The organism is Bacillus sp. sid0103, assembly GCF_019219025.1.
Genome location: NZ_JAHUWN010000001.1, coordinates 346,028 through 403,698, shown reverse-complemented (window position 1 = coordinate 403,698; position 57,671 = coordinate 346,028). Strand labels below are relative to the sequence as shown.

General features: G+C 37.7%; 59 protein-coding genes (2 of these 59 running past the window's edge). 45 read left to right on the top strand and 14 right to left on the bottom strand.

Features of this window, described 5'->3' with window-relative positions:
* From KW850_RS02005 to KW850_RS01990, 4 genes are all read left to right on the top strand, one after another.
* Positions 1–471 carry the end of a 2-hydroxyacid dehydrogenase gene (locus KW850_RS02005; protein ID WP_218345895.1) on the top strand. It extends 543 nt beyond the left edge of the window, so 471 of the gene's 1,014 nt are visible here — the last part of the coding sequence; its start codon lies beyond the left edge, outside the window; its stop codon occupies positions 469–471.
* Positions 472–601: 130 nt separating this feature from the next.
* On the top strand, positions 602–1,546 hold the full coding sequence (gene cyoE / locus KW850_RS02000) for a heme o synthase (RefSeq protein WP_218345894.1): 945 nt from the start codon (positions 602–604) through the stop codon (positions 1,544–1,546).
* Positions 1,547–1,742: 196 nt separating this feature from the next.
* A complete protein-coding gene (locus KW850_RS01995; RefSeq protein WP_218345939.1) occupies positions 1,743–2,303 on the top strand; it encodes a LemA family protein in 561 nt (186 codons plus the stop codon).
* Positions 2,303–3,052: a TPM domain-containing protein gene (locus KW850_RS01990; protein WP_218345893.1), complete on the top strand. Its 750-nt coding sequence runs from the start codon at positions 2,303–2,305 to the stop codon at positions 3,050–3,052. The genes KW850_RS01995 and KW850_RS01990 overlap by 1 nt, the downstream gene beginning before the upstream one ends.
* Before the next feature lie 91 nt (positions 3,053–3,143).
* On the opposite strand, the gene KW850_RS01985 is transcribed toward KW850_RS01990, so the two are convergent.
* Entirely contained in the window at positions 3,144–4,238 is a 1,095-nt protein-coding gene (locus KW850_RS01985; RefSeq protein ID WP_218345892.1) for an AI-2E family transporter, read from the bottom strand.
* Positions 4,239–4,424: 186 nt separating this feature from the next.
* Between KW850_RS01985 and yknW the strand changes: the two genes are divergently transcribed.
* The 9 genes from yknW (at position 4,425) to KW850_RS01940 (ending at position 11,383) form a co-directional block, all read left to right on the top strand.
* Positions 4,425–5,096 carry a YknW family membrane protein gene (gene yknW / locus KW850_RS01980; RefSeq protein ID WP_218345891.1) on the top strand — a complete coding sequence of 224 codons (672 nt, stop codon included), beginning with the start codon at positions 4,425–4,427 and terminating at the stop codon, positions 5,094–5,096.
* Positions 5,096–6,220, top strand: coding sequence for an efflux RND transporter periplasmic adaptor subunit (locus KW850_RS01975; RefSeq protein WP_218345890.1), 1,125 nt, complete (start codon positions 5,096–5,098; stop codon positions 6,218–6,220). Before yknW ends, KW850_RS01975 begins: the two co-directional genes overlap by 1 nt.
* Entirely contained in the window at positions 6,217–6,909 is a 693-nt protein-coding gene (locus KW850_RS01970; RefSeq protein WP_218345889.1) for an ABC transporter ATP-binding protein, read from the top strand. Before KW850_RS01975 ends, KW850_RS01970 begins: the two co-directional genes overlap by 4 nt.
* Entirely contained in the window at positions 6,906–8,099 is a 1,194-nt protein-coding gene (locus KW850_RS01965; RefSeq protein ID WP_218345888.1) for an ABC transporter permease, read from the top strand. Before KW850_RS01970 ends, KW850_RS01965 begins: the two co-directional genes overlap by 4 nt.
* Positions 8,100–8,274: 175 nt before the next feature.
* On the top strand, positions 8,275–9,438 hold the full coding sequence (trpB, locus tag KW850_RS01960) for a tryptophan synthase subunit beta (RefSeq protein ID WP_218345887.1): 1,164 nt from the start codon (positions 8,275–8,277) through the stop codon (positions 9,436–9,438).
* A 66-nt stretch (positions 9,439–9,504) separates the two neighbouring features.
* Positions 9,505–9,819, top strand: a complete 315-nt coding sequence (locus KW850_RS01955) for a GNAT family N-acetyltransferase (RefSeq protein WP_218345886.1) — start codon at positions 9,505–9,507, stop codon at positions 9,817–9,819.
* 246 nt (positions 9,820–10,065) lie between these two features.
* Entirely contained in the window at positions 10,066–10,383 is a 318-nt protein-coding gene (locus KW850_RS01950) for a hypothetical protein (protein WP_218345885.1), read from the top strand.
* A 173-nt stretch (positions 10,384–10,556) separates the two neighbouring features.
* Positions 10,557–11,177 carry a YitT family protein gene (locus tag KW850_RS01945; protein ID WP_218345884.1) on the top strand — a complete coding sequence of 207 codons (621 nt, stop codon included), beginning with the start codon at positions 10,557–10,559 and terminating at the stop codon, positions 11,175–11,177.
* Between the two features lie 20 nt (positions 11,178–11,197).
* A complete protein-coding gene (locus KW850_RS01940) occupies positions 11,198–11,383 on the top strand; it encodes an AMP-binding enzyme (protein WP_256358018.1) in 186 nt (61 codons plus the stop codon).
* A 54-nt stretch (positions 11,384–11,437) separates the two neighbouring features.
* Here the strand turns inward: KW850_RS01940 and KW850_RS01935 are convergent, their stop codons facing one another.
* Positions 11,438–12,241, bottom strand: coding sequence for an alpha/beta fold hydrolase (locus tag KW850_RS01935; protein WP_218345883.1), 804 nt, complete (start codon positions 12,239–12,241; stop codon positions 11,438–11,440).
* A 100-nt stretch (positions 12,242–12,341) separates the two neighbouring features.
* The gene (locus tag KW850_RS01930; protein WP_218345882.1) at positions 12,342–13,121 is read right to left on the bottom strand and encodes an alpha/beta fold hydrolase; all 780 of its coding nucleotides are present in this window, start codon (positions 13,119–13,121) and stop codon (positions 12,342–12,344) included.
* A gap of 587 nt (positions 13,122–13,708) precedes the next feature.
* On the opposite strand from KW850_RS01930, the gene KW850_RS01925 reads away from it, so the two are divergent.
* The 6 genes from KW850_RS01925 to KW850_RS01900 are packed head-to-tail and all read left to right on the top strand — an operon-like array spanning position 13,709 to position 18,952.
* The gene (locus KW850_RS01925; protein ID WP_218345881.1) at positions 13,709–15,343 is read left to right on the top strand and encodes a long-chain-fatty-acid--CoA ligase; all 1,635 of its coding nucleotides are present in this window, start codon (positions 13,709–13,711) and stop codon (positions 15,341–15,343) included.
* Between the two features lie 17 nt (positions 15,344–15,360).
* Positions 15,361–16,140, top strand: coding sequence for an SDR family oxidoreductase (locus tag KW850_RS01920; RefSeq protein ID WP_218345880.1), 780 nt, complete (start codon positions 15,361–15,363; stop codon positions 16,138–16,140).
* 38 nt (positions 16,141–16,178) lie between these two features.
* Complete coding sequence (locus KW850_RS01915; RefSeq protein WP_218345879.1) at positions 16,179–16,661, top strand: hypothetical protein; 483 nt, start codon at positions 16,179–16,181, stop codon at positions 16,659–16,661.
* A complete protein-coding gene (locus KW850_RS01910) occupies positions 16,645–17,268 on the top strand; it encodes a hypothetical protein (protein ID WP_218345878.1) in 624 nt (207 codons plus the stop codon). The genes KW850_RS01915 and KW850_RS01910 overlap by 17 nt, the downstream gene beginning before the upstream one ends.
* A 22-nt stretch (positions 17,269–17,290) precedes the next feature.
* Positions 17,291–17,860: a polyhydroxyalkanoate biosynthesis repressor PhaR gene (locus tag KW850_RS01905; protein ID WP_218345877.1), complete on the top strand. Its 570-nt coding sequence runs from the start codon at positions 17,291–17,293 to the stop codon at positions 17,858–17,860.
* A 21-nt stretch (positions 17,861–17,881) separates the two neighbouring features.
* Entirely contained in the window at positions 17,882–18,952 is a 1,071-nt protein-coding gene (locus KW850_RS01900; RefSeq protein ID WP_218345876.1) for an alpha/beta fold hydrolase, read from the top strand.
* A 68-nt stretch (positions 18,953–19,020) separates the two neighbouring features.
* Here KW850_RS01900 and KW850_RS01895 read toward each other — a convergent pair whose 3' ends face one another.
* Positions 19,021–19,803 carry an alpha/beta fold hydrolase gene (locus KW850_RS01895; RefSeq protein ID WP_256358017.1) on the bottom strand — a complete coding sequence of 261 codons (783 nt, stop codon included), beginning with the start codon at positions 19,801–19,803 and terminating at the stop codon, positions 19,021–19,023.
* Between the two features lie 276 nt (positions 19,804–20,079).
* Between KW850_RS01895 and KW850_RS01890 the strand changes: the two genes are divergently transcribed.
* The 3 genes from KW850_RS01890 to KW850_RS01880 all read left to right on the top strand — a co-directional run bounded on the left by KW850_RS01890 (position 20,080) and on the right by KW850_RS01880 (position 23,193).
* Complete coding sequence (locus tag KW850_RS01890) at positions 20,080–21,222, top strand: sensor histidine kinase (protein ID WP_218345874.1); 1,143 nt, start codon at positions 20,080–20,082, stop codon at positions 21,220–21,222.
* Positions 21,215–21,814: a response regulator transcription factor gene (locus KW850_RS01885; RefSeq protein WP_218345873.1), complete on the top strand. Its 600-nt coding sequence runs from the start codon at positions 21,215–21,217 to the stop codon at positions 21,812–21,814. The genes KW850_RS01890 and KW850_RS01885 overlap by 8 nt, the downstream gene beginning before the upstream one ends.
* A 155-nt stretch (positions 21,815–21,969) precedes the next feature.
* Complete coding sequence (locus KW850_RS01880; protein ID WP_218345872.1) at positions 21,970–23,193, top strand: multidrug effflux MFS transporter; 1,224 nt, start codon at positions 21,970–21,972, stop codon at positions 23,191–23,193.
* Between the two features lie 41 nt (positions 23,194–23,234).
* On the opposite strand, the gene KW850_RS01875 is transcribed toward KW850_RS01880, so the two are convergent.
* A complete protein-coding gene (locus KW850_RS01875; RefSeq protein WP_218345871.1) occupies positions 23,235–24,083 on the bottom strand; it encodes an alpha/beta fold hydrolase in 849 nt (282 codons plus the stop codon).
* A 268-nt stretch (positions 24,084–24,351) separates the two neighbouring features.
* On the opposite strand from KW850_RS01875, the gene KW850_RS01870 reads away from it, so the two are divergent.
* The 3 genes from KW850_RS01870 to KW850_RS01860 all read left to right on the top strand — a co-directional run bounded on the left by KW850_RS01870 (position 24,352) and on the right by KW850_RS01860 (position 26,479).
* Positions 24,352–25,260, top strand: coding sequence for an ABC transporter ATP-binding protein (locus KW850_RS01870; protein ID WP_218345870.1), 909 nt, complete (start codon positions 24,352–24,354; stop codon positions 25,258–25,260).
* Positions 25,253–26,095, top strand: a complete 843-nt coding sequence (locus KW850_RS01865) for an ABC transporter permease subunit (RefSeq protein ID WP_218345869.1) — start codon at positions 25,253–25,255, stop codon at positions 26,093–26,095. The genes KW850_RS01870 and KW850_RS01865 overlap by 8 nt, the downstream gene beginning before the upstream one ends.
* Before the next feature lie 189 nt (positions 26,096–26,284).
* Positions 26,285–26,479, top strand: coding sequence for an IDEAL domain-containing protein (locus tag KW850_RS01860; protein WP_218345868.1), 195 nt, complete (start codon positions 26,285–26,287; stop codon positions 26,477–26,479).
* A gap of 198 nt (positions 26,480–26,677) precedes the next feature.
* Here the strand turns inward: KW850_RS01860 and KW850_RS01855 are convergent, their stop codons facing one another.
* From KW850_RS01855 to KW850_RS01840, 4 genes are all read right to left on the bottom strand, one after another.
* Complete coding sequence (locus KW850_RS01855) at positions 26,678–27,388, bottom strand: PepSY domain-containing protein (protein WP_218345867.1); 711 nt, start codon at positions 27,386–27,388, stop codon at positions 26,678–26,680.
* A 127-nt stretch (positions 27,389–27,515) separates the two neighbouring features.
* Positions 27,516–28,343, bottom strand: a complete 828-nt coding sequence (locus KW850_RS01850) for a PepSY domain-containing protein (protein ID WP_218345866.1) — start codon at positions 28,341–28,343, stop codon at positions 27,516–27,518.
* Between the two features lie 294 nt (positions 28,344–28,637).
* Positions 28,638–29,999, bottom strand: a complete 1,362-nt coding sequence (locus tag KW850_RS01845) for a HAMP domain-containing sensor histidine kinase (protein ID WP_218345865.1) — start codon at positions 29,997–29,999, stop codon at positions 28,638–28,640.
* Positions 29,996–30,694 (bottom strand): response regulator transcription factor, encoded by a 699-nt coding sequence (locus KW850_RS01840; protein WP_218345864.1) that lies wholly within the window; start codon positions 30,692–30,694, stop codon positions 29,996–29,998. Before KW850_RS01840 ends, KW850_RS01845 begins: the two co-directional genes overlap by 4 nt.
* 213 nt (positions 30,695–30,907) lie before the next feature.
* On the opposite strand from KW850_RS01840, the gene pabB reads away from it, so the two are divergent.
* The 15 genes from pabB to KW850_RS01765 all read left to right on the top strand — a co-directional run bounded on the left by pabB (position 30,908) and on the right by KW850_RS01765 (position 49,885).
* A complete protein-coding gene (pabB, locus tag KW850_RS01835; RefSeq protein ID WP_218345863.1) occupies positions 30,908–32,308 on the top strand; it encodes an aminodeoxychorismate synthase, component I in 1,401 nt (466 codons plus the stop codon).
* Entirely contained in the window at positions 32,305–32,898 is a 594-nt protein-coding gene (gene pabA, locus KW850_RS01830; protein ID WP_218345862.1) for an aminodeoxychorismate/anthranilate synthase component II, read from the top strand. Before pabB ends, pabA begins: the two co-directional genes overlap by 4 nt.
* Positions 32,899–32,900: 2 nt before the next feature.
* Positions 32,901–33,767 carry an aminodeoxychorismate lyase gene (gene pabC, locus KW850_RS01825; protein ID WP_218345937.1) on the top strand — a complete coding sequence of 289 codons (867 nt, stop codon included), beginning with the start codon at positions 32,901–32,903 and terminating at the stop codon, positions 33,765–33,767.
* A gap of 2 nt (positions 33,768–33,769) precedes the next feature.
* Positions 33,770–34,540, top strand: a complete 771-nt coding sequence (locus KW850_RS01820) for a nucleotidyltransferase domain-containing protein (protein WP_218345861.1) — start codon at positions 33,770–33,772, stop codon at positions 34,538–34,540.
* 268 nt (positions 34,541–34,808) lie between these two features.
* Entirely contained in the window at positions 34,809–36,464 is a 1,656-nt protein-coding gene (locus tag KW850_RS01815) for a copper resistance CopC/CopD family protein (protein ID WP_218345860.1), read from the top strand.
* A gap of 19 nt (positions 36,465–36,483) precedes the next feature.
* The gene (locus KW850_RS01810; protein ID WP_218345859.1) at positions 36,484–37,149 is read left to right on the top strand and encodes a YcnI family copper-binding membrane protein; all 666 of its coding nucleotides are present in this window, start codon (positions 36,484–36,486) and stop codon (positions 37,147–37,149) included.
* 201 nt (positions 37,150–37,350) lie between these two features.
* Entirely contained in the window at positions 37,351–38,538 is a 1,188-nt protein-coding gene (locus KW850_RS01805; RefSeq protein WP_218345858.1) for an MFS transporter, read from the top strand.
* 131 nt (positions 38,539–38,669) lie between these two features.
* Positions 38,670–39,854: an LL-diaminopimelate aminotransferase gene (locus KW850_RS01800; protein ID WP_218345857.1), complete on the top strand. Its 1,185-nt coding sequence runs from the start codon at positions 38,670–38,672 to the stop codon at positions 39,852–39,854.
* Positions 39,855–39,992: 138 nt separating this feature from the next.
* The gene (locus KW850_RS01795) at positions 39,993–40,451 is read left to right on the top strand and encodes an SRPBCC family protein (RefSeq protein ID WP_218345856.1); all 459 of its coding nucleotides are present in this window, start codon (positions 39,993–39,995) and stop codon (positions 40,449–40,451) included.
* 77 nt (positions 40,452–40,528) lie between these two features.
* The gene (locus KW850_RS01790) at positions 40,529–41,659 is read left to right on the top strand and encodes a cadherin-like beta sandwich domain-containing protein (RefSeq protein WP_218345855.1); all 1,131 of its coding nucleotides are present in this window, start codon (positions 40,529–40,531) and stop codon (positions 41,657–41,659) included.
* A gap of 171 nt (positions 41,660–41,830) precedes the next feature.
* The gene (gene ppc / locus KW850_RS01785; protein ID WP_218345854.1) at positions 41,831–44,590 is read left to right on the top strand and encodes a phosphoenolpyruvate carboxylase; all 2,760 of its coding nucleotides are present in this window, start codon (positions 41,831–41,833) and stop codon (positions 44,588–44,590) included.
* A gap of 265 nt (positions 44,591–44,855) precedes the next feature.
* Entirely contained in the window at positions 44,856–47,459 is a 2,604-nt protein-coding gene (gene adhE / locus KW850_RS01780; protein WP_218345853.1) for a bifunctional acetaldehyde-CoA/alcohol dehydrogenase, read from the top strand.
* A 35-nt stretch (positions 47,460–47,494) separates the two neighbouring features.
* Entirely contained in the window at positions 47,495–48,241 is a 747-nt protein-coding gene (locus KW850_RS01775; RefSeq protein WP_218345852.1) for a hypothetical protein, read from the top strand.
* Between the two features lie 22 nt (positions 48,242–48,263).
* A complete protein-coding gene (locus KW850_RS01770) occupies positions 48,264–48,812 on the top strand; it encodes a polyhydroxyalkanoate biosynthesis repressor PhaR (RefSeq protein WP_218345851.1) in 549 nt (182 codons plus the stop codon).
* A 5-nt stretch (positions 48,813–48,817) separates the two neighbouring features.
* Positions 48,818–49,885 carry an alpha/beta fold hydrolase gene (locus tag KW850_RS01765; RefSeq protein ID WP_218345850.1) on the top strand — a complete coding sequence of 356 codons (1,068 nt, stop codon included), beginning with the start codon at positions 48,818–48,820 and terminating at the stop codon, positions 49,883–49,885.
* A gap of 64 nt (positions 49,886–49,949) precedes the next feature.
* Here the strand turns inward: KW850_RS01765 and KW850_RS01760 are convergent, their stop codons facing one another.
* Complete coding sequence (locus tag KW850_RS01760; protein ID WP_218345849.1) at positions 49,950–50,732, bottom strand: alpha/beta fold hydrolase; 783 nt, start codon at positions 50,730–50,732, stop codon at positions 49,950–49,952.
* 150 nt (positions 50,733–50,882) lie between these two features.
* Between KW850_RS01760 and phaQ the strand changes: the two genes are divergently transcribed.
* The 3 genes from phaQ (at position 50,883) to KW850_RS01745 (ending at position 53,552) form a co-directional block, all read left to right on the top strand.
* Positions 50,883–51,320 carry a poly-beta-hydroxybutyrate-responsive repressor gene (gene phaQ, locus KW850_RS01755; RefSeq protein WP_218345848.1) on the top strand — a complete coding sequence of 146 codons (438 nt, stop codon included), beginning with the start codon at positions 50,883–50,885 and terminating at the stop codon, positions 51,318–51,320.
* Positions 51,301–51,900: a hypothetical protein gene (locus KW850_RS01750; RefSeq protein ID WP_218345847.1), complete on the top strand. Its 600-nt coding sequence runs from the start codon at positions 51,301–51,303 to the stop codon at positions 51,898–51,900. Before phaQ ends, KW850_RS01750 begins: the two co-directional genes overlap by 20 nt.
* 443 nt (positions 51,901–52,343) lie before the next feature.
* Complete coding sequence (locus KW850_RS01745) at positions 52,344–53,552, top strand: C40 family peptidase (RefSeq protein ID WP_256358016.1); 1,209 nt, start codon at positions 52,344–52,346, stop codon at positions 53,550–53,552.
* Positions 53,553–53,624: 72 nt separating this feature from the next.
* On the opposite strand, the gene KW850_RS01740 is transcribed toward KW850_RS01745, so the two are convergent.
* Genes KW850_RS01740 through KW850_RS01725 form a run of 4 tightly spaced genes read right to left on the bottom strand, consistent with a single transcriptional unit; the run spans position 53,625 to position 55,561 of the window.
* The gene (locus KW850_RS01740; protein WP_218345846.1) at positions 53,625–54,215 is read right to left on the bottom strand and encodes a hypothetical protein; all 591 of its coding nucleotides are present in this window, start codon (positions 54,213–54,215) and stop codon (positions 53,625–53,627) included.
* A 54-nt stretch (positions 54,216–54,269) separates the two neighbouring features.
* Positions 54,270–54,710 (bottom strand): DUF6114 domain-containing protein, encoded by a 441-nt coding sequence (locus tag KW850_RS01735; RefSeq protein ID WP_256358015.1) that lies wholly within the window; start codon positions 54,708–54,710, stop codon positions 54,270–54,272.
* A 42-nt stretch (positions 54,711–54,752) separates the two neighbouring features.
* Complete coding sequence (locus KW850_RS01730) at positions 54,753–55,358, bottom strand: DUF6230 family protein (protein ID WP_218345844.1); 606 nt, start codon at positions 55,356–55,358, stop codon at positions 54,753–54,755.
* Positions 55,355–55,561 (bottom strand): hypothetical protein, encoded by a 207-nt coding sequence (locus tag KW850_RS01725; protein WP_218345843.1) that lies wholly within the window; start codon positions 55,559–55,561, stop codon positions 55,355–55,357. The genes KW850_RS01730 and KW850_RS01725 overlap by 4 nt, the downstream gene beginning before the upstream one ends.
* A 268-nt stretch (positions 55,562–55,829) precedes the next feature.
* On the opposite strand from KW850_RS01725, the gene KW850_RS01720 reads away from it, so the two are divergent.
* A complete protein-coding gene (locus tag KW850_RS01720) occupies positions 55,830–57,011 on the top strand; it encodes a response regulator transcription factor (RefSeq protein ID WP_218345842.1) in 1,182 nt (393 codons plus the stop codon).
* A 233-nt stretch (positions 57,012–57,244) separates the two neighbouring features.
* Positions 57,245–57,671, top strand: the 5' portion of a protein-coding gene (locus KW850_RS01715) for an undecaprenyl-diphosphate phosphatase (RefSeq protein WP_218345841.1). 404 nt of this gene lie beyond the right edge of the window; the window shows 427 of its 831 coding nt (coding positions 1–427); the start codon lies at positions 57,245–57,247; its stop codon lies beyond the right edge, outside the window.

Here is a 57,671-nt window from a genome sequence, read left to right as displayed (position 1 = left end):
AATGCGGAACAAACCTTTCAAGCAACCTATTGTACCCTTGAAGAACTCTGTCAGCAAGCAGATTTCATTGTCTTAATGACGCCCCTAACTCCAACCACAGCAAAGCTAATTGGAGAAAAGGAATTTAAATTAATGAAGAAATCGGCCATTTTTGTGAATGGATCGCGGGGGGCCACTGTGGATGAAGCGGCCTTAGTCCAGGCACTTCAAAATGGAGAGATTTTAGCTGCAGGATTAGACGTGTATACCCAGGAACCAATAAGCCCAGATCATTCACTATTATCAATGGATAACGTCGTCACATTGCCGCATATTGGTTCAGCTACATACGAAACTCGTTTGAAAATGGCACAACTTGCAGCAGAAAACCTAGTGCTTGGACTACAGGGGAAACAACCACCTTCTTTAATTAATCGTGATGTCTTAACCGAAGTTCTAAAATTAACAGGCGTGAAGAATCATCTTATATAAAGAGATTCTCGACGCCTGTTTTATTTTCTTAACACCCATTTCCAGTGCCTAACACCAATTATTGTGATAATCTTAACATGGTATGATAGAATTAAATTTGTTTGTATTACTTCTTAGGAGAGAATATTAAATGAGTAATAATGAGGTACCTTCTCTACAGAAGGATGGAAGATCTATATTATCAAATCAACGGAATATATCTACCATAATGACTGATCTAAAGTTACTTTTTAAGGCCAATGTTTTAACTGCTAATGTCCTGCCAGTCTTTGCAGGATTCTGGTTAGCTTTACATTTTACGAATGCTTCTTTTTCAGCCAATTTGGATGTATTCCTATTGACCATTTTCGGAAGTACAATGGTCATTGCAGGGGCGCTAGCGCTCAATAACTGGTACGATGTGGATATTGATACTGTAATGGATCGAACAAAGAATCGTCCGACGGTAACTGGGAATTTTTCACTTAAGCAAGTATTAACAATTGGAATTTCTCTTACTGGAGTTGGATTTATTCTATTACTTTTTACTACTTACGAAGCGGCTATCTATGCTTTTGTAGGCTGGTTTACCTATTGCTTCCCCTATACGATGTGGTCAAAACGGAAGTATACCTTTAATACGGTGATTGGCAGTGTTTCTGGTGCTGTCACTCCAATGATTGGCTGGACAGCTATCGCACCAGGATTTCAAAGAGTTCCAATGATTTTGTTTTTAATCTTGTTTATCTTTCAAATGCCCCATACCTTTGCAATTGCCGTTAAGAAATATAAAGAATATAAAGCGGCTGGGGTGGCAATGCTTCCCGTTGTCCGAGGACTCTCGGTGACCAAACGGCAAATGGTCATTTATATTGCCTGCTTATTTCCTTTACCCTTCTTTTTAACTCCACTCGGTACGCCATTTATAGTCATCGCTACTTTGCTAAACGTCGGATGGTTGGCGGTTAGTATAAGTGGATTTTTTACCAAAGATAACCTGAAATGGGCACAGGTGAATTTTTTATACTCTGTTAATTATATAACCATTATTTTCCTTCTGATGATAATTGTTACCTTACCGGTATTCACTCGCTAAGGTTAAATTTTAGAAAAAGTCTGATCCCTGTAGGCAAATAGTTGCCCTATAAGGAATCAGGCTTTTTTGTGTAAATTTAAAATCTAGAATGAAATGTGCTATTCCTAACAAAAGCTAAAGGTTGATAAAGGAATAATTTTTAAAATTGAAATATACTTATATTGGAAGGGACGTGATTATTTTGAAAAAAGGTTATATGGTAATTGGTGTCATCGTTGCAGTGGTGGTTATTTTTGGTGCCATGTTAGTTTCCAGCTATAACTCCTTTGTCAATTTAGAGGAAAATGTGGACCAGTCCTATGCTCAAATTGAAAACCAACTGCAAAGAAGGCTCGACTTAATTCCAAACTTAGTTAATACGGTAAAAGGTTTTGCTTCACATGAAAAAGAAGTCATTGCCTCCATTTCAGATGCACGGGCAAGACTAGCTGGTGCGGATACGCCGCAAGAACAAGCTACAGCTAATTCAGAGCTCTCGGGTGCGTTAAGTCGATTGCTTGTTGTTGTTGAAAATTATCCCGATCTAAAAGCAAATCAGCAGTTTACCCAATTAATGGATGAACTGGCTGGAACGGAAAATAGAATTGCTGTAGCACGCAAAGATTATAATGATCAAGTGGCTGTTTACAATAAAAAAGTAAAAAGATTCCCTGGTGCACTTATTGCAGGGATAACCGGTTTTGATGAAAAAGAATACTTTAAAGCAGACCCTAATGCGAAGGAAGTTCCAAAAGTTGACTTTGGGGGCAATGAATAATGAATGTGAATCGGGTCTTCAGCCTATTATTGGTGTTTTTCACTTTTTTTCTGTGTGCTGTAAATACTCAAGCTCAGGATGTCCAAATTCCTGCACCTGTCGGCGATATTTACGTACAGGACTTTGCCAATGTATTAAACGAAACAGAAAGAGCCGAATTAATCAATTTAGGCAGAAACATTGAAGACCAAACAACGGCACAAATTGCTGTTTTGACTGTAGAAACTATTGGAGACCGAACGATAGAAGAGTTTGCGAATGAAGCTTTTCGGCAATATGGAATCGGGAATAAAAGGGAAAACAATGGCGTTTTAATAGTCCTATCCATGCAGGAACGTAAAGTAAGGATTGAAGTAGGCTATGGACTAGAAGGCAGAATTCCAGATGGAAAAGCAGGCCGAATTCTTGATGAAAATGCTATTCCATATTTAAAAAATCAACAGCCGAACAAAGCGATAGTTGAAACCTATAAAGTTCTCGCAAACGAAGTCCTCGCTGAATATGGAAAAAATGGAGAAGTAAGTAAGCAGACCACAGATAATAAAGGAATTGGTATTCCAAGTTGGTTGCTGGTCATTGTAGTGATTGTCGTAGTATTTTTTGATTTTAAGTTTTTTGGTGGGACGCTCACCTATCTTCTCCTATCCATCATCTCTAGAGGTGGAGGTAGAGGAGGCGGAGGCAGTGGTGGTTCTCGAGGGGGTGGAGGTGGTTCTTCCGGCGGCGGCGGTGCAGGTCGCGGCTGGTAACTCTCTTGCTTGAGAACCTTAAAAAAACGGTTGGGAGAAATTTCTCCTAACCGTTTTTGCATTCCATCTATTTTTTATTGGATACTTATGCCTAGTTTGATAGGGTGGCCCTTTTTCGAGCCTGTAGAAACTTTATTACATTTAAAACAATCGTTTTGACTACAGCATAAAACGGTACTGCTAAAACCATCCCCAAGATTCCAGCTAAATTTCCTGCAGCGAGCAGGACAATTATAATTGTGGCTGGATGGGTATCAAGTGATTTTCCAAGGATGAGCGGAGATAATACATTTCCCTCAACTTGCTGGGCAATAACGATAATCAGAACTACTAATAAAGCCTTCGTCGGTGAATCAAATAAAGCAACAATCACAGCAGGTGCACCGCCGAGAATAGGGCCCACATAAGGAATGATGTTGGTAAACGCGACAATTAATGCCATAACTAGCGCAAATGGCAAATCAATAATTAGATAACCAACAAAAGCAAGAATCCCTACTGACAGGGCCACAATGACTTGTCCTTGAATATAAGAGGAAAGTGTTTCACCTGTCTCTTTCAACATAAGCAATCCTGCTTCTCTATATGTTACAGGAAGGAATTTAGTTACAGCCTTTGGGAATTTATGTCCGTCCTTAAACATATAGAATAATAAAAAGGGAACAGTCGCTAGAATAACCGCAATATTAGCAAACACACCAAGGATATTCGAAATACCGCCAGTGATTCGGTCAGGTAAGGTATTTGCATAGGCAATCAGTTTTTGTTTCCCAGTTTCCAATAAATCGTTTTGTTCTTCTATGATCCATTTAAATTCAGAACTTCTAGATACCTTATCAAAATACTGCAAGGTCTTGTTGGCGTAATCAGGAAGTGCATTCGCAAGTGCGTTAAACTGATTCGTGATGGCAGGAACCAAGCTGCCAATTGCTAATACAAGAATGCCAATAAATACTACATAAATAATAAGGATGGCAAGAATTCTTGGTACTTTTTGACGCTGAAGAAAATTAACAATTGGGTTAAGTAAGAAAAATAAAAACCCAGTAATCAGAATTGGGAAAAAAAGAGTAGAAAAAAAGATGCCAATTGGCATAAATAAAAATGAAATTTTGGTTGACACAAAGATGATCGTTAATATCAATAGGATCTGGATTAACCCGTATTGGAATTTTCTTTTTGACATTATTTTCCCCTTTTTTCAATTAGTATAACTTAAATTATATCAAATACTTGGAATAGAAGACAAATAATAGTATTTTTTTGTTGTCAGGCTTAACAATCATACATTGAAAAAAATGAAACTTTCGACTTATTTTATCGTATATTTAATAGGAATATTTTACATATGTGGAAAGAAGGGGTGTTGAATATGGAATTGCAAAAAGAAGTAAAAACGATGAATGAGAATCCAAAGTTAATGGGAATGTTTACGAGTCCGGGTGTACAGTTTGAACGGATTAAGCAAAGTCCGAAAGTTTGGGTACCACTATTTATCATTAGTATCCTCTATGTAATTGGAATGGCCTTTATGGCGCTATCTATGGATGCAAATACTTTAATTGAACAGGGAGTACCGGAAGATCAAGTTGATTTGGTGTTAACCATTACAAAGGTAACAGTAGCTGTTACAGGCATCATTGCGCCTATTATTGGTGTTTTAATTAGCAGTGCTATTCAATTAGCAATTGCCAGAATGGCTAGTTCTACTGTTTCTTTTAAACAATTACTTTCTATGAATACCTTTATCATGATTATCGGGGCAGCAGGTCTTATCTTGAATATGGGAATTAGGTATGCCATCGGCGGGGATCCAGAAATATATATTACTAGTTTAGCAGGTCTTCTCAATCAGGAAAAAGCAGGAGTTTTGGGTTCTATAGAGATTTTTGGGATCTGGTCCGCAGTATTAACTGCACTAGGACTTCATAAAACAGCTCAACTATCTAAAGGTCTTGCATGGACGGTTGCGATCATTTTCTTCCTCATTAGTATTGGCTTTGCTTTGGTCGGTACCCTATTACAAGTAGCGCCGAAGTTATAATGAAAAAGAAAACATGGATTACCCTAGGTGTAATTAGTTTGATTATCATAATGATTTCTGTAAGTGTCTACCGGCAGGTTCTGGCAAAGGGACCTGCCGTTAAAACGACAGAAATCAGCGAGGAGGAAATCTCCTCCCTGTTGATGATTCCAGGTACAGTGAAGCTTCCAGAAGAACAAATTGTGTATGCTACACCAGACAAAGGCGAAATCAAGAAACTGCTAGTCAAGGAGGGCCAGACAGTCAAGAAAGGAACGGTTTTGGCCAAACTTGTAAATCCGCAGCTTGAGTTGGAAATTGAGCAAAATAAATTAGCGGTCGAATCAGCTAATTTAAAAATAAACCAAATCGAAAAGAAACTAGAGCAACTCGAGGACAAAGAAAAGACCTTAAGTGAACAGGTTGGTAAAAAGGAAGCCAAAAAACAGCTTTCCCCTGAATTTGACCAACTTGAGATGGAAAAAAAGTTAGCGGACATTGAACTTAAGCAAACAGAACTTCAAAAAGATTTAATTAGCAAGCGTCAGGAAGATTTAAAGATTAAGAGTACAATCTCTGGTATTGTTTTAGCAGCGAAAAAGCCTGCTGCATCATCGATGGAAGCAGCAAACGAGCCTATTATACATATTGGTAAGCTAGAAGGAATGACTGCCTCTGGACTACTGTCAGAATACGATACCCTTAAAGTTAGTAAGGGACAAAGAGTGTTGATCAAATCAGATGCCGTTCCTGGAAAAGAGTGGCAAGGTGAAATTACTAAGACTGCTATTTTGCCAGAACAGAACCAAGCAAACTTGCAAAATGGTTCCCAGGCTGTTCAGTATCCTGTAACAGTAAAGATTTCCGGTGATACAACCACACTAAAACCAGGTTTCCAAGTCATTATGGAGATTGAAACTGACAAAAAAACAGCGAGGGTCCTACCACTCGATGCGTTATTTGATGATGGAGATAAGCCCTATGTATATCTTGTCAAGGGTGGAAAAGCACAAAAGCAGAATGTTAAAACCGGCATTACATCAGGTAAGAAAATAGAAATCCTTGAAGGTGTTTCAAAAGGAGACAAAGTCATCGTGAATGGGCCTGACAAATTAAAGGATGGGCTGGAAGTGACAGTTAAATGATCCAGTTAGAGTCCATCACAAGATCATTTTTGTTGGGAAAAGAAAGTGTACCAGTCTTAAATGGAATCAGTTTATCCATTCATGAAGGTGAATTTGCTGCCATTATGGGTCCATCTGGATCAGGAAAATCAACCTTAATGAATATTATCGGCTGTTTGGACAAACCGACTGATGGAGAGTATTATCTTGGCGGGGAAAATGTGTCGCATTATAATGACAAGGAATTGGCCCGGGTTAGAAATCAGTCGATTGGTTTTGTCTTTCAGCAGTTTCATTTGCTCCCCCGCTTGACGGCGTTAAAAAATGTAGAATTACCGATGATTTATGCAGGCATTTCAAAAAAAGAACGTCAGGCCCGTGCGGAAGAAGCATTAAAGAAAGTTGGTCTCGCTGACAGAATGAACCATCTTCCTAATGCCTTATCTGGTGGACAAAAGCAACGTGTTGCCATTGCGAGAGCAATTGTTAATACACCCAAAATTGTCTTAGCGGATGAACCAACAGGTGCCCTTGATTCGAAAACTAGCAAGGACATTATGGAACAATTTAAAGAACTTAATGATGAAGGCGTGACTATAATTATCGTTACCCATGAATCAGAAGTAGCAGAATACGCAAACAGAACGATTCTGGTTAGAGATGGAATGATTCAGTCTCCTTCTGATGGTGTGAGGGGGCCAGCCATATGAGTTTTATGGAGAATCTTTTTATGGCGTTAAGCTCCTTAAAAGCCCATAAGATGCGGAGTATTCTTACGATGCTTGGGATCATTATTGGGGTGGGGGCTGTCATTATTGTAGTGGCCATTGGGCAAGGCGGAGAAGCGATGCTGAAATCACAAATTACTGGTCCAGGGAATACGATTGAGTTATTTTATCAGCCCTCCGATGAAGAAATTCGCGCAAACCCTAATATATTTCAGCAAGCTCCATTCAAACAGGAGGATATTAGGGCGCTTGAGCAAATTGCGGAAATTAAAAGTGTGGTAGCATCAAGCACCAAATTGTCGTCTGTTAAATTTCAGAAAGATAACGTGGATGCATCTACGACGGGTGTTAATCAGGCCTATATTAAATTAAATAAGTTGAAGGTGGCCAAAGGGAGGAATTTTTCAGCCTCTGATTTTCTTGGTGGCCGACGTGCTGCGTTAGTCAGTAACAAATTGCAAGAGGAACTCTTTAAAGGGAAAAATCCTGTCGGAAGGGTTGTTATGGTTGGCAATCAACCCATCGAGATCATTGGGGTCTTAGAAAAACCAACCGGACTTCTTTCGTTTGGATCCATGGAGGTTTATATACCTTTCCAAACTTGGAAAACCATATACGGAAGCAGTGATTTTACCCAGGTAACCTTGCAAGCAGAGTCTGCTGAACAGCTGCAGGTTGCAGGTAAAAAGGCGGCTAAGTTATTAAATAATCTGCATAATACGGAAAAATCCTACCAAGTCATCAATATGGAAGAAATAGCTCAAGGTGTGGGACAAATTACAAAAATCATGACCTTAATTATTGGGAGTATAGCTGGAATCTCCTTATTTGTTGGTGGAATTGGTGTTATGAATATCATGCTCGTTTCCGTAACCGAAAGAACAAGGGAAATTGGGATCCGTATGGCACTAGGGGCCACTCGTGGACAGGTGCTGACTCAATTTTTAATAGAATCAATGACACTTACTCTCATTGGCGGTATCCTCGGAATTTTACTCGGCTGGGGAACGTCGACAGTAGTCAGTTTCTTTGCCGGCTGGCCATCCTTAGTATCTTGGCAAGTCGTGTTAGGCGGAGTGTTGTTTTCAATGGTTATTGGTGTGGTCTTTGGACTACTCCCGGCAAATAAGGCCTCAAAACTTGATCCAATTGATTCACTACGATATGAATAAGGAATTGTTTTTTAGGATTCAGTGAAAAGAAGTCTACACAGTGTGTGTAGGCTTTTTTCTATTTGGATGAAGAGATAAGGTTTGCAGAAAGTGGACAGTATGATAGAATAATTTAAGGAATATTCAGTTAATTAAAACGGTTCAGAAAAATAGTTTTAAAGGAGTCGAGATGAGCATGGAGAGACTAAGTGTGGAAAGTAAAGGTTATTTTGGAGAGTTTGGCGGAAGTTTTGTACCTGAGGATTTGCAACTAGTAATGAACGAATTAGAAGAGCAATTTTATCGTTTTAAAGATGACCCGGAATTCATTGCGGAATTCAACTATTATTTAAAGGAATATATAGGCAGGGAGAATCCATTAACGTTTGCAGAAAATTTAACCAAGCAAAATCAAGGGGCAAAAATTTATCTGAAACGAGAAGATTTAAACCATACTGGCGCACACAAAATTAATAATGCAATCGGCCAAATTCTTTTAGCAAAACGAATGGGTGCAAAGCGAATTATCGCGGAAACGGGAGCTGGACAACACGGTGTGGCAACTGCAACAGCATGCGCCATGTTTGGGATGGAATGCATTATTTATATGGGTAAATTGGATACGGAACGCCAAGCGCTCAATGTCTTCAGAATGGAATTATTAGGTGCAAAAGTCGTACCTGTTGAAAAAGGACAGGGCCGCTTAAAGGATGCTGTTGATGAAGCCTTGGGTGACTTGGTGCAAAACTATAAAAATACCTTTTATTTATTAGGTTCGGCTGTAGGACCACATCCATACCCAACGATGGTCAAACATTTCCAGGCGATTATCAGTGAGGAATCGAAGCGCCAGATTCTTGAAAAGGAAGGAAAACTGCCAACAGCAGTGATTGCCTGTGCGGGAGGCGGAAGTAATGCTATTGGTGCTTTTGCACATTATATTGACGAAAAAAATGTGCGCTTAATTGGGGTTGAACCAGCTGAAGCTCCAACACTGACTGAAGGGGTTCCAGCCGTGATTCATGGCTTTAGATGTTTAACGTTATTGGATGAAAATGGAAATCCTAAACCGACGTACTCGATTGCGGCAGGGCTGGACTATCCTGGTGTGGGTCCTGAGCACAGCCATTTGAAAACAAGCGGGCGCGCCGAATATGTATCAGTTACCGGGCAAGAAGCACTAGAGGCATTTCAATTGCTAAGCAAGACGGAAGGAATAATCCCAGCGTTAGAAAGTTCTCATGCCGTAGCATATGCTATAAAGCTTGCTAAAGAATTATCTAACGATGATGTGCTAATTGTTAACTTATCAGGACGCGGTGATAAAGATGTTGAACAAGTATTTAAGATGCTAAAATAGTAATAAAATATAGAAGGACAAGTCGATAAAGACTCGTCCTTTTGAATTTTAACTGGGAGGAGTCCGTTGAAAGCATTGTCATTTATCAAAAACTATCAAGATAACAAGGGATTAAGGGGAAGTTTTAATCAGTTGGCACTAAATACCTTTGGAATCGAGTTTGAAAATTGGTACCAAAATGGATATTGGACAGAGAAGTATATGCCGTATTCATTTGTTGATCATAATCAAGTGGTTGCCAATGTATCTGTAAATTTATTAAATTTGGTAATAAATGCTGAGGAAAAACAAGCAATCCAAATAGGTACTGTCATGACACATCCTAATTATCGAAATAAGGGTTTATCCAGGCGGTTAATAGAAATGGTGTTAGACGATTAACAACATGTCGATATAGTCTATTTGTTTGCCAATCAAACAGTATTGGACTTTTATCCGAAATTCGGATTTCATGCTACTGATGAAGTGCAATATATATTAGACTATAGCCACCATCTTTCAAATCCCTCTGAAATGAAAAAATTAGATGCTCTGAATCCAGTGGATTTAACATTCATTTATAATTTAGCAAAGAATCGAAAGGTAATTTCGGATATATTCGGAACCTCAAGTAGTGAGGAACTCCTGATGTTTTATTGTACGATGGTTTTTAGTCAGGACCTTTACCATCTTGAGAATGAGAATGCACTGGTTATCTTTCAATTGGATGGTGATCGTTTACATCTTTATGACGTAATCAGTCATGAGAGGATAAACATTCAAACAGTCTTGAGCACGATTGTCCCACCTGAAGTTAAGAAAGTAGTCTTCCATTTTCATCCCAATGAACAAGAGTTACCATTTGAAAAGCAGCTTTATAAAACCAACAATGTTCTTTTTATTAAGAATTTAACAAATGTCCCGTTTCCAAATGAATTTAAACATCCGCTTACTGCAAAGGCGTGATGGTGACTGACACCATTTAAATAATGAATTTTTTGAAAGAGCTCTCGTACAAATAACCATTTGTAATGAGGTTCTTTTTTTATTGTATTTGGGAGGAGAGCATGTTTCAGATTTACTTGAATATATTTTAACTAAATCTAATTACGTATTTTGGTGATAAAAAGGGGACAAGTATGCATAGATATAGGATAAAATTTTATATTGACTTAAGTAGATCTGGTGTAAGTCCTTTTTATAAACGGTTAGGGTTTATTTTTTTAGGCGCTACACTTGTATCCTTATCCTTACAATTATTTTTGGTGAAAAATCATGTGATTGATGGAGGAATCATTGGGATTAGTATCCTGCTTGCACATATTACCCAGCAAGAAATAGGATTATTTTTGTTAATATTAAACACTCCTTTTTTCTTACTTGCCTATACATTTCTGGGAAAAAGGTTTCTCCTCCTCAGCCTTTTTGCCATTCTTATTCTATCGTTTGAAACCTATTTATTAGATTCTCTTCCTGTCATTACCTCCAATCCAGTCCTAGTTATTGTCCTTGGCGGAATTAGTTTAGGTCTGGGGGTCGGTATCACCATTCGATTCGGTGGATGTTTTGATGGGACAGAAGTGATAGCTATCATGTTAAGTAAACGTTCTTCTTTCTCAATCGGGCAGATTATCCTGTTATTAAACGTATTGATTTTCGGGAGTTCGATTTTCATTTTTGGATTAAGTGAAGCCGTATTCTCCTTAGCAACATTTCTAATAGCATTTAGAACGATTGATCTTTCAATTCAGGGACACTAATTTGCTGCTCGTTTTCTTCTTTGGACTTTCTAAAGGAAGGTTATACACTCTCTGTGAAAGAAGTTACTCAGTTTGCGAATGGTAACTTAGCACCGTACAAGGCGCCAAAAGAAGTCAAAATTCTTGCCGAATTACCAAAATCATCGGTGGGGAAATTGCTTAGGAGAGTCCTACGGGATGAAGAGGTAGCTAAGGTAAAAGTTTAACACGATGTGAAAATGCCCGTTCAACCTTTGAACGGGCATTTTTTATGAAAAAAACTATTGGTTTTTTAAGAAATCTAGCACTTTTTCATTTACCAACTCATTTGCTTCTGTTACATAAATATGACCAGCACCTTGAATGGTCAAAAATTCAGCATTTGGAATTTTTTCAGCTAAATTAATCCCATTTTGATAGGGAACCAACTTATCGGCATCGCCGTGGATAACCAAGGCAGGCACTTGGATTTGGTCTATCTCGTTGGACGTATCATGGGCTAAACAGGCCTGGAGCTGAAGTATATAGGCATAAGGAAGAACAGGTATCTCGATTCTTCTTTGTATGTCCTCTGCCACTAATTCTCGTTGATTTTCTATAAATGCTTGACTATATAGGATTGGAGTGGTGGCCCAAGCCATTTCCTCTGGTGTTGCAATGGATGAGCCCCTTGAAAGCATTAGCATCGAGACCTCTGCACTAGGTTGGACATGATTTGCTCCGCCAGAGGTTGTACAACCTAAGATAAGCGATCGGACTCGTGAAGGATACATAAGTGCTAATCTTTGTGCGATCATCCCACCCATGGAAATCCCATATACATGGGCTGAGTCTACGCCGGCTGAATCCAAGACGCACTTAGCATCTTCAGCCATTTGTTCGATCGAGTAGGGAGTATTAGGTTTGTCACTGAGACCTGTACCACGATTATCAAAAATAATAACTTTAAAGTGCTCACTTAGAGCAGGGATAGTCCTAAACCAAGATTTTGAGTTCAATGATAACCCCATAATTAAAAGTAAAGGTTCACCTTCTCCGTGAACCTCATAATAAAGATTTATACCATTCCCAGTAGTATGTGGCATTTACAGCAATCCTCCTTTTTAAAGATAACGGTAAATTATATGATAATATGCCTAAGTAAAGAACATAGAAGAAGAAGGGAGGAAAGAATCCGCACCCTCTTTAACTAGCTTTTGAGTGTTTCTTCAAAAAACTGCGTAGAATTCTATTAAATGCATCTTTTTGTTCTAATTTGGCAATATGGCCAGTATTCCTGATGATGACAAATTCAGAATGGCGGATTTTTTTATGCATGAGTAGTTGTATCCATACAGGAATGACTGAATCATATTGTGAGCCCATGATTAACGTCGGGACTTTAATTTTAGGAAGCAGTTTCAAATTATTCACTTCAAAACAGGCTTTAACAGATTTTAGAAATACATCATCATTAGGGTTGTAAAATTTAAGGAAGTCTTCATATACTTTTCCCTTCCAGGAAGTAAGTGAAATACGTGCGGCCGTGGTTTTGGAGATACTTGGGGTTCTTGAAAGCGACCGTACCTTGCGATAGTTTATGATTAAATTAGCTAGATGCTTTGGAATAAAATGAAAGGTACTTACCAGCATGAGCGTTCGACACATTTGAGGTGCTTGACGATAGATTTCCTGAGCCACCATTCCGCCCATCGATAAGCCACAGATGTGAGCGCTTTCGATATTGAGATCATTTAATAGATTAATAATGTCACGGGCAAAGTGTGGGATAGAAATTTTATCATTCGTAATATGCTCACCATGACCTCGTAAATCAGGGATAATCAAGTCATACTGATCCGCAAATTCAAATTGATTGTGCCAGCCCTCCTTCACCTCTCCTAGACCATGAATAAAAACCAAAGGTTCACCATCACCAAACCGCAAGTAAGGAATGTCAGAGCAACTAATAGAATCTCTACTCAAATATACCCCTCCTATTTGCTATATATCATATAAGGGCTTTCTACAATTTGTAAAGTATTAATTTTTACAAAATTCAGAATAATATAAAGAAACTATGTTCTCGTGTTCTCTCTGTATGGACAAGTGTCTTTCTTCGGTGCCTGACACCAAAAATGACACCAAAAATGGCGCCAAGAATTGCACTGAAAAATATTATAGGAGAATACTAATTTCTTTGTTTATGGATCTTTTGGAAGTGGGGGGATGAATGGTTTTTTCGGTTGTTATTTACAAATTACACCATTCCGTTGTAAGGGGAGTGAAAAAATATTCCGACAATTTTCGTCAATATTTACATAATTGTGTAAATTTTTTGAAAACTGTCACTTGATGTATAAAGGTTTGTTTTCGTTTTATCCAATAGATAGTGATTTTTGTAGAAATTTGTCGAAAGAGGAAGGTTTACAAATTTCTATTTTACTACAATAATCATAACTATATTAATATTCTAATTAATGATTATTGATGACCACTTCGAAGCATTTGCAGCTATTTTTAAATGGAATATTTACTATTAGACTTTAAAAATCTTGAGGAGGCTCGTAGTAATGGTTTATCAGCAAAAACCGTGGTTAAAAATTTATGATCCAAGAATTAATGAGCATGTAAACATTGAGCACAATTCACTTTATGATTTTTTACATGGTTCAGTTAAACGATATAATAGTAATCCTGCATTCACCTTTTACGGAAAAGTTTGGACCTATAATGATACAAAACTGATCACCGACAAATTTGCTGCAGCCCTACATAGGGCAGGATTTACTAAGGGTGACCGTCTGTCTATAATGCTTCCTAATTCCCCTCATTACATTTTCACGCTATTCGGTACTTTTCGACTAGGTGGAATAGCTGTTCAAGTTAATCCAATGTATGTAGAAAGAGAAATAGAACACGTTTTAAATGATTCTGGCTCTGAATACATAGTCGCATTCGATGCATTTTATCCAAAAATAAAAGAATTGCAATCCAATACATCCTTAAAAAAGGTTATCGTAGTAAGTTTCGGTGGGACGAGAGTCGATCTTGCTGCTGGCGACCATTATTTTGATGAATTTTTACATGGGGACGTAACTATCCCAGAGGTCGAGATTGACCAATATGAGGACGTAGCCCTTTTACAATATACTGGTGGGACAACAGGTGTATCTAAAGGTGTCATGCTCACTCATCGTAACTTACTTGCCAATTTCAACCAAGTTTGTGATTTTGCCTATAATGCTTGTGATAATAAACCGGAAAACTTAAAAATGATTACTGTCCTGCCAATGTTCCATGTGTATGGATTATCTAGTGTGGCGCTATGTGGAATTAGGGAAGGGGCTAATCAAATCGTCTTACCGCGTTTTGATGTTAAAGAGGTAATGGATACGATTAACCGTGAAAAGCCGTTCCAAATGTCAGCGGTTCCAACCATGTATTTTGCATTAAATAGCCAGCCAGATTTAGATAAATGTAGTTTTAATGAAATGTATTACTTAAGCAGCGGTGGTGCGCCACTACCCGTAGAACAAGTAAAAATGTTTGAAAAGAAAACAGGTGCAAGGTTACTGGATGGGTATGGCCTTTCTGAAACAGCACCAACAGCCATCTTTAGCCCGCCATTTGTACCGAGGAAATATGGCAGTGTTGGAATACCGGTCCAAAGTACAATTGCCAGAATTGTCCATCAGACCCCGGATGGGTATATCGATACACCTGTTGGAGAAGAAGGCGAGTTAATAATCCAAGGTCCACAGGTCATGAAAGGGTATTGGAACCGCCCAGAAGATACGGCCGAAGTAATAAAAGACGGCTGGCTGTTTACAGGAGATATCGCAAAAATGGATGAAGACGGATACTTTTATATCGTAGACCGGAAAAAGGATATGATCATTGCGAGCGGATACAATGTATATCCTAGTGAAATCGAGGATGTGCTTTATAAACTCGAAGGAATCGAAGAGGTGCTTGTTATTGGAGTTCCGGATGCCTATCGTGGGGAAACAGTAAAGGCATTTGTGAAATTGAAAGATGGATATGCCATTACAGAAGAGGATATCAAACAGTTTGGGAAAGAAAACCTTGCCCCATATAAGGCGCCAAAAGAAGTAGAAATACGTACTGATTTGCCTAAATCTTCAGTTGGAAAACTACTTCGACGCGTATTAAGAGATCAAGAAAAATTAAAAGTAGAAGCTTAATAGAGAGGGGGAAAACCGTGAATATTCAAGAGATTTTTAGTTTAAAAGGCAAAACAGCCATTATTACCGGCGGAGGAAGAGGCTTAGGCCAGCAAATTGCGGTCGCCTATGCAGAAGCTGGGGCAAATGTGGTCGTGTGCTCAAGAAATCTAGATGCCTGCCACCAATTGACAGAAGCCTTGCAGGAAAAAGGGGTTCGAGCCCTTGCCCTGAAATGTGATGTAGCCAATCGAAACGATATCCAGTCTGTTGTCGATGAAACCATGCGAGAATTTGGCCGGATCGATATATTGGTTAATAACAGTGGTACCAGCTGGGGTGCACCTGCTTTAGAAATGCCTGAAGATAAATGGGATAAAGTAATGGATATCAACCTAAAGGCCGTTTTCTTATTTTCTCAAGCTGTTGGGAAAATAATGGTCGAGCAAAAATCCGGTAAGATTATTAATATTGCCTCCATTGCAGGTATCGGAGGGCAAGACCCATTGGTGATGGATGCGATTGGTTATTCCGCAAGTAAAGGTGCAGTCATTACCTTAACGAAGGATTTAGCTGTGAAACTGGCTCCATATAATGTCCATGTCAATGCCATCGCTCCAGGGTTTTTCCCTACTAAAATGGCAAATGCGATTCTAGATTACTCAGGTGAAAAAATTCTCGAACGAACACCTGCAGGACGCTTTGGGTCCGATAATGATATGAAAGGCCCAGCACTTTTCTTAGCTTCAGATGCTTCTAATTATGTATACGGCCATGTACTAGTTGTTGACGGCGGCACAACTGCCGGTGTACAGTAAAATAAAAGATACTGACCAGTTAGTTAAGAGGGATGCACATGGAGTTCACACATCGAGACTCAGATGCTTTCTATAAAAAGCTTGAAGCAGAAATGAATAAAAGAATCCATGCCTGCACCAATAACAGAAACTTTACGATCGCTTTTGGGAGAGCAATGGAAGCACACCTGAAGCAATTAAGTATTCGTAAGAGGTTAACGACGAGATGGCTAAAAAAATTTGACCTTGCGAATAAAGATGAAATAAGTGCTATTTCTGTAAGAATCGTAGATTATGAGGAAAAATTAGATCTTTTGGATGAATCCATCTATAAGATGTCCAAAAGACAGCAAGAGAATCAAACTAAGTTCAAAATGATTCGGGAATCCTGGGAAGCCCTGCAGGCAGTATTGGAGATGGAAGCCCATGAATTCCACGATTCGAAACTAAAAAACTTAGAATTAGAATTAGTAGACTTAAAAAAATTATTTGATACAGATCATTCGAATTTGGAGGAGAAAAACGATGACGAAAAAAAATGAAACTGTCGTAGAAGTTGAAAATCAAGAAGCTGTGGTTGGCGAGGAAAAGGATCCTTCAAGCTTAGACCTTCTCTGGAAGTTAGGATTTAATGAATTGGATGCATGGAAAGAGCGCTTCAATAAACGTGATGCACGTTTATTGGATGCTGTTAAGAATTACGTGGACAAGCTTAAACAAAATCAAGATAATGCGGCAACAATTGCAGCACAATTTGGGTTGGAGCTGAAAGAGTGGGAGAAGACGGCAAGAGAAGAATTACTAGTGACAACAACTCCACTACAGAATTTCTTTCCTGTTAAATCATATGAAGAAATTAACAGAGTAGTAGAGGACATTCAGAATAAAACAGCTCATTTATTATTTACTCCAGCTCAAGCATTAATCACTGGACAATTGGATGCACTCGATAAATATGTAGAAACCGTTGAACAATATATCGCTTATCGAAAAAATGGCAGAGAAAAATATATTGAGAGTGTTAAGAAAACGAGCAGTGTATTATATGAAAATCAAAAAGTATTTGTGAGTATGTTTGCGAAGCAAGTGAAAACTGCTATGCTGCCTTTTCAAAGTTATATGAAGAATGTAACGGAGCAATCTAAATAATATCATAATAGGAGTGGAAGTAATGTCGGGTAAAAAACCTTACGATCCATTTGAATCCTTTCATAAGCTTAGTCTTTTATGGGAAAAACAAATCAATGATTTTATCTATCTTTGGACGAATAACAAAGATTTTGTGAAAATGTCCAATACAGGAACGGAGATTAATTCGCGTTATCTAGAGGCTTTTAAAAAGAATCAGGAAGCACTTGCTAGTGTATTAAATTTACCAACTAAAAATGATATAGCAAACGTTGCAACTTTAACGGTTCAAGCTGAGGAAAAAATTGAGGCTCTTGAGGAACAAATCTGGGATTTACAGGACTCCCTGAATTCGCAAAACAAAGAAATAGAGAGTGTTGTGGAAATTTCTAAAGAAATCATTAAATTAACGAAGCAGCTGAAAACGGAGTTAATAAAAACGAAAAAAGAGCAACTAGATACAAAGGAATTACATGCAGAAATACAAGAAATGAAGTTTGAGATATTGAAATTAACAAGCATTAAAGAAGAAGTTGAATCATTAAAGGGTCTAATTGAAAAAAAGGACCAAGACACAAAACGAGAACTAGCAGGATCAGGGACATCGAAATAATATTGAAAAGGAGGGGTGACCTTGGCAACTGAAGCACCTTTGAAAGGGTTAATTTCCGAATTTGATTATCAAAAAGAAATGGACCGCTGGGAAAATGTATTTAAGATCTTATCAGAACCTGAACCCAAGGTTGGTCAAACTCCTAGGAATGAAGTATGGAGAAAAAATAAATCAGTCCTCTGGCATTATCCAGCCAAACAGAAAAAGTATGAAATTCCTTTATTTTTCGTGTATTCACTTTTTAATAAACCATACATTTTAGATATTGACCAAAAGAAAAGTGTGATTAAGAACCTTAATGAGATGGGTTATGAAGTGTATTTATTGGATTGGGGTACACCAGGCTATGAAGACAAAAAAATTGGTCTCGACACCTATATCGAGAAATACTTAAAAACGGCTGTTAAGCGGGCTATTCGCCATTCTGGAGCGGATGAAATTACACTAGTTGGCTATTGTTTAGGCGGAACGATTGCCTCAATCTACGCATCAATTGCGGACGAACCAATAAAAAATATAATTGTAGCCACTGTACCAATTGATTTTACTACGTTTGTTGGGCCAGAAAAATGGGCTGAAGGTTTCAAACAAGGAGATTTTAATATTGATCATTTTCTTGATGTTTATGGGGTTGTACCGCCTAAATATGTGGAAATGATGTTTAGAGCCGTTGGAGCACCAATTTATTTCACAAATTATACCATGCTCTTGAATCGTGCCCATGATCATCGTTATGTAGAAAAGTGGCGTCGAATGAATAAATGGACACTTGATCAAGTTCCTTTTACAGGAGAAGCCTATAAACAATTAGCGAATGATTTAATTAAAGGGAACAAGTTGGTTAAAGGTGAATTAATCGTTGGGAATAAACAGGTGGATTTAAAAAATATTCGTGCCAATCTATTTGTTATCTCTGGCTCAAGAGACAATTTAGTTTTAGAAGAGCAAAGTAAACCCATTATGGATTTAGTGTCTAGTGAAGATAAAACATATCTTTGCGTAGAAACAGGGCATGTTGGCCTTGCGTTATCTGGATTATTTGCAGGTATTGTTGATCAATGGGCTGCAGGACGCTCAAATCCCACTGCTTAAATGATTGGGAAAAAGTTTGGTACAAGGATTATAGCAATGAGGGAAGAGGAAGGGTGATCCTTCCTCTCCTAACTTGCCGTTTTATGTTTGTTCAAGAATGTTCGCAGAACCTGGTTGAATTCATCCTTTGCCTCTAATTTGGCGATATGTCCTGTGTTCCTGAAAATGACAAATTCAGAGTGACGAATTTGTTTATGCATTAAGAATTGTACCCAAACTGGAATAACCGAATCATACTGCCCGCCAATAATTAAGGTGGGTACTTTAATTTTAGGAAGTAAGGTTAAATTATTTACTTTTAGACAAGCCTCCATGGATTTAAAAAAGAATTCCTTGTTTGGTTTGTAAAATTTGTAGAAGGTTTCGATATTTTCCTTGCTCCAAGAATAGAGACAAACCTTCGCAGACCTTTCTGCGATTGCCTGAGGAGATTTATTTTCTGCACTGGCTTTCCGGTACTTTATAAAAAGTTTACCGAGCTGTTTAGGAGCATAATGGAAAGTGCTCACTAGCATCAGAGATTGACACATCTCCGGAGCCTGACGATAAATTTCTTGCGCAACCATTCCCCCCATAGATAACCCGCATATGTGTGCGCTTTTAATTCCCAACTCTTCTAATAGACTAATTACATCAAATGCAAAGTTTTTTATGGAAATCTCTCCCGGTGAAATGTACTCTCCATGTCCACGTAAATCAGGAATAATTAAGTCATACTGACTCGCAAACTCAAACTGATTTTCCCAACCCTCCTTTACTTCACCAAGCCCGTGAATAAATACTAATGGCTCACCTTGACCAAGCCGCAAATAAGGAATACCGGAGTCACTTTTGAACATTTTACTCAACATTCATTCCTCCTAGTTGTTTGATAACAACTGTTATTTCCAATATTTGAATGGTGTAAACATGAATAAAATTATGATTGTTTTATTATATCTTTATTTGTGGGAAAATATTACATATGAGTGTAAACCACATATATGGAATCACTTGTCTGAAAAAAAGTATTGGCTTTAAAGAGACAAAATTTTTAGTTAAAATGAGTGGTGTATGGAGTACAATTACTGAGCTCCTGAGTTATGATAGAAGGATAAAGGATGTTAAGGGAAAATGAGGTTTCTTTCATGATAAAAAAGTATTTAACATTTCAAAAAAATAATGGGATTGCCCCGTATATTTGGACGATTCTATGCATTTTACCGTTTTATTTTATTTTTCAATCATCCTCAACGATTGAAATTGTAGTGGGAATTTTACTCACATTACTATTCTTTATTCTTTACCGAATTGCGTTTATTTCGAGAGGGTGGCCCGTTTATTTATGGACATTGATCCTAATTGGTATTTCTATTACCGCGAATAGTCTTTTCAACTATGTTTATTTTGCCTTTTTTCTTGCTTATTTTATCGGCAATATTAAAGAAAGAATCGCCTTTTTAACGTTGTATTTTATTCATTTGTTTAGTACGTCTGTTTCCATTAACTTCAGTATCGTCACGCAAGAAAAATTATTTCTACAGCAGCTGCCTTTTGTCATTATCATTTGGATTAGTGTAATCCTTCTCCCGTTTAGCATCCATAACAAGAAGGAAAGAGGGCAACTGGAAGAAAAATTATTGGATGCAAACAAACGGATTTCTGAGTTAGTTAAAATTGAAGAGAGGCAAAGAATTGCCCGGGACCTTCATGATACCCTGGGACAAAAGCTCTCACTTATTGGGTTGAAATCAGATTTGGCACGAAAGTTAATTGCTAAGGATCCGGAGCAAGCACGAAATGAACTAAAGGATGTTCAGCAAACAGCACGAACTGCATTAAGTGAAGTACGAAAGATGGTATCATCGATGCGGGGAATCCGCTTGAGGGATGAAATTGTCCGAGTAGAACAAATCCTAAATGCTGCAGAAATTAATTTCCACAGTGAAGGCGATTTTACTCCCGCAAAAGTAACACTGTTAACGGAGAATATTTTAAGCATGTGTATGAAAGAAGCTGTAAATAATGTTGTCAAACACAGTGGAGCGAAGTCTTGTTTCATTGCGATTAAACAATCGATCCAAGAATTGGTTTTGACCATTCGTGATGATGGGGTTTATAAGGGAGAGAAAGATACCCTGCAAGAAGGTCATGGGCTGATTGGTATGAAAGAGCGCTTGGAATTTATTAATGGCAGTCTTGAAATTTTAACAAAAGAAGGAACAACATTAATTATAAAAGTACCAAATGATGTTAAACCAAGGATGGAAAAGGAGGAGCAAAATGATTAAAATTGTGATTGCTGAAGACCAGCAGATGCTTTTAGGCGCCTTTGGTTCACTTCTTAATTTGGAAGAAGATATGGAAGTGGTCGGAAAGGCATCAAATGGAGAAGAAGCTGTGACACTCGTCAAGAAATTCAAGCCCGATGTCTGTATCATGGATATCGAAATGCCTGGAAAGAGCGGTTTGGAGGCAGCAGAAGAGTTGAAGGGTCTAGGCTGTAAAGTAATCATATTAACCACTTTTGCCAGAACTGGTTATTTTCAGCGGGCGTTGAAGGCTGGTGTGAACGGCTATTTGTTAAAAGACAGTCCTAGTGAAGAGTTGGCTAGTTCCATCCGCAGTGTAATGTCAGGAAGACGAATTTATGCACCAGAACTAATGGATGATGTGTATGGTGAAGAAAATCCATTAACGGATAGGGAAAAGGAAGTATTGGAACTCGTTGCAGATGGCAAAAATACCAAAGAAATTGCTGAGGAACTTAGTATCAAAGCAGGCACCGTCCGTAACTACATCTCCATTATCCTCGACAAACTGGAAGTAAAAAACCGTATCGAGGCAATTACCCAATCCAAAGAAAAAGGCTGGTTTAAATAAAGAGTGCATTAGCGGTGTCAGGCACCGTTAATGCACTCTTTTTTTGATTATCAATTTTCGTACGCCAAAAAAGTTTTATTTATCTGAAAAATGTAGTTAACTAGTATTGACAGCAAATTTACGTAGTTTATTACAGAAAGGGAATGATCGTTTTAATGGGTGAACCGATAAATGACATGATGGTTAGTAGTAAGGGAATTTCACGTTCCCAACGGTTATGGATGGCAGTAATTCTTGGGACGTTAGCTGCCTTTGGACCCTTGTCGATTGATATGTATTTACCGGCTCTTCCTGAGCTTGCCAAGGACTTTCATTCCAATCCATCGCTGGTTCAGTTTAGTTTAACGTTTTTCTTGTTCGGATTGGCTTCAGGGCAGTTGTTTGCTGGCCCGCTCAGCGATGTTTATGGACGCCGAAAGCCGTTACTTATTGGATTAATTACTTATTTCGTGGTTTCACTATTATGTGCCTTTAGTCCCTCGATTTGGGCATTTATTATCTTACGTTTGTTACAAGGTTTTGCAGGTTCTGCTGGAATAGTTATTTCACGTGCAATTGTGCGAGATTTATATTCGGGTTCAGAATTAACAAAGTTCTTTGCATTACTTGCATTGGTTAATGGATTGGCCCCGATTCTCGCACCTGTGGTGGGAGCACAGTTCTTGAAAATCGTCCCATGGCAAGGAATATTTATCGTCTTAAGTATCATTGGTTTGGTGATGTTCTTGGTTGTATTTTTTGGATTACCTGAGACACTCTCTCATGAAAAAAGGGCTTCGGGAGGGCTCAAGAATACGTTTTTTACCTTTAAAAATCTGATTTTAGACCGCAGTTTCATCGGCTATGCTTTAGTACAGGGATTGGTGTTTGCTGCTATGTTTGCTTATATTTCTGGGTCACCATTTGTGGTGCAAAATATATATGGTGGGTCAGCACAAATGTTTAGCCTCATTTTTGCAATAAATGGTTTAGGCATCATGATTGCCAGTCAAACAACAGGCCGATTGGCGGGACGAATACACGAATCAAGACTGTTTGTTTTTGGAATCGGTTTGTCTTTTTTGGGCGGAATCGTTTTACTCCTCCTTTTGCTGTTAAATGCTGACTTATTAATAGTATTGGTGCCGTTATTTTTTGTGGTAGCAAGTGTAGGTATAGTGAATACGGCAGGATTTTCCCTTGCCATGCAAAAACAAGGTAAGTCCGCAGGCAGTGCCTCTGCACTTTTAGGTGTAATGTCACTCTCATTTGGAGGGATTGTGGCACCGCTTGTAGGTTTAGGAGGAGAAAATACCGCCATACCGATGGGATTTGTGATCGCGTGCGCAGGTGGGGGAGCAGTTCTTTCGTATCTGTTTCTCGTACAAAAGACGAACTAATGTTAAACCAGATCTGTTCATTTAAAAAAACAAAACGGCGGCTATGCTTCAGCTGCCGTTTTGTAATTATCAATAAACCCTTTGATATATTCAAATACTTCACTAGGACGTTCTTCAGGAAGGGCGTGTCCAGAATCTTTTAATACAATTAACTTAGAGTTGGCCAAATCCTTATTTAATTGCTCACCTATAGTAAGTGGCATCGATTTATCATGATCCCCCCATAGTAATAAGCAAGGCGTTTTTATTTGGTTAAGGATCTCAACAGGCAAATCTCCTTCACGATCACGAATCATCCTTGTAAGTGCAACGAAAATTTCATCCGATAAAAATGGTTGTAGGTACCCATTAATCATTTCATCATTAATGATGGTGTGATTATACAGTGCGTCCTGAAGATTCTTCTTTACTCCAGTCCGTGCAAACCAATATTTCACAAAAAGATGGAAATAGGGTAGGTAACTTGTGATGATTAAGGGCATTTTAGATCGTTTGAGATAAGCAGAGCTGCAGAGAAGAATAGCTTTGTCCGCAAGCTCTGGCATCATATGCAAGATATTCAAAACAATTTGTCCACCCATGGAATGACCAATGAAAGTCATCTTTTTTAATCCTAAACTTTCTGTAAGTTTAATTACTGTTTGGGCTAAATTCTTGTAGGAATATTCATAACGATTACATTTAGCACTTTTTCCAAATGGGGGGAGATCAATAGATAAAACCTGGTACTCTTTTTTCAATAATGAAATTAGATGCCGAAAGGTGAAGGTGGAAGAAAGAAAGCCATGTAATAAAACAAACGTTTTTTCAGATGTTTGATTGGGATAAAACTCATAATAAACATTAATGTTATTGACTGGTTGATGACCTGCTAAGACAGTTTGTTCCATCAATATCTCTCACCTGCTCCATTAATAAAATAGATGAGTATAATGTTCCCTAAAAGTCAGCACATACACAAAAAATCTTGCCAAAAATCAAGAACATAATTTGGAGCTATAAAAAAATTTTCTAAAATACTAGTACATACAGCCCTTCTAAAATCTGATAAAATTTAATAAAACTGGTTAATTTTGGTGAGGTGTCCATCCGTCGTGGACAAATAGAGAAAGTATCTTTTTGCGGTGCCTGACACCAAAAAATTAGGGGGAATTAAGATTGACAATTATTGAAGCATTTCATGTGGAAAAGGCATTTAATGGACGTGCTATTTTAAAGGATGTTTCTTTTACGATTAATGAAGGGAGTATTATTGGTCTGCTTGGACCAAATGGGGCTGGGAAGACAACGATGATTCGTTTGTTAAATGGGGTAATTAATGCGACGAGCGGAAAGATGCTGGTATTGGAATATGACCCGCAAACACAAGGTGATGAAATCAGAAAGCAGGCTGGAATTGTCACGGAGAGTGCTGCTTTGTATCATGACATGAGTGCTTGGGACAATCTAGTCTTTTTTTCTAAGATTTATAACGCATATGACCCGAAACGAATTACTCATCTTCTGGAGCAATTTGAAATGATTGAGAAAAAGGATCAATTGGTTGGTACGTTTTCGACTGGGATGAAAAAAAGAATTACCCTGGCCAAGGCTTTGCTCCATAAACCTAAACTTTTGTTTCTTGATGAGCCGACAAACGGTTTAGATCCTGAGGGGATTAACGATGTGATGCATTACTTGAAAAAAATAAATAAGGATGAAAAAGTCACGATTATTATCTGTTCACATGTCTTGCATCAGCTGGAGACAATATGTGATTCCTTCCTATTTATTAAGGGTGGACAAATCATCGAAAAGGGAACAAGAAGTGAACTAGAGGAAAAATATTTAACAGAGGTTACCTTATTGGTTGAAACCGGATTAATGCCAAACGACCCAAAGACATACATGGGTTTTACTTACCTTAGAAAAGCTCTGCACATGATCGAATTCACCCTTCCATCAAAAAATGAAATTCCATTTTTACTGAAGGGAATTTTGAGTGAATCATGGCTTCACTCGTGTGAAATTACGAACCGAAGTCTAGAGTCGTTATATTTTAAGATAAGAGGTGAAAAGAATGAATAAGAACATTATTGTTTTCATCGCTCAAAAAGATATAAAGACCACTTTTTCGTCCAAAAAGGTATGGGTTCCAATGATCATCCTTCCATTATTGCTTTGTATTCTCTTACCGGCAATATTTGCATACGTTGGTCTAAATACAGAATTACTCGGGCAATCCTCAAAGGATTTAGAAAAACCAATCAATGCGATAATTAAAAACTTTCCAGATGAGGAGTTAAGAAATACTCTTGCTGCCTTACCGACAATGGGGTACAAGTCTGCTTATTACTTCTTAAATTTTATGATGATCCCGTTTTTCTTAATGACCGCTATCATCAATAGTTTTGTCACTTCTTCCAATAGTTTTGCGGGCGAGAAGGAAAGAAATACTTTAGAAACATTATTGTTCGCTCCGATTTCTATAACTGAATTATTTTTAGGCAAGGTGATTGCTTCCTTTGTTCCTACGATCATCATTACTTTTGTGGCATTTATACTTAACGCTGTTATTGTCAACCTAATTTCTTTTCGAGTTTTTAATGAAATTCTATATTTAGATTCAACCTGGTTACTTTTAATGTTTTGGGTTATCCCTGCATTAGTGATCTTTAGTATCGTATTGATTGTATTAGTTTCCGCCAGAGTAAAATCGTTTCAAGAAGCTCAGCAATTTGGCGGTATTATGGTTTTACCGGTAGTCGGTCTAATTATCAGTCAAGTTAGTGGCTTCTTCTTCCTAAGCTCACTAACCTTATTCTTAATTGGGGTAGGTTTACTCATTGCCAATGGCATCTTACTTAAACTCATCACCAAATTCAACCAGCGAAACACCTTATTTGAAAGTCAAATCCACTAAAAACCACTTTGTCCGCAGTAGGCGGACAAGTGTCTTTTTGTGGTGCCTGACACCACCAAGACACTGCAAAAACCCCTCAATTTACTATTTTGAAGTTTTTGTGAAATTTTTTTTCTTTTTTTAAATAAAGTGTTTGAATTTTTAGAAAACTCGCTGTATAATTAGAAAAAACGTAAGGAGTTGATTTCCATGGAAAAGAAATTACTTAATTCACCACAACATTCGGATGAGAATACAGATGCTGATGTTGCAGAAATGTTTCTAAATCATGCCCTGCTAGAGTTTAGAAGGGAGAAAATCCGCAAGGAAATCGACCACACATTACAATATGGGAATAAGGAATTATTCCTAAAATTAACAGAAGAGCTAAAAAAGATTTCTTAATTCATTTACTAACGAGATCCGATTATTTTTTAAAAGAAGCCTATCCAAAATTGGATGGGCTTCTTTCTGTTTTCATGAATGTTACGAAAAAGAGTTTGGATTTTTTGCAGAAAGAAAAATAACCACGAAGCCAATAATATTGGATGGGCTTCGTGGTCGTAATTAAGTAGCTTTTGATCCATATTTCTTTGATCTCTTTTAGTTTGTATCGTCGTCAGCTTTGTTATCATCATCGCCGCTGTGTCTGTTTTGATGAGCGCCGTCGTCAGCTTTGTTATCATCATTACCGCTGTGTCTGTTTTGATGAGCGCCGTCGTCAGCTTTGTTATCATCATCGCCGCTGTGTCTGTTTTGATGAGCGCTGTCATCAGCTTTGTTATCATCATCGCCGCTGTGTCTGTTTTGATGAGCGCCGTCATCAGCTTTGTTATCATCATCGCCGCTGTGTCTGTTTTGGTGAGCGCCGTCATCGGACTTCGTATCATCATTGCGATTTGTATCTTTGTCATCATCGTGCTCAACTCTGACTACTTTTCCCGTTTCAGCATCGATTCTCACCTCAGCTTCACCAGTGTTCGTGTTCAGCTCGATTTTATATTCCATTCTACCGTGTTCTAATTCTTGCTCGATCTCAATCACTGTTCCGTTTACTTCACCAACTGCGATCTCTATTGCCTTCTCCTCAGTAATAAAATTAGGATTAGATACTTGTGTACTAATATTATCATCAGTTTCCACTTGAATATTTGTTTGTCCTTGTTCCTTATTAGTAGCATTTGTACTTATTTTTTTATCTTCCTGGTGGATAGAATCCTCAGCACGAGTATCATTTTTTGAAGCTCCCACTGCAACGGCACCGCCCAAGATGAGTAACCCAGATAAAGCACCGACAAAAAGTTTATTTTTCATTATTAATTCCTCCTTTGTTTTTGCTTCCTACACTTACATAATATCCAGTGAAGATTAAAGCAAAAGGGGGAAAAAGATTAGAATCTAATGAGAATGATTGTGAGAGAAGTGCGTTCTCAGATTCCCCTTAATCATCATCTTCTTTTTTGTCATCCTTGCTTCGATTCTTAGAATTATCATCATTTTTATCATCATCTGTGCTGCGCTTCTTAGAATCATCATTTTTCTCACTATCATCATTACCATGATCATCCCAGCTAACAGACATCACATTGCCTGTTATAGCATGGATTTGCACAATTGCTTCTCGATTATCATTGGTTTTAATTTTAACAAGGTAGTATGTTGCTTTCCCGTTTGATTCCAACCAGATATGATCCACAGAACCACTAACTTGCTTCTGTGCAATCTTCTTAGCCTCTGCCTCTGTCAGTTTCTTAGAAGACTCCTTGATAGTCGTTGAGTTTGATGAAAGGATTTTACCAGTACTTGCATCTACTGTGAGCGAAGTTTGTTTATTCCCTTTTTTCACCTCAGCCTTGTAAATCGTCTGATCACCGTTTACTATTTTTTCAAGAGAAGTAAGGGTTCCATCTGCTGCACTTAAAATGATTTTTATTATTTCTTCCTCTGAGAGTGTTGGGACAGGCGGCGGATTAAGAGGAGGAGACTTGGTCCCGGTTTGGGTAAACGATAAAACTTTTCCACTTACGGCATCAAGCTTAATACGATAAAAATGATCCTGTTTCTCAAACTCGATATGATATTGACCGTCGGCTAGCTTTATTTGGTTAATTTTCCCTTGATAACGTTCGCGAACAAGATTTTGCGCTTCCTGTTTGGATAAAATATCAGCCGAAGCATTACTAATACCAAACTTCTGCCAATTAATATAAAAAACAGTTATCAAGAAAAGAAAGCTTATTAAAAGCCAAAGCCATGTCTTTTTCTTCATTTTTTCACCTCACCACACTAAACTAATTATATTTTCTAATATGAAAATTAGAAAATGATGAGAAAAGGATTAATTTTTATTAGTTTTTGGCTGTGTTAAAGTTGCCTGTTGATTTGCACTCCATGCGCGTGCGGTTCGCGGGCGTTGAGAGGAGTCTCCTCGGTGCTTATGCGCCTGTGGGGTCTCTTCTGCCCCGTATTCCCGCAGGACACCGCACGAAGGAAATGCGATTGCAATTTCGAGGATCTCGCGCCCTCCGCTCCAATCAATATAGTAAAAATTCACCAATGACCTTTAATAAAGCTTAGTTTTAAAAAAAAGAGTTGACGTGGTTCCAACTCCCTCTTCACTTTCAAGTGTCATTTTGATATCAATGGCATCTGCAATTTCCTTTGCTAATGATAAGCCTAGCCCTGAACCGCCTTTTTTTCTATTTCTAGCTTTATCAACACGATAAAAACGATCAAACACCTTCGACAGCTCATCATGATGAATGCCAATTCCTGTATCAACTACACTAATAAAAGCCTCACCATGTACCACACCTAAGATAACTGAAATGGTTTCATCACTATACTTTCGGGCATTATCAAGAAATATAAACAACAGTTGCTTTAGTTTTTTTTCATCTGTGCTGACTGATATTTCAGTCCAGTTATCCTGCTGAAATTGAATTTCTCTATTATATGCACTTTGAAAGGATTTTACAGTTTGCTGGACAAAAGCTCTGAGTTTAAGTGGGGCCTTTACGACATTCCACTGTTCATGATGCTTTGCAAGCATTAACAGTTGTTCTGTCATGTCTTTCATGCGAACGGCCTCAGAATGAATGGCTTCGATTGATTCAGCAAAGAGCTCTGGTTCAGATAGGCCTCGTCTTTTTAAAAGGCTTGCATAGCTTTCAATAATGGTTAATGGGGTTTTAAATTCGTGGGATGCATTTGAAACAAACTGTTTTTGTTTCTCGTAATTCGTTTCAAGCAAATCAATCATGTGATTAAAGGTCTCGCCCATATGAAAAAGTTCGTCCTTAGATTTTCCTTCTAGAGCTATCCGCTTAAAGCGGCCGCTTTGTCTAATGTCTTTCATGGTTTTGATCATTGAGGTAACAGGTTTGGTAATCAATTTACTCAAAATGAGGCTGGACACAACCACTGGAATTAAGGTAAGAAGGGTTACTAAAATTAAGACAAGTCGCAGGACATTTAAGTTATCACTGGCCGACTTAATACTTTTTGTGATTTGAAGGTTGGCCACACTTCCATCTAGTAAAATAATGGGCATTGATTCAAAGGTATAGACTCGTTTTTGATAAGAAATGAATTTACTTTCTTCCTTTTGAGAAAATTTTGTCGTTCGCCGGATTAAATTTTGCTCCGTCGGGCTTGTTACAGTGGAGGGTGCATTGTTATCAAATGTGACTAATTGAATCATTCCATTTATAGGTACATAAGAACGTAATAATTCGGCCTCTGGAATGGTGCCGAGTGATTTCCCGATGTCTTTTGCGTTTTTTTCCATTTCCTTTTTGGAGGTGTGTAGCTCACTATCTAGGATTAATTTACTGAAGGTGAAATACACCGTAATGTTCATAACAAGTAAGAGGGCGGCAAATAACACGACAGTATATAAATTTATTTTATTTCGCAGCTTCATTTTGCTTCCTTCAATACATACCCCACCCCACGAACGGTATGTATTAATGCAGATGTATTAGGCAGTTCCATTTTCTTTCTGATATAGCGAATATATACATCGACAACATTGGTATCGCCAAAAAAGTCATAGCCCCATACGGCACCTAAAATTTGGTCTCTATTTAACACTTGCCGCTTATGGGACATCAAAAAGACTAGTAAATCAAATTCTCTTGGGGTCAGATCAATGGCTACTTCCCCTCTGAAAACTTCCCGGGTTTTTGGATTGACTTTTAAGTCGGAGAAAGTCAAAAAATCCTCGTCCTTTGGGGATTGTTGTTCCACAGCTCTAACCCTTAAAGCAGCCCGAACCCGTGCTAATACTTCTTCAATTTGAAAGGGCTTGGTTATATAATCATTGGCCCCATAATCTAGTCCAGAAACCTTATCCTCTACTGAGCCTTTTGCAGTTAGCAAAAGAATGGGGGTATTTTTGTCATGTAGCCGAATCCGCCTGAGCAGTTCAATTCCGCTAATTCCTGGAAGCATGACATCAAGTAAGATTAAATCCCATTTACTATTCTTGTAGGCCTCAAATGCTTCAAGACCATCCATTACCTTCGTGACCACATATCCTTCGTATTCAAGCTCGATTTCAAGAAGCCGGGCAATCTTTTCTTCATCCTCAACCACTAGAATGGTTTCCTTTTTCATAAATGAACCCCCTTTAAAAAATCGATTATTTACTAATTTATTACCCTTTTCTACAGCTAGTTCATAAATCCTTTATTCATAATCGAAAAAATTAAATTTCCAGCAGTGTCTTCGGTTGAAAAATTTTAGGGTGTCAGGCACCACATTATGGAGTGGTGCCTGACACCCTTTTCAAGTATGATGAAAAAAGAGAAAAGTTAAGGAGTGAATTAGTTGAAGCAGCTTCATTTATACAGTAAGAAAATTCCTTTTACTTATTCAAGGTTTTTCAGTCAATTTCGTGCATTAGCGGAAAATAGTACTCATCATGTACTACTGGAAAGCGGTCGTGGGGGGCGTTACAGCATTGCTGCCTTTCAGCCTGAGACGATTATCAAAGGAAAGAACAATATAATAGAATTTCAAAACAAAAACGGTACTGAGCGACAAGAAGGTAATCCACTGCATCTATTGCAGGAATATATGAGTCAATATCATGTTGATAAAATAGAAGGTCTTCCTAGTTTCCTAGGCGGTGCAATTGGATACATAAGCTATGATTATGCTCGATATATTGAAGCACTTCCAGATTTAGCATTGGATGATTTAGAAATGCCGGAAATCTATTTTTTAATTATGAAAGAATCGTTCGTCTATGACCACAAAGAAGAGGTTTTATGGCTTTTGTTCTTAGCTGAAAATGATCAAGGGATAGAGGAGAAGCTTTCCGTTTGGGAAGAAAGATGGCTTCAACACATCCCTTCGATAAAAGCCAATAAGACTAGAGAAATAAACCCAAATGAGCTAGAAGTTTCAATGACTGAAAAGGAATTTATTCAGGCTGTTAACAAGATTCAACAATATATTGGACAAGGCGATGTGTTTCAGGTTAACCTTGCCGTCCGCCAATCAAAACCAATTGAAATAGATGCATTAGAAGTGTATGAACAATTAAGGTCCTTAAATCCTTCACCATATATGGGTTACCTACATACAGCAGATTTTCAACTCGTAAGTGGGTCTCCTGAACTTCTCGTGAAAAAAGACGGCCTAGAAGTAAGTACACGTCCAATCGCAGGTACTCGCTCAAGAGGTAAGGACCACGAAGAAGATATCGCACTTGCCAATGAATTAATCGAGAATGAAAAGGAGCGCGCCGAACATGTTATGCTGGTGGATTTAGAACGAAATGACCTTGGACGGGTATGTAAGTATGGAACGGTTGAAGTCAATGAATTTATGGTCATTGAAAAATATTCTCATGTCATGCACATTGTCTCTAATGTTAGAGGAGAACTGGCCGATGATAAATCAAGTTTTGATATCATTGACGCTGTTTTTCCAGGCGGAACGATAACAGGTGCCCCTAAAGTTCGAACAATGGAAATAATAGAGGAACTTGAGCCTGTCCAACGTGGAGTGTACACCGGTTCTCTAGGATGGATTGATTTTAGCGGTGATTTAGAATTAAACATTATCATCCGAACCATGCTTGTGAAAGATGGGATGGCCCATGTGCAGGCAGGTGCAGGTATCGTTATTGATTCTAATCCAAAGCATGAGTATAAAGAATCAATGAAAAAAGCAGCTGCACTATGGAAAGCAAAAGAAATGGCAGAGGAGCATGTGCAATGATCTTTATGATAGATAACTACGATTCTTTTACCTTTAACTTAGTGCAATACTTAGGTGAACTTGGAGAAGAATTAATGGTCAAGCGCAATAATCAGACGTCGATTGCTGAGATTTCAGCGTTGCAGCCTGAATTCTTAATGGTGTCTCCAGGACCATGTAGTCCAAATGAAGCAGGAATCAGCTTGGATGCGATTAGAGCATTTGCAGGGAAAGTCCCGATATTTGGTGTCTGCCTTGGTCAGCAAGCAATTGCCCAGGCTTTTAATGGCGAGGTTATTCGAGCAGAAAGGCTCATGCACGGGAAAACCTCTGATATGTATCATGACGGGAAGACCATTTTTCAAGGATTGCCAAACCCGTTTCCTGCTACAAGATACCATTCATTAATAGTCAAACGAGAGACATTGCCGGAATGCTTTGAGATTTCCGCCTGGACAAAAGAAGGTGAAATTATGGCCATTCGTCATAAGGATTTACCAATTGAAGGAGTACAGTTTCACCCAGAATCTATATTGACTACTTCGGGAAAAGAGCTTTTGCGCAACTTCGTCCAATACTATAAAAATCCTGTCATTCAAAAGGGTCATTAATGATGTTTATCAATGTAAATGGACAATTTTTATCAAAAGAAGAGGCGAAGATTTCTCCGTTTGATCATGGTTTTTTATATGGACTGGGGTTATTTGAAACATTCCGAGTGTATGACGGGCATGCATTCTTACTAGATGACCATTTAGATCGTCTGAATCAAGGGTTAGAGGCGTTAAATATCCAATATCGTTTTTGGCGGGAAGAAACCAATAATATTCTTCAAGAATTATTGAAATTAAACAGGTTGACCAATGCTTATCTACGGTTAAATGTCTCGGCAGGCATAGGGGAAATTGGGTTGCAAGTGGAGCCATATACTGAACCAACCATTCTTTTTTTACCTAAACCATTGCCTCAGGCTGGGGAATTAACTGAAAAAAAGGCAGTATTATTGGAGATAAGGCGAAACAGTCCCGAAGGAAGTGAACGTCTTAAGTCACATCATTATCTGAATAATATCCTGGCAAAAAGAGAAATCGGAAATGCTGCTAATATAGAAGGGATTTTTCTAAATGAGGAAGGATATTTAGCAGAAGGGATTGTTTCAAATATCTTTTGGGTAAAAGGAAGTGTCTTGTATACTCCTTCTGTCCATACTGGGATATTAAATGGCATTACACGTCAATTTATCATCGAATTGGCAAATAAAAATCATCTGAGAGTAGAAGAGGGGCTCTATACAATCGATCATGCCCTTGATGCCGATGAGATGTTTGTTACCAATTCAATACAAGAAATCGTACCTATTACTATCTTTGAGGGTAAACTACTGCCTGGTAAGCGTGGACAAGTAGCTCAACACTTACATCGTGAATATCGCTACAATTGTACACGGCTTTGGTCAAGGCAGGGTTTAAGGAGTGAATAACCTTGAAAGAAAAAATTCTAACTGAACTCAAAAAAATTGAAGAACAATATGAGGTAAAAATATGTCTTGCAGTTGAGTCTGGCAGCAGAGCATGGGGTTTTCCTTCCAAAGACAGTGATTATGATGTCCGGTTTATTTATGTCCATAAAAAGGATTGGTATTTGAGCATTGACCAAAAACGAGAGGTGATTGAAATTCCCATTAATGATCTCTTAGATATAAATGGCTGGGAATTACGAAAAGCTCTTAGGTTATTTCGCAAATCCAATCCACCGCTGATGGAGTGGCTCCATTCGGGAATTGTTTATTATCAAGCCTTTTCCTTAGTAGATAAAATGAAAGCAATACAAAATGAAGTGTTTTTGCCACAATCCGCACTTTTTCATTACTTAAATATGGCAAAAGGAAATTTTCGCGATTACCTTCGCGGTGATCATGTGAAAATTAAAAAGTACTTTTACGTCCTCAGGCCAGTATTAGCTTGTCTATGGATAGAAAGATACAATACCGTCCCGCCGATTGAATTTCAAACACTAGTAGAGGAACTTCTTGAGGAGGGGCCGCTAAAGGAAGAAATCCTTACCTTGTTAGAGAGGAAGATAAGTGGTGATGAGCTAAACCTTGAGCCAAAGGTTACTGCCATCAATGATTATTTAGAAACAGAAATCAATCGGCTTGAAGAATACACGAAAGCTCTTAAAGTCTCCAGAGAGGATATGACCTCTATTTTGGATGATGTATTCCGTGATGTCCTTGACGAGGTTGGGTACTGACAACAAAAGAATAAATTGAATTACTTGGTGAGCCACTAGATAATAGTGGCTTATTGTTTTAAAAAATTATTAGCAGAAATGATAAATTTGAGTGATAATTTTCACCAACTAATGTGAAAGTTCAACATTTATTCACAAGTTTGTCCGATAAGATATTGTTATCGTTTTTATTTACCATTATTATAGTATCGACAGTGGAAACGTAATTGCGACTTAATGGTAATGGAGGAACTGCCTTAACGTTTCTAAGTGATAAGGGGAGTGGAAGATGCAAACAAAAAAGAAAGTCAGTACATTACTAGTGATCCTATCCCTGTTTCTATTTCTATTTCTATTTCCGTCCATTTCTTCGGCGCACGCTTATATTAAAAAATCTACTCCATTAGAAAATGAAACAGTAAAAAAGACGCCTGCCGAAGTAATGATAAGATTTGATGAATCCATACAGCCAGCTTTTAACTCGATCAAGGTGTTTGATTCAAATGGAAAACGAGTGGATCAAAACAATGGGCGGATTGATCCAAAACAGCCATCGATCCTAAAGAGCGGATTACAAAAGAACCTTCCAAATGGATCCTACCGAATAAAATGGAAGGTAGTTTCAAGTGATGGGCATCCTGTTGAAGGTGTTATTCCTTTTCAAATTGGTGATGAAGGTGTAGGTTCAACTTCTTTACATAAGGAAACAAGTGGATACATTCCCAAAGCAGACTTGATTGTCATTCGTTGGCTTCAATATATTAGTAATGCATGCTATGTTGGGCTGCTCTTTTTTTATATGGTAGTTATGCCAAAACGGATAAGGGAATTTGCCTCTATCGACAAAAAGTTAGTCAAACTGGTAAGCGCAAGTTTAATACTGTTATTCTTTAGTATCCTGTTAAGTCTGCCATTACAAGCCACGATTGAATCTGGATTCTCGTGGAGTGAAGTGTTTAGCTTTCAATTATTTGAAAATATCTTAACCAACACGAGTTTTGGTCGTACTTGGCTCATGCAAATTGCTATCCTATTAACGCTTGCACTACTTACCTTATTCATGGTTAGGTCAGAAAGAATGAAGCGAATCATTTGGTGGGCTTGCTTTTTACTAGGAAGCAGTTTGTTGTTGACAAAGGCATTGACTAGTCATGCTGCATCACAAACAAATAACCTGATGTCGATTGCAATGGATTTTCTCCATTTATTTGCGGGATCGATATGGATAGGCAGTTTAATTGGTTTTGTCGGATTACTTTCAATACGGAATAACTCGGAAAACAACCAAGATTATTTAACAATGATAAAAAGTTTCTCGAAATGGGGATGCATTCTCGTCCTGCTGTTAACCTTTACAGGAATATATGGCAGTCTTTTATATATTCCAAACCTTTCAGCGCTTGTCCAAACGAACTATGGACAGGTATTAATTTATAAAATTTGCTTGTTTGTGCTGATGATACTGCTTGCAGCTGTGAATTTTTTGAAAGGAAAGAAGGGAACCGCTAAGGGACTTGGGGCAACCTTAAAGGGTGAACTATTGATTGGTCTGATGATCTTAATTCTTTCTGTTGTGTTAACCAATCTACCAACAGCTATCCAATCGCCGGGACCATTTAAAGAAACCAAAATAGTGAATCAAGGTGTGCAAGTTACACTAAGAGCAACTCCCAATATCATTGGAGTGAATTTATTTGAAGTCACGCTAAAAGATAAATCAGGTAAGCCTATCAAAGATATTGAACAATTACATTTAACTTTCGCCATGCTTGAAATGGACATGGGAAAAGAAACGGTTAGTTTAACAAAAACAGCTGATGGCAAGTACACAGTGAAGGGTTTGCATTTCAGCATGGCTGGCAACTGGAACGTACATGTACATGCACTAACAAAAGCATTAGAAAGTATCGATTCTGACTTCAATGTTTTAGTAGGAAGTCAATAACAAATGAGGAGAGTTACCAATGAAAAAAGTGATTAGCAGGATTTCAAAAATATTTATTCCAGCAGTAATCAGCTTATTTTTCTTTGCAAGCATGGCAAGTGCCCATGTTACAGTAATGCCAAAAACATCTTCAACGGGTGCATGGGAAACCTATACCTTAAAGGTGCCAGTTGAAAAAGATGTAGCTACCACGAAAGTAACGGTTAAAGCACCAGCAGGTGTAGAAATTATGTCCTACCAGCCTGTTCCGGGCTGGACGTATTCATCTGAAAAGGATGAGAGTGGTAAAGTAAAAACATTCACCTTTGAAGCAACCGGGGAAGGGATCCAAAGCGGACAATTTCAACAATTTGTATTTGTGGCAAAAAACCCGAAAAAGGCAGCAAAAGTTGCATGGGATGCCTTTCAATATTATAAGGATGGCAGTATTGTCGAGTGGACCGGGGCGGAAGGGTCAGACTCTCCGCATTCTATTACCGATATTGTAACAGCTACCACTACTGATCACCATGGCAGCGAAAAGGCAGAACATAATGATAAGACTCAGACAAAAAATACTGAAAAAACACAATCAGAAATGACAGAAAAGAAAGCAGAAACATCCAATTCTTTATCACTAGTTTTATCGGGATTAGCTGCGTTGCTTTCATTTGCTGCACTCATCATCGCGATTCGAAAAAAATAACCTAAAATAGAAGATGCCCTGTGCATCTTCTATTTTTTTGTCTGTGTTAAAGGTTATTGTTGATACTTTAGCCTGGAGCGAAAATCACCAGGCAAATATTATTTTATAAGCTATTCTTATCATAAACCATTAAGATTTTGACATTTTCGTAGATACACAACGGATATAAAATAAGGAGGGCAGGCAAAAGGAGGGGTTTCTATGAAGAGAAATAATAAATTGCCATATTTATTCGGCTCAATGATTAGTAATTTTGGGGATGGGATTCAGCAAATCACGATCATGTGGTACATTTACCATTTGACAGGGGAAGCACTCTCCATTGGTTTTATGATTGCGATTTATTATCTGCCAAGTATTTTGTTAACACCATTTATTTCAGTGTATGTTGACCACCACGATTCGAAATCTATTGTTTTAACGACAGATTTCTTACGTTTCATTATCGTACTAACCATGTCAATGCTGATCTTTCTTGAGATTGAATCTCCGCTGATTGTTTATTTTCTACAATTCTTATTAGCTGTTTGTTATACAGTCTATAAACCAGCAGAACAATCCTTTATTAAGGAATCCTTCACTGACCAAGACATACCGTTTGTCATTTCTAAATCATCCTCACTAAATGAAGGGGCACTTATTGTAGGTTCAGCCATATCCGGTGTTTTCTTAATCCAGTTTTCAATAGCGTTGAGTTTTTTAATTAATTCGTTAACCTTTTTTCTAGCCGCTGCTCTATATTATGTTGTTAAGCCATGTAATCGTAAACAGGTTAAACAGATCCAGATAAAATATGTTTTAGAACTCCGATTAGGTTGGGAATTTATTAAAAATAGGAGCGGACTGAAATATCTGTTATTCTTATCGATCTTAAACAGCATTAGTATTCAAATGACAACAACGATTATGGTACCACTCGCTAAACAGTTTAAAGGCGGAAGCGGCCTTTATTCCTTGTTTGATATTTCGTTCGCAGTAGGAGGGATTCTTGCTGGAGTGATGGTCACCTTCTTTTTGAAAAGATATAAACAAAAAACAATCATTATGACAATGACTGGAATGTGTGTAGCATCGATTTTCTTATATGTAAACCAATTTGAAACGACTGCCGTCCTGTTAATTTTCATGCTTGGATTGTTTACGATGTCCCACCTAATTATTACTCAAACACTCATACAACTTAATACAACAAAAGAATATATAGGTCGAGTAGTTGGCCTTCGAACAATTCTAGCATCTATTGTTAAGATCACTTCTGCTCTAACAACAGGTATTCTCATATCTAAAGTGGGGGTATTTAATATATTCCTATTATTTGCCGTCATCATTCTTGCCAGCTTTTGTACCTTAACACATTTAAAAAAGGTCAATGTACCGACATTAACTTAAGAATGTTACAGCGTTAAGCGATTTTAGATTATCAATGGATAAAAGGGATATAGAATTGAATTCATGAGACTGATATAATTTATCATATGTTTTGAATAGTTGAAATTTTTCTTAGGATTGAGGGGATAAATATGAATCTCGTTGCTTCAGAAAAAGTAAAAAAAATGTCGGCAAGTATATTCCAAGAGGTAGCTAATCGCAAACATGAGGCCATTAAAGCGGGGAAAGATGTTATTGATTTAAGTGTTGGAAGTCCAGATTTTCCACCGCCTCCATTTGTTGTAGAAACATTGATTGAGTATGCCAGTGACTTAAGTAAATATGGTTATACACTGACTGGGATACCTGAATTTAATGATGCAGTAAGTTATTTTTATAAGCAAAGATATACGGTTGACCTTAATCCAAGGTCCGAGGTATTGCAGTTGATGGGGTCACAAGATGGTCTAGCCCATTTGGCTACGGCACTCATTAATCCAGGTGACTATGTGTTGATACCAGATCCTGGGTACCCAATTTATGAGGCAAGCGTAAGCATCGCAGGTGGAGTTATCTATCCAATGCCGTTGTTAGCAGAAAACAAGTTTCAACCAATGCTGGATGAAATTCCGGTTGACATTTTAGAAAAAACGAAGTTGATGATTATCAGTTATCCTGGGAATCCGGTCACGGCTTTAGCGGATGAAGTTTTTTTTGAGAAGGTTGTGGACTTTGCAAAAAGTCATGATATTTTGGTTGTTCATGATTTTGCGTATTCTGAGTTGATTTTCGATGGAAATCCACAAATTAGTTTCATGTCGGTCCCTGGTGCGAAGGAGGTCGGAATTGAATTTAATTCGCTTTCAAAAACCTTTAATATGGCAGGCTGCCGGATTGGTTATGTCGTTGGTAATGAACAAGCGATTAATATCTTAGCTTCATTTAAATCACATATTGATTATGGAGTCTTTTATCCGATTCAAAAAGCAGCAGTGAGGGCGTTAACTTCGGATTCCACCTTCCTTCAAACACAAGTTAAAGAATATGAGTACCGCTGCGATGTGTTGATTGCTGGACTTGAAAAAAGCGGTTGGCAAGTGGCAAAGTCTCCTGCAACCATGTTTGTCTGGGCAAGAATTCCTGCAGGCTGGAAATCCCGTGAGTTTGCCTTTGCATTGATTGACCAAGCTGGAGTTGCAGTCATTCCAGGTGACGCCTTTGGAGAGCTTGGTGAGGGATATGTTCGGATCGCCTTGGTTCAACCGCCAGAACGACTTTCCCAGGCGGCAGAACGAATTCATAAATTTTTAATAGAATACTCAGGAAAAATAATGTAAAGGTAAACACATTCTTGTCGGGATTTTTTTGGTAAACTGCTTCCTGACTCTTCTAGAAAAATAAAATACTACATATATTTTTTAAAAGGACCTTCTGCACATGAAGGTCTTTTACTTTGAAGGAGAAAGAGGGATAAAATGCTAAGTGATTTACAACATCTAGAGTTAGATATCCCGATTGAAGTGATTTGGGACTTTATTCGAGATGAAAATAATTGGGCACCACTTGTACCCGGATATATTCAACATGAAAAAATAAATGATCATCAAATCTCCTGGGAATTTAAGAGTGACCTCGGCGTTATGAAAAAAAGAGTAAGTTTATTGATTACTTTTAAAGAGTGGAATGAACCATCAAGAGTAACATTTGAATTAAAGCGTTCCAATGAAAAGTATTTAGGTGAAGGATATTTTGAGGCAAAAGCATTAAATAGAAATAAAACTCGTGTGACAGGCTTTCTTGAAATTAATGCATCCGGACCGATGGGCTCTATAGCCAATTCCCTTTTTAAAAAAGCCCTCCAAAAATCGGATGAAGAGGTAGCGTTAGTCATTTCTTCCAAGTTAGAAGAATTTCAGGCAAAAGTAAAAAATTAAGATAAACTTAAGCAAGCAATGATAAAGTTAGTCCAAATTCCACTATCCCCTTAAGGTAGTAGACAGGAGGATTAACGATGAAGCATCCAAACAAACCCTTAAATGTAATGCTTGTTTTTTCATTGGTATGGATGGGAGTTGGATCATACATACCAACTGCTTACGCTGAAACTAACACAGCGACAGTTCAAGAGAATCAAAATGAAAGTACTCTTTCAAGAGTAGAAATTGAAGGTGTTGAACTAGACCAGAAATTCGCCTCGAATTTATATGAATATTCAGCTAGTGTAGACAACGAAGTGGATACGGTTAAGTTGTTGGTAGAAAGCACCAATACAGATGAATCAATTACAATAAATGGGCAGACTGTCATAAGCGGGACAGCAGGGACTTATACGCTACAAACAGGTGAGAATAAATTTATTATTTCCGTAAATAATGGCAGCAACTCATCAACTACCTATACCCTGACAATATCGAGAGAGAAAAATGCAAACAATCTCTTACAAAATATTGAACTATCAAAAGGGGAATTGTCACCCAAATTTTCTTCGATTGTCACTGATTACAACGTCAACGTTCCAAATGAAGTTCCTACGATTAAGATCAAATCGATAGCAATGGAAAAAACATCAGCCATTAAGGTAAATGGGATCTTGGCTATGAAAGATGGGGTTGAAGTTAAGGTATCCGTTGGTAAGTCTGATATTAATATTACGGTAACAGCTGAAAACGGCGCCAACAAGACCTATACCATCCACGTTATGAAAGATAAGGCTGTAGAGGATAAAGCCACTATCCCAAAACCAAATCAGAACAATAAACCAGGTGCTTCACAGCCAAGTTCAAAACCCAATAGTCCAACAAAATCTGCTAAATCTGCACTGCCTGCATCACAATTGCAAAGTGCCGTGATGACCGAAAAAGCTAGTAAAGCATTACTTTCATCGCTGTCAGTTTCCGAAGGAACATGGGATAGCACTTTTACAAGTGATGAGTTTACCTACCATGTGACGGTGCCAAGCGATGGAGACGAAATCACCCTGAAACCGATTGCAAAATATAGCGGTTCTGATATTTTGATAGAAGGAGGCACTAGCAAAACAATAAAACTGGAAGCCGACAGGCAAACCATTATCTCAGTTGTTGTGTCATACAATGATGATGATCGAAAAACTTATGTGCTTGTTTTTGAAAAAAAATCTTAAAATGAACACTTTTTAAATGGACTAAAAACCTGCTTCTAGCAGGTTTTTTTATATAATAGAGAAAATTTAGTAAAAAAAAAGAATACAAATTTTTCACACAGCTTATGAAATTGTGGTATATTAATAAATAAAAAATTTAGCGAATTTTTTGATTAAAAGGAAGGTGGCAGTATGACAACAGAAGTTAAAGTAAATGACAGCAGTCTTCCGTTGCGTCGTGATGTGAAATTACTGGGTAAAATTCTCGGGGAGATTCTGATCAATCATGGTGGTTCCGACTTATTTGATAAGGTGGAAAAAATACGGTTAATGTGTAAAACATTAAGAGAACATTTTGATCAATCCATTTATGATGCCTTAAAGGAAGAAATTTCTAGTTTAGATGCACCAATGAGAAAACAAGTTATTCGAGCATTCTCCATGTATTTTCATTTGATTAATGCCGCGGAACAGAACCATCGGATTCGCAGACGGAGACAGTACCAGCTGCAAGATGAAACGGTTGTCCAACCTGCTTCCATCGAAAGTGCGATTCTTTCGCTTAAAGAGAATAATATTGACGAAGATGTCATTCAGGATACTCTAAATACTTTGTCACTTGAACTGGTTATTACAGCTCATCCAACAGAGGCAACGAAGCGGTCCATACTTGAAATTCAGCAGCGAATTGCTGAAATCCTAAAAACTCTCGATCATCCATTATTAACAAGAAGAGAAAGAAAAAAGCTTGAAGAAAGTTTGTTCAATGAAGTTTCAATTCTATGGCAAACAGATGAATTACGGCAGAGCAAGCCTACTGTTTTAGACGAAGTCCGAAATGGTTTGTATTATTTTGATCAAACACTTTTCGAAGTTCTGCCTGAAATTCACCAAGAGGTGGCTGAGTGTTTAGTGAAGAACTTCACTAAAAAACAATGGGAAGTTCCTAATTTCTTACGTTTTGGTTCATGGATCGGTGGGGACCGTGATGGAAATCCTAACGTTACACACGATGTCACTTGGGAGACATTAAACAAGCAGAGAAGACTTGTCTTAAAAAAATATAAAAATGTTTTAGTTGAATTAATGAAACGGTACAGCCATTCCACTTCAAGGGTGGAGGTAAGTAATGATCTTCTTAAATTAATTGAGCAAGAAGATACGTATTTAACCTCTGACAAGAAATGGCCGAATAAAGGGGAAGTGTACCGCCGTGCATTTGCAATCCTAATTGAACGAGTGAAGCAAGTAGGAAAAACAGACCTAGGCTATACATCTTCCGATGAATTATTAGAAGACCTATATGTTATTAAAAAGAGCTTGAAAAATCACCATCCAGCAGCACATGAATTAAAGATTATTCAAAAGTTGATTCGACAAGTCCAGTTATTTGGGTTTCATTTAGCTACACTGGATATTCGCAATCATAGCGGTGAACATGAGGCAGCCATAACAGAAATATTGCGTAAAGTTAGTATCTCCAACAATTATGCAGGCCTTTCAGAAGAAGAAAAACTAAAAGTATTGCAAAATATTCTTTTGGATCCTCGCCCGCTTCTATTATTAGATGAAGATTATTCTGCTGAAACACAAGAAATGATTAAAGTGTTTCAAATGATCAAAAAGGCACATGACGAATTCGGGAAGCGATCTATTTCCGTTTATCTTGTGAGTATGACAAAATCACCGAGTGATCTTCTTGAAGTACTGGTTCTTGCCAAAGAGGCTGGGATTTATCGGCTTCATGCAGATGGAACCTTAGAAAGTCATTTACATGTTGCACCTTTACTGGAAACAATTGATGATTTAACCGCTGGACCAAAAATTATGGAAACACTTTTTGAGATGCCAGTCTATCGAAATCATTTACAAATATTGGGTGACCAACAGGAAATCATGCTTGGTTACTCAGACGGAAGTAAAGATGGCGGTACGTTAACAGCTAACTGGAAATTATATAAGGCTCAAATTGAAATTCATGAAATGGCGAAAAGATACCAGATTGGTCTTAAGTTCTTCCATGGCCGTGGCGGTTCGTTAGGTCGTGGGGGCGGCCCATTAAATAAAAGTATTTTGTCGCAACCGGCAGAAACCATTGGTGATGGTGTCAAAATTACGGAGCAAGGTGAAGTTTTGTCTTCAAGGTACTTGCTTGAGGACATTGCATATCGGAGTTTAGAACAGGCTACCTCGACTTTATTACTAGCAGCAACACGTATTTCTAAAGAGGTAGAGAAAGGTTATCAACGAGATCCAATCTGGGTTGAGACGATAGAAGAAATCTCAAGCTTAGCTCTGACCAAGTATCAATCATTGGTGTTTGGAGATCCAGATTTCCTTACCTACTTTACTGAAGTGACACCACTAAGAGAGTTAGGGGACTTAAACATTGGTTCCAGACCAATGAGCAGAAAGAATCAAGGCCGATTTGAAGATTTACGCGCAATCCCATGGGTGTTTGCTTGGACGCAAAGTCGTCAACTGCTTCCTGCGTGGTATGCAGCTGGTACGGGTTTAACAGGATTTGTAGCAAAGGGAGAACAAAATTTGCTTCTGCTCCAACAAATGTATGAAAAATGGCCGTTTTTCCACTCAACAATTGATAATCTGCAAATGGCATTAATGAAAGCAGACATAACAACTGCGAGAGAATATTTAACGCTTGTTGAAGACCAGACAATTGCAGAACGGATATTCACTAACATCCTAGAAGAATATGAAAGAACCAAAGAAATTCTTCTCAGAATTACAGGCGATAAAGAATTGCTTGATCATACACCGAATATTAAGGAATCAGTATATAGAAGAAATCCATATGTTGATCCATTAAACTTTTTACAAGTAGAGTTAATAAAAGAACTGCGTAGTCAGGGTGGTTCTAATGAAGAACTATTGATTGAAGTTTTACTAACTATCAGTGGAATATCAGCTGGACTACGGAATACTGGTTGATATCAAAAGACAAGCCATAAATTCTTTTACAAAAGAATTTATGGCTTTTTTTATTGAATAGAATTATGAACATTTTATGAATTATCCAATAATGAATGGTTGTTCATTCATTATTGCGCAAAATTCGACATTTTTCGATTTATCTGGCGTGATATATTTTAACCAGTAAAGAAGAGGATTGAAAATTCACGTAATTGTATAGGATTTACATGCCTAATTTGTAGCTCAAATTACGTAAGAGGAATGAATTTTGGAGGGAATATTAATGGCAGTTGAAGAAAAGGTAGTACTGGAAAAACATTTTATCACTTCAATGATTGACACTTTAGCAAATAATGCAGAAAAGGCACTTGGTGAATTCCGTGGCTATACCCAGGAGATGATTGATGAAATTGTCAAACAAATGGCGCTTACTGCTCTTCAACATCATAAGAATCTAGCAAAATTGGCAGTGAATGAAACAAGGAGGGGGGTGTATGAAGATAAGGTATTCAAAAACATGTTTGCCACAGAGTTCATTTATGACAATATCAGAGAAATGAAAACAGTGGGTGTAATCAGTGAAAATGAAAATGAAGGAATGGTAGAAATTGCTGAGCCGGTTGGTGTGATTGCCGCTGTGATTCCAATCACAAATCCAACATCCACTGTTATCTTTAAATCTTTGATTTCGCAAAAAACAAGGAACCCAATTATCTTTGCATTCCCACAATTTGGTCAAAAATGTTGTACTGAAACAGCAGTATTACTAAAGGAAGCAGCAATCAAGGCGGGAGCACCAGATCATTGCATCCAGTGGATTGAAGTCCCCTCACATGAAGCTTTTCAAGCGTTAATGAAACATCCGAAGGTGTCACTCATTCTTGCAACGGGTGGTCCCAATTTAGTGAAAGCAGCTTACAGTTCAGGTAAACCGGCGCTTGGTGTTGGTGCAGGTAATGTTCCTTGTTATATTGAAAAAACTGCCAATATCAAACGGGCCGTTAACGACATCATCCTTTCGAAAACCTTTGATAATGGTATGATCTGTGCATCTGAACAAGCACTTATTATTGATCATGAAATATATGATGAAGTGAAGGAGGAAATGATTACTAATAATTGTTATTTCCTAAATGAAGAAGAGAGATTAATGGTGGAAAAGGTTGCGATCTTTGAAAAAACAAATACTATTAACCATTTAATAGTTGGGTTATCTGCGCATATGATTGCCAAATTGGCAGGAGTAAATGTACCTATAAATACCAAGATTCTCATTGCAGAGATAGATGGTGTAGGTCCGAAATATCCGCTTTCATGTGAAAAACTGAGTCCGATTCTTGCCTGTTACAAGGTTAATCATTTTGCAGAGGGAATGCAAATTGCGGAGGATACCTTAGAATATGGCGGTCTTGGGCACTCAGCTGCTATCCATACCGCAGACCAAAAATTAGTAGATATGTTCGCACTTCGTATGAAAGCAGGGAGAATCATAGTCAATACACCATCGACGCATGGTGCAATTGGAGATATTTATAACACATCATTACCATCCTTAACTATCGGATGTGGTACTTATGGAGGGAACTCTGTGTCACAAAATGTTGGAGCAGAAAATCTATTAAATATTAAAAAAGTGGCAAAAAGAAGAACGTTTACCCAGTGGTTTAAAGTCCCTTCACAAATTTTCTTTGAAAAAAATTCAATTCAAATGCTGGCTGCTATCCCGGGCGTCTCAAAGGCCGTCATTATTACAAGCAAAAGTGCTGTCAAAAATGGTTATGTGGATAAGATCGTTTACTATCTAAACAAGAATAAAAGTAAGATCAAGTTTGATACATTCAGCGACATTGAACCAGAACCTACTATTGAAACAGTTATGAGTGGTGCAGATAGACTGAGAAGGTTTCAGCCAGATTGTATTATTGCCCTTGGCGGTGGTTCGGTTATGGATGCGGCCAAAGCTATGTGGTTATTTTACGAACATCCAGAAACAGATTTTCATAGTTTAACCCAAAAATTCTTTAATCCAAGTAAAAGAGTTGTGAAATTCCCAGAATTGCGCGGAAAGGCTAAATTTGTCGCGATTCCAACAACTTCCGGAACGGGTTCAGAGGTGACTGCTTTCTCTGTTATTTCAGATAAGAAAACGAATAATAAATATCCATTAGCTGATTTCCAATTGACACCGGATGTTGCCATTATCGATCCACAATTTGTTATGACAGTACCGAAGCATGTTACTGCAGACACAGGAATGGATGTTTTGACACATGCGATTGAATCGTATGTTTCCGTATTGGCTAATGACTACACAGATGGACTTGCAATAAAAGCTATTCAACTAGTCTTTAAGTATTTGCCAATAGCCTTCCGGGATGGCAGTAATGATCTGGCCCGTGAAAAAATGCATAATGCATCGACAATCGCAGGTATGGCATTCGCCAATTCTTTCCTTGGTATAAACCATAGTCTTGCTCATGTTTTAGGTGCCGAATTTAATATTCCTCACGGACGCGCTAATGCCATTCTTTTACCACATGTAATTCGTTACAATGCTGCAAAACCAAACAAATTCATGACATACCCTAAATATGAAAGTTTCATTGCCGATGAACGTTATGCAGAAATTGCTGCAATGCTTGGACTCCCTGCAGGTACTAAAGAGGAAGGTATCGAAAGCCTTGTACAGGCAATTATACAACTAGCAAAAGAACTAGAAATTCCTATGAGTATCGAAGCAAACGGGGTCGGAAGAGAAGAATTTGAAAGTAAAGTAGCAGATCTAGCAGAACGTGCATTTGACGATCAAGATACAATAGCGAATCCAAAACAACCATTTATAAGTGAACTTGCAGAAATTTACCGTCAGGCCTTTAGTGGTATTTAACAAGGAAGAAATAAATTAAAAAGGAAGCGAGTAAGATGGCTGAGAAAAGAGAAAGTGAAGAAGAACAAGGAAAAGAAATAAAATCAAAAAGGAAAAAACAAGAAATTGACGCCCCAACAGAAATAAAAGGAAAAGATGAAGGAGAAGCTGCTGTAGAAATGGGAGAAGAGCCTGTCCGTGGAACGAACAAGGAAACTGAACAGGTCACCGTGAGTGATGGGAGTGATACCCAGTTTTCTAGCTTAGATATGCTTTGGCACAATGCTTTTCGTGAATTAGACGGATGGGCCAAGCGGGCAAACTTCCTGGATGAGATCTTTCTTAAAGAGGCAGTAAATTTTGCAGACAGTATAAAAAAGAAGCAAGACAATATGAAAGAAATATTCGAAAAATTTAATAAGGAATTAACAGAATGGGAAAGAACAGCACGGGAAGAATTTTTGATGTCTACCACCAGTCTGCAGCACTTCTTTCCACTAAAGTCTTACGAAGAAATCAATGCTCAGATAGATCAAATTCAAAAAAGAACTATGTCCATTCTAAGTAAACCATGCCAGGTAATTACCCAGAATCAAGCAATGGATAAATACCTGGAAATGATTGAACAATATATTGCCCTTAGGAAAAAAGGCAGGATGCAATATATCAAAACAGTTAAGCAAGCAGGCAACTTAATCTATGAAAATCAAAAAGGTTTTGTCAATCTCTTTGCTGGACAAATCAAAACGTTGATGTTTCCATTAAATAAATACATGGTGAAAGAAGAAGAAATGACAAAATAATAATGACAAGGAGCGATCATTCATGTCAAAGGATAAATCCTATGATCCATTGGAAGGATTCAGAAGAATGAGTGAAATGTGGGAAAAACAATTGAATGGACTGTTATACATGATGACTGACAATAATGAGTTCGTTCGGCTTCTAAAGGTTGGGACAGAAAGTCATGCAAGACACATGGAACTGTTAAGGAAAAACCAAGAGTTCATGGCTGGTGTTATGAATATTCCAACGAAAAAGGATGTTGCAAATATCGCAAAACTATCTCTGCAAACAGAAGAAAAAATTGATAGTTTAGAAGAACAAATTTGGAATGTACAAGATAATTTAGGTTCATTAAATAGGGAAACCTTAGCTATGTTTCAAGAAATAATCACCATCGCAACACAAATGAAGATTGAAGTCCAAAAAATAGGGCAAGAAATTTCTGAAACACACAAGCTGAAAGAAGATTTTCAAGAATTAAGGCAGGAAATTGATACATTGAAATATCTAGTAAAAAAAGGGAAGGCAAAAGACAAGGAAAAAGAGCTAGTTATTACGGCTGCTGGAACTAAAGATGAAAGGGGCTGAGAATGATGAGTGTTAAAGCAGCTGCGACTAATCTTATTCCATTTGTTGATGTATTAAAAGAATCAGTAAGGTGGGAACAAGTTTATAAAGTGTTAACAGAACCGAAGCCTGATATTGTTCCAACACCGAGAGAAATTATTTGGAGAAAAAATAAATCAACGTTATTTTATCATCCTGCTAAAGAAAAAAAATATCAAACCCCAGTGTTTTTAGTCTATTCATTGCTAAATAAACCATATATTTTAGATATCGGGGAAGGAAGTAGTGTCGTAGGAGGATTAACAGAAAGAGGATATGATGTTTACTTCCTGGACTGGGGTTCTCCTGGTATTGAAGATTATGATATCACCCTTGATCATTATATTCTTGATTATTTAGAAAATGGTGTCAAACGTACCTTGCGACATTCAGGTTCAAAGGAAATATCAATGATTGGCTATTGTTTAGGTGGAACCATAGCGGCTATATATACTTCGTTAACAGAATTGCCAATTAAGAATTTAATCCTGGCAACGGTACCTATTGATTTTAGTGTGGGAATCGTTCCAGATAAGTGGTTAAAAGGGCTGCAAAAAGGGACAATAAATTTTGATCGTTTATCAGAGGTTTATGGTGTTATTCCAACTGAAATTATGTATGGAATGTTTAGAGGACTTTCACCGGTTTACGTTAGTCCATGGGTAAACCTGATTTCCCGTGCACATGATGTAGAATATGTGAAAAAATGGCGCCGGATGGACAAGTGGACCAAAGACTCTGCTTCGTTTTCAGGTGCAGCATTCAAACAACTATTTAATGATCTCTATAAAGATAACAAACTCCTTAAGGGAGAACTTACAATAGGAGGAAGGAAAGTAGATTTAAAAAATATTCATTGTTCTTTTTTCGTTTTCTCAACGTCAAGAGATACCTTAGTATTAGAGAAACAAAGCCTGCCTGTTATCGACATGGTTTCTAGTGAAGATAAAATGTACGAGGTTTTTGAGGGAGGACATGTTTCTTTGGCCTTAACAGGGAAGTTTGCTACATTCGCGGACAAATGGCTCTCCTCACGATCAGAGCAAATAAAGTAATTTCTTTCATAAGACAGCAATTACGTACTAGCGGGAAGGACAGCCATCCTTCCCGCATTATTAGTTATGAAGCTGTTTTTTGTTGCTCAAGGAATTTCTTCAAGAGATTATTAAACCGGTCTTTTGCTTCCAATTTGGCGAGATGACCAGTATTCCGCATAATAATAAATTCCGAATGTGGAATCAACTTGTGCATCCAAACCTGAATCCAAACAGGTAATATGGTGTCATATTGTCCCCCAACAATAAGTGTCGGAACGTTTACCATCGGTAATAACGACAAATTATTAACCTCAAAACATGCTGCTAAGGAGTCAACAAATATCTGCTGTTTCGGTTGAAAAATCTTATCGAATTTTTGAACCGTTTCCTTATTCCATGAGTAAAGCGCCATCCGTGATGCATATTCTGAGTGCTCTTTCGATAATGAAATCTGCTCGAGCAGTTTTTTTCGTGGTTCATATAAGATACTTTTGAGTTTCTTAGGAAAATAATGAAATGAACTAATTAGTAGAAGTGAACGGCAGCATTCAGGAGCTTGACGGTACATCTCCTGTGCAACAGCCCCGCCCATTGATAGACCTAGTATGTGAGCGGTTTCAATATTTAACTCCTTTAATAAACCGAGTATATCGAAGGCAAAGTTTTTAATTGATATACCATCCGTTTTATTACATTCTCCATGACCACGTAAATCAGGGATAATCAATTCATAGTGATTAGCTAATTCATATTGATCCTCCCATCCTTCTTTTACTTCACCTAAGCCATGGATCAACACCAACGGATCGCCCTTCCCGAAGTGCAAATAAGGGACCCCCAATTTACTAGTTTTTGCTTTTTCCATTTCACACCACCTGCTTATTTTAATTAGTTTATTGCAGAATAAAAGAAAATGTAGACGCCAATATTTAACTTTTACTCATAATTATTTACTGCGTTGACAAAATATTACCCATAGGTGTAAAATACATGTATAGGGTGAGGTGATAAAGATATGGTGAATCAAGACAATCAAACAATTAATCCATCAAAAAATTTTGTGCTGCCATTTATTTTATTGCTTCTTAGCAGGATGTCCCTTCATGGATATGAGCTTAGCCAGAAACTAGAGGCATTCGGGTTTAAGACGCTTGACCAGGGGAATCTGTACAGATTGTTAAGACAACTAGAAAAGGACGAACTTTTATCTTCAGAATGGGATACATCTGGGAGCGGTCCTGCTAAAAGAAGATATTCCATAACTAAGGCAGGAACTACATATTTAAAGGGTTACGCCAATCAACTAGAATCCTACCAATCGTTATTGGATCAATTTTTCAAAATGTATACGAGTTTCTTTGAGCTCTATATTCCTTCGTTTAATAGGAAGGATCCAATAGAGAAAGTCAATAATAAAAAGAGGAGGAAAGACGATGGCACAGAAGAAAAATGAAACGGTTCAAGCTGCTGAGGAAACAATTATGCAATCAGCAGAAGAATCGGTTGCTGTAGGATCATTTGTCAACACGTTTTGGGATCAATTTGAGCTATCACGTGAACGTACAGAACAGCTTCGGGAAAATAGAGAGGATGCCTACATTAATGCAGTAAGGGAAGTTATCAAATTCAATAAGCAATTTAGAAAATCAGTTGCAAATTTGTATCAGCAATCGAAAAATACAAATAAGGAAATAGTTTCTGAACTCATGCATCAACTTCCTTTCAATAAACAGGTAATGAAGGATGAGGATTTACCATTGAACGAGGGAGAAGAGTTTAAAAAACAGTTTGTAGAGGTTTCTGGACAATTAGAGAACCTCGCATTAACACCAATCAAATCCATTTTCCATATTGTTGACCAGTTGGAAGATAGTTTTGAAAAAAATGCAGAATCAAGTATTGCCTTTGAACGTGATCGCCGTAATGCATGGCATCAAGTAGGGAAGGAATATGTTAAATTGGCCAGAAATACTCATTTAAACATTATTGACCGGAGCAAAAGCAGTCTTAAAGAACTAGTAAAGACTCAGTAATTACTTTTTACCTACTTCTAAGGAGAATTTACAGCATTGTGTAAGATAAGAGTCCATTATAGATCATATGAACCACAATCTCTTTTCATTAGTACCTGGAGATTGTGGTTCTTTTATTTTGTTAGATTGTTTCCCAATAATAAGTGATTTTTAAACGATTTTTTAAAACTAACACCAAAAATTACCATTGAAATATAAATGTAACTTAATTATTACGTGTTTGACAAAGTTAGTTGATATACTTTTCATTAGGATAAAATAAGATGATAATGGGAATTTTTATGATGATTGACCTATATAATTGGATATCATAGATAGGAAAATTGGTAGATTACATACAAAGTTATCACGTTACATAGACCTAAAAGGTGCCTTAATTCGTCTACGTTATTTGTTTTGCATTAATATGGGTAATTTGGATATTAGAAGGCAGGGGAACCAAATTGAAAAAGAAGCTAATCATACTAAGTACCACAATTACTATGGGACTCGGGAGTGTATTCACTTTTCCAGTTGAAGAGGCAAAGGCAGCTCCCCTAAAAAAAGTACAGGATCAGCGTTCAGGTCTTCAAACAGAGATATCAAATGCAAATAAAGAAATTTCTCAAGTTCAAGATGAATTAACCAAACTTACAGAGCAAATTAACAGAGTTGAGCAGGCCATTAAGGATAATAGTAAAATGATCATTCAGACAGAAGAACAAGTAAAAGCCTCACAATCCGAAGTGAATGATCTTCAACAAGAAATTACGACCATACAAGAAAGAATTCATAAAAGGAATCACATATTAAAAAAACGTGCCTTGTCCCTGCAAGAAAGTGGTGGACAGGTTAGTTATTTAGATGTGATTTTAGGATCCTCAAGCTTTAGTGATTTCGTAGGACGACTTGGCGCGGTGGCATCAATGGTTCAAGCAGATCAAGATCTAATTACACAGCATAAAGAGGACCTGCAAGAAGTCCAAACGAAGCAATCATCAGTAGTGAAACAGTTAAACAATTTGCAAATTATGAAAACGGAACTTATCGGGATGCAAGAACAGATATTAGAACAAAAAAAGCAAAATGAAGCTTTAAAAGAAGAACTTAAGAAGAAAGAGCAGGAAAAACTTTCTGATAAAGCTGATTTACAACAGAAAGAGGGAACACTTGCTATAACAGAAGCGCAATTAATAAACGAAGCACAAAATATTAAGGGTACGAAAAATGAAACCGTTGATATAAATGTTACTTTACCTATAGCCACCAATGAAGACATTAATACTGTCATACATGCTGGAGTAAAGTATATTGGAAACTCCGTTTATGTTTTTGGCGGGGGAAGAAACTCTTATGATGTTGCTCATGGAAGATTTGATTGTTCTGGATTTGTTGCTTGGGCCTTTAGACAGGCAGGAATAAAAGTCGGTGCTCATACAGATATCTTAAAAAATACTGGAACAAGAGTCTCCATCAGTGAAGCTCGTCCGGGTGATCTTGTATTCTTTGACACTTATAAAATAGATGGGCACGTGGGGATTTACCTTGGCGGTGGTAAATTCATTGGCTCACAAAGTTCAACCGGAATTGCGATTGCTGATTTAACACAAGGTTACTATAAGAAGAAATTTAATGGGCGCGTAATGAGAATCATCGCTGATAAAAAAGAATAAAGGCTTTTTTATTAAATTTCAAAATACTAAGAAAAGAAGCGATGCTATCTATGGCATCGCTTCTTTTTATTGCTACTGGCTGCTTAGAAAATATTTAAGTGTTGTTTTCATTTGTATAAGTTCTTCTTCGCTCTTTGGTTCCAATTCAACCTCGCCACCCTCGTTAAACTTTAAATGGAATTGGGGGAGACTGGAATGATTAGCCGTTACACGATGTGCCAATAATTTAATATTTTTGAAGCCGATATTACCAGTAGCTGGTAAGTAGTGTTCACTAAATTCAGCAGTGGTAACTTGAAGGCTTAGACTGTTGAAAAGGACCGTATCTTTAGGACTCATATCGATTGTAACAATGCCCTTGGGAGATTGAACTAATTTCTTTATACTTAAACCCTCTGCTGAAAGATTTTCAAATTTCAATTCAAGCATTGGCCGATCTTTCTGTTCCGCAGTATCACCAGTTATTATGACAGGGTCTTCCATCGTACCTTCCATTTGTGATGCTACAATAATAAATCCAATAATTGTTGAATTGCTAGCAAAACTATCCTTAGATGGTATGAGCAGACCACCAATAATGAGGACCAATATGATTAAAAACTTATAAATATAATTTCTTTCCAAAGCGATCACCATTTCTGCGAATGCTATTAGTATTTCCAAGACCCGTACGCTCGTTTGTTAACTGGTCTATTGACCTGTTACTCCTTTTAACTGTTACTCTGATAAAATATCTTGACCTGATGCTACTTCATCTTCTGCAACGTTATCGTTTATTGACTGTTGTTTCATTGTATTTGATGCAATCTCAGGTTTCCAAGCAATCAGCATCGAACCGCCGATGATACCAAGAATGGTGCCAATGAGAAATCCGCCTAATGCTCCCATTATCGAGAGAACCGATGCAAAAATCGCCAAAACGCCAAGAAGGGTTGAAAGTCTTGGCATAATATATGACAGTACACCCATTAACAGCGTCAGCCCGCCTAAGAAAAAGCCAACAAATAGTATACTGCCTGGGGCCGCTGCCACTTCATAAAGTTTTGCCGGTACCCATAAAATGATCAGTCCAGAAAGGATACACAAGGTCGCCCCCCAAAAAGGGCGCCTTGCTCTCCAACTCTTAAACCGCTCACGTTTTGAATAAGTAGAGTCCATTTTTATCATCCTTACTCAATGTTCTGTGGTGGTTAAATTAGTTTAGTTTAGTTTTTCAAAGTAAACCTTCATTCCTGGTAAACTTACTGTTTTTTGGAATAGATATAATGTTTGCAAATTACCATTTTCGATAATAATTGTATTGGCCTTTTGGGTAAATTCTTTAGCCAGTGCTTCTGCTCTTTGTTTTGGATCAGAAAGGTCATAATCTCCGATGTAATTTTCGGACATTGTAAGTTCTTCAAATTTGGCATCACCATTAACCATTGTAGCCTTTTGAAGAAGTCCAGTAATCTCAACTGGTTTATCAGATGTAATGACTACGCGGATTCCAAGAGCTGGAATCGCTTTAGAAATTTCTAACCCATTAATTGTCGCCTTGTCGATTGCATTAACGGCGACGGGATTATTATGGGTTGCTGCTCCATCGGCCACACCGCCATATAGTTGGAATCCTTCGCCAATCAATTTGTCGAATTTGACAGTAAATTCACCAAAACCACTTAATGGTGCTGCTACGGCTACACCTGTAATTCCAAAGATACTAAGCAGCATCCCTAAGAACAAGAAACCGCCTAATAATGCATAGACTAACTTCTTTTTAACCGTTTGTCCTCCAACAATTACTGTTTCTGCTGTTAAATTCATTCCCTTTCCTCCTTTTTTGTTTTGGCTCTGTTAAACTGGCCTGTTGATATCCGCTCCAGGCGCTTCGCTTTCCGCGGGCGGTCCGGGGAGCCTCCTCGTCGCTGCGCTCCTGCGGGGTCTCCCCTGCCCCGTCCTCCCGCAGGAGTCTTCGCGCCTTCCGCTCCAATCAACAGGGTGCCAACATCAGCAAAAAGCTTTAACATAGCTTTTGTTTTAAATTGCGCAAGCAGTAATGCTGGATGTAAGTGCTTACACTATTCGTCACAATTTTATGATAAATTAGCAGTTTCCGAAATCCCTACATTTGTAGGAAGATAAGAATAGATAAGAACAAAGTTCTACAAAAAATCAAAAAAATCCAAAATTAGCAGGAATTTTGGCGGGTTTAGAGGAAATATGTATAGAAGAAAATCTGTGATTTTATACCTGATAAATAACAAATTAGATTTTCAGGAAGGGAGCGTGGGTGAATTGTCGAAGTCATTAAACCACCATTTAGACAATCTCTTAAATGAGGCTGTTATAATGCTAGCAAATTATCAGGACGATTTATTAAAAGAATGGTCATTTTTGCTCCAATCTTTAAGAAATACGAATAAAAAATCTGTCGCAGTCTTTGAATTTATTAGTGAATTCTTAGTCATGTTTTTACGCTCTGATCATGATGAGCAATTTGATATATATAGGATGTTAAATGAGATTCAAGACGAGTGGTTTAAACATTTTGAAAGGCGTCCAGAACCAGAAGCTCTTATCTTCCATCTTAATTTGTTAGAAAATGCGGCTCATAAAGTCCTAAAATCTAGGATTACATACTCATCCAAATTACACCCATCCGTTCATTATTTATTTTCAAAAATAAGTGAGGTCATGTTGTTTCATTCTGAAAAAGATAATTACAATGTTTGGAAGGATGCGGTCATCTTATTTAATGAATGGATTATCCGTTCGCAAAATTTTAAGGAGTCAATTGAAAATATTTGTTTTGGATTTGGCTATTTTCTTCCTTTTAAGCGATGTGCGCTTTTTAAGATTACCAACCAGGAGAGTATAGGGATTGGTTTATATGGTCATCATTTCAACAATGATGAAGTGCAGGCCATTGCTGAAAAAATTAATAATATTCCTGTCCTAAGTGAGAGTCTTGTCAAATTAAAATCGCAAGGGCACGAAATGAAAAATTTTCAACCAATATATATTCCTAATGCAGCCAATGAACTCCCCGAGCAGTATGTAAAAAAATTTGACCTCGGGTCATTAATAATTGTTCCCATTTATGTTCCGGAAGAAGGGAAAATAATTGGTGGAGTAATTTTAGATCAAGGTCAGGGCATCCATTTTACCGTTGATACTAGTCTTTTTCCTGCTCTGATGAAATTTGGGCAAAGTTCTGGAGAATTATTGACAAAATTTATTGAGGCGGATATTAACAAGCAGGATTTACAAGCAGGGGATTCTATTACCCTATCACCTAGGGAAATTGAAATTATTAAACTGTTGGCTGATGGTGCGTCAACGGCTGAGGCAGCTTTAAAGCTTTATTTAAGTGAATTTACCGTTAGAGATTATATATCTAATATCATGAAAAGATTAAATGCTCAAAATAGAACAGAGGTTGCAGTAAAAGCCATTCGATTGGGAATTATTGATTAGGAATTGCGCAGTATAGCAGAAAATAACCCAAATGCGGCCAAGTATTAAGTCCGCATTTTTGCTATGGAAATAAATACAAGAAACTTTTAATGGAGAGTATTCGTTGTATAGTGTGGGGAGGAAACTGGAATTTATAAATGATTGCATTGTTATTTTTTTATGAGTAAAATAAATGAGTTATACAACATAATTAAGTACAATACTTTTGTAAAAAGGTTAGGGGATTGACAGCAATGGATCTACTTATGATTATTAAAGCTATTATTCTAGGATTGGTAGAAGGTTTAACGGAATTTGCACCCGTTTCATCCACTGGGCACATGATAATCGTGGATGATATGTGGCTGCAATCTGAAAAGTTTTTGACACAGCACGGTGCTAACACATTCAAAGTCGTCATCCAACTGGGTTCAATATTGGCGGTGGTTGTCACCTTTAGGGACCGCTTTATCGATTTATTAGGACTAGGACGGTTCAGAAAACAGACAACTTCAGATCAAGGCCGTCTTAAACTATCCCAGGTTATTGTGGGATTAATTCCTGCTGGAGTTCTTGGCGTTCTTTTTAACGACTATATTGATGAACATTTATTTTCAACCGCAACTGTTTTAATTGGCCTAGTCATTGGGGCGATCCTTATGATTCTTGCTGACCTTATTG

What these genes read in the sequence shown, in the direction of transcription:
- ppc (WP_218345854.1), top strand. Translation starts at nt 41,831, where the DNA reads ATGACAACAGAAGTTAAAGTAAATGACAGCAGTCTTCCGTTGCGTCGT.
- KW850_RS01985 (WP_218345892.1), bottom strand. Translation starts at nt 4,238, where the DNA reads ATGTCAAAAAGAAAATTCCAATACGGGTTAATCCAGATCCTATTGATA.
- KW850_RS01735 (WP_256358015.1), bottom strand. Translation starts at nt 54,710, where the DNA reads ATGGACTCTACTTATTCAAAACGTGAGCGGTTTAAGAGTTGGAGAGCA.
- pabA (WP_218345862.1), top strand. Translation starts at nt 32,305, where the DNA reads ATGATCTTTATGATAGATAACTACGATTCTTTTACCTTTAACTTAGTG.
- adhE (WP_218345853.1), top strand. Translation starts at nt 44,856, where the DNA reads ATGGCAGTTGAAGAAAAGGTAGTACTGGAAAAACATTTTATCACTTCA.
- KW850_RS01850 (WP_218345866.1), bottom strand. Translation starts at nt 28,343, where the DNA reads ATGAAGAAAAAGACATGGCTTTGGCTTTTAATAAGCTTTCTTTTCTTG.
- KW850_RS01845 (WP_218345865.1), bottom strand. Translation starts at nt 29,999, where the DNA reads ATGAAGCTGCGAAATAAAATAAATTTATATACTGTCGTGTTATTTGCC.
- KW850_RS01945 (WP_218345884.1), top strand. Translation starts at nt 10,557, where the DNA reads ATGCATAGATATAGGATAAAATTTTATATTGACTTAAGTAGATCTGGT.
- phaQ (WP_218345848.1), top strand. Translation starts at nt 50,883, where the DNA reads ATGGTGAATCAAGACAATCAAACAATTAATCCATCAAAAAATTTTGTG.
- KW850_RS01810 (WP_218345859.1), top strand. Translation starts at nt 36,484, where the DNA reads ATGAAAAAAGTGATTAGCAGGATTTCAAAAATATTTATTCCAGCAGTA.
- KW850_RS01935 (WP_218345883.1), bottom strand. Translation starts at nt 12,241, where the DNA reads ATGCCACATACTACTGGGAATGGTATAAATCTTTATTATGAGGTTCAC.
- pabC (WP_218345937.1), top strand. Translation starts at nt 32,901, where the DNA reads ATGTTTATCAATGTAAATGGACAATTTTTATCAAAAGAAGAGGCGAAG.
- trpB (WP_218345887.1), top strand. Translation starts at nt 8,275, where the DNA reads ATGGAGAGACTAAGTGTGGAAAGTAAAGGTTATTTTGGAGAGTTTGGC.
- KW850_RS01995 (WP_218345939.1), top strand. Translation starts at nt 1,743, where the DNA reads ATGGTAATTGGTGTCATCGTTGCAGTGGTGGTTATTTTTGGTGCCATG.
- KW850_RS01965 (WP_218345888.1), top strand. Translation starts at nt 6,906, where the DNA reads ATGAGTTTTATGGAGAATCTTTTTATGGCGTTAAGCTCCTTAAAAGCC.
- KW850_RS01765 (WP_218345850.1), top strand. Translation starts at nt 48,818, where the DNA reads ATGAGTGTTAAAGCAGCTGCGACTAATCTTATTCCATTTGTTGATGTA.
- KW850_RS01730 (WP_218345844.1), bottom strand. Translation starts at nt 55,358, where the DNA reads ATGAATTTAACAGCAGAAACAGTAATTGTTGGAGGACAAACGGTTAAA.
- KW850_RS01805 (WP_218345858.1), top strand. Translation starts at nt 37,351, where the DNA reads ATGAAGAGAAATAATAAATTGCCATATTTATTCGGCTCAATGATTAGT.
- KW850_RS01990 (WP_218345893.1), top strand. Translation starts at nt 2,303, where the DNA reads ATGAATGTGAATCGGGTCTTCAGCCTATTATTGGTGTTTTTCACTTTT.
- KW850_RS01760 (WP_218345849.1), bottom strand. Translation starts at nt 50,732, where the DNA reads ATGGAAAAAGCAAAAACTAGTAAATTGGGGGTCCCTTATTTGCACTTC.
- KW850_RS01875 (WP_218345871.1), bottom strand. Translation starts at nt 24,083, where the DNA reads ATGGAACAAACTGTCTTAGCAGGTCATCAACCAGTCAATAACATTAAT.
- KW850_RS01895 (WP_256358017.1), bottom strand. Translation starts at nt 19,803, where the DNA reads ATGTTGAGTAAAATGTTCAAAAGTGACTCCGGTATTCCTTATTTGCGG.
- KW850_RS01925 (WP_218345881.1), top strand. Translation starts at nt 13,709, where the DNA reads ATGGTTTATCAGCAAAAACCGTGGTTAAAAATTTATGATCCAAGAATT.
- KW850_RS01950 (WP_218345885.1), top strand. Translation starts at nt 10,066, where the DNA reads ATGTTTTATTGTACGATGGTTTTTAGTCAGGACCTTTACCATCTTGAG.
- yknW (WP_218345891.1), top strand. Translation starts at nt 4,425, where the DNA reads ATGGAATTGCAAAAAGAAGTAAAAACGATGAATGAGAATCCAAAGTTA.
- KW850_RS01915 (WP_218345879.1), top strand. Translation starts at nt 16,179, where the DNA reads ATGGAGTTCACACATCGAGACTCAGATGCTTTCTATAAAAAGCTTGAA.
- KW850_RS01880 (WP_218345872.1), top strand. Translation starts at nt 21,970, where the DNA reads ATGGGTGAACCGATAAATGACATGATGGTTAGTAGTAAGGGAATTTCA.
- KW850_RS01790 (WP_218345855.1), top strand. Translation starts at nt 40,529, where the DNA reads ATGAAGCATCCAAACAAACCCTTAAATGTAATGCTTGTTTTTTCATTG.
- KW850_RS01840 (WP_218345864.1), bottom strand. Translation starts at nt 30,694, where the DNA reads ATGAAAAAGGAAACCATTCTAGTGGTTGAGGATGAAGAAAAGATTGCC.
- KW850_RS01860 (WP_218345868.1), top strand. Translation starts at nt 26,285, where the DNA reads ATGGAAAAGAAATTACTTAATTCACCACAACATTCGGATGAGAATACA.
- KW850_RS01800 (WP_218345857.1), top strand. Translation starts at nt 38,670, where the DNA reads ATGAATCTCGTTGCTTCAGAAAAAGTAAAAAAAATGTCGGCAAGTATA.
- KW850_RS01795 (WP_218345856.1), top strand. Translation starts at nt 39,993, where the DNA reads ATGCTAAGTGATTTACAACATCTAGAGTTAGATATCCCGATTGAAGTG.
- KW850_RS01750 (WP_218345847.1), top strand. Translation starts at nt 51,301, where the DNA reads ATGGCACAGAAGAAAAATGAAACGGTTCAAGCTGCTGAGGAAACAATT.
- KW850_RS01970 (WP_218345889.1), top strand. Translation starts at nt 6,217, where the DNA reads ATGATCCAGTTAGAGTCCATCACAAGATCATTTTTGTTGGGAAAAGAA.
- KW850_RS01725 (WP_218345843.1), bottom strand. Translation starts at nt 55,561, where the DNA reads ATGTTAAAGCTTTTTGCTGATGTTGGCACCCTGTTGATTGGAGCGGAA.
- KW850_RS01975 (WP_218345890.1), top strand. Translation starts at nt 5,096, where the DNA reads ATGAAAAAGAAAACATGGATTACCCTAGGTGTAATTAGTTTGATTATC.
- KW850_RS01855 (WP_218345867.1), bottom strand. Translation starts at nt 27,388, where the DNA reads ATGAAAAATAAACTTTTTGTCGGTGCTTTATCTGGGTTACTCATCTTG.
- KW850_RS01775 (WP_218345852.1), top strand. Translation starts at nt 47,495, where the DNA reads ATGGCTGAGAAAAGAGAAAGTGAAGAAGAACAAGGAAAAGAAATAAAA.
- cyoE (WP_218345894.1), top strand. Translation starts at nt 602, where the DNA reads ATGAGTAATAATGAGGTACCTTCTCTACAGAAGGATGGAAGATCTATA.
- KW850_RS01885 (WP_218345873.1), top strand. Translation starts at nt 21,215, where the DNA reads ATGATTAAAATTGTGATTGCTGAAGACCAGCAGATGCTTTTAGGCGCC.
- KW850_RS01770 (WP_218345851.1), top strand. Translation starts at nt 48,264, where the DNA reads ATGTCAAAGGATAAATCCTATGATCCATTGGAAGGATTCAGAAGAATG.
- KW850_RS01865 (WP_218345869.1), top strand. Translation starts at nt 25,253, where the DNA reads ATGAATAAGAACATTATTGTTTTCATCGCTCAAAAAGATATAAAGACC.
- KW850_RS01910 (WP_218345878.1), top strand. Translation starts at nt 16,645, where the DNA reads ATGACGAAAAAAAATGAAACTGTCGTAGAAGTTGAAAATCAAGAAGCT.
- KW850_RS01890 (WP_218345874.1), top strand. Translation starts at nt 20,080, where the DNA reads ATGATAAAAAAGTATTTAACATTTCAAAAAAATAATGGGATTGCCCCG.
- KW850_RS01815 (WP_218345860.1), top strand. Translation starts at nt 34,809, where the DNA reads ATGCAAACAAAAAAGAAAGTCAGTACATTACTAGTGATCCTATCCCTG.
- KW850_RS01905 (WP_218345877.1), top strand. Translation starts at nt 17,291, where the DNA reads ATGTCGGGTAAAAAACCTTACGATCCATTTGAATCCTTTCATAAGCTT.